The sequence below is a fragment of the Cupriavidus sp. WKF15 genome (genome assembly GCF_029278605.1).
In the GTDB taxonomy this organism is placed as follows: domain Bacteria; phylum Pseudomonadota; class Gammaproteobacteria; order Burkholderiales; family Burkholderiaceae; genus Cupriavidus.
Genome location: NZ_CP119573.1, coordinates 2,536,953 through 2,593,841 on the forward strand (window position 1 = coordinate 2,536,953; position 56,889 = coordinate 2,593,841).

Annotated in this window: 49 protein-coding genes and 2 pseudogenes (1 of these 51 cut by a window edge); 16 read left to right on the forward strand and 35 right to left on the reverse strand. The window is 64.7% G+C overall.

The window, feature by feature from the left end:
- A protein-coding gene (locus CupriaWKF_RS29010; protein WP_276101863.1) for a DNA polymerase II crosses the window boundary here: on the reverse strand, positions 1-1,918 show its 5' portion. 458 nt of this gene lie to the left of the window's left edge; the window shows 1,918 of its 2,376 coding nt (coding positions 1-1,918); its start codon is at positions 1,916-1,918; its stop codon lies off the left edge, out of view.
- A gap of 82 nt (positions 1,919-2,000) precedes the next feature.
- Positions 2,001-2,486 carry a LuxR family transcriptional regulator gene (locus CupriaWKF_RS29015; protein ID WP_276101864.1) on the reverse strand — a complete coding sequence of 162 codons (486 nt, stop codon included), beginning with the start codon at positions 2,484-2,486 and terminating at the stop codon, positions 2,001-2,003.
- A gap of 127 nt (positions 2,487-2,613) precedes the next feature.
- Between CupriaWKF_RS29015 and CupriaWKF_RS29020 the strand changes: the two are divergent.
- Positions 2,614-2,871 (forward strand): annotated as a pseudogene (locus tag CupriaWKF_RS29020) (arsenical-resistance protein); the annotation flags it as partial.
- 50 nt (positions 2,872-2,921) lie between these two features.
- Here CupriaWKF_RS29020 and yddG read toward each other — a convergent pair.
- The gene (yddG, locus tag CupriaWKF_RS29025) at positions 2,922-3,866 is read right to left on the reverse strand and encodes an aromatic amino acid DMT transporter YddG (protein WP_276101865.1); all 945 of its coding nucleotides are present in this window, start codon (positions 3,864-3,866) and stop codon (positions 2,922-2,924) included.
- A 404-nt stretch (positions 3,867-4,270) separates the two neighbouring features.
- Here yddG and CupriaWKF_RS29030 point away from each other — a divergent pair, with 404 nt between their 5' ends.
- The 3 genes and pseudogenes from CupriaWKF_RS29030 to CupriaWKF_RS34395 all read left to right on the forward strand — a co-directional run.
- Positions 4,271-6,274: an acyl CoA:acetate/3-ketoacid CoA transferase gene (locus CupriaWKF_RS29030; RefSeq protein ID WP_276101866.1), complete on the forward strand. Its 2,004-nt coding sequence runs from the start codon at positions 4,271-4,273 to the stop codon at positions 6,272-6,274.
- Positions 6,275-6,310: 36 nt separating this feature from the next.
- A complete protein-coding gene (locus CupriaWKF_RS29035) occupies positions 6,311-6,505 on the forward strand; it encodes a hypothetical protein (protein ID WP_071013074.1) in 195 nt (64 codons plus the stop codon).
- Positions 6,506-6,550: 45 nt separating this feature from the next.
- A pseudogene (locus CupriaWKF_RS34395) lies at positions 6,551-6,742 on the forward strand (enolase C-terminal domain-like protein); the annotation flags it as partial.
- Between the two features lie 145 nt (positions 6,743-6,887).
- Here the strand turns inward: CupriaWKF_RS34395 and CupriaWKF_RS29045 are convergent.
- Both CupriaWKF_RS29045 and CupriaWKF_RS29050 read right to left on the reverse strand, forming a co-directional pair.
- Positions 6,888-8,174 (reverse strand): DUF3422 domain-containing protein, encoded by a 1,287-nt coding sequence (locus tag CupriaWKF_RS29045; RefSeq protein WP_276101867.1) that lies wholly within the window; start codon positions 8,172-8,174, stop codon positions 6,888-6,890.
- A 181-nt stretch (positions 8,175-8,355) separates the two neighbouring features.
- Positions 8,356-9,207 carry a LysR substrate-binding domain-containing protein gene (locus tag CupriaWKF_RS29050; protein WP_276101868.1) on the reverse strand — a complete coding sequence of 284 codons (852 nt, stop codon included), beginning with the start codon at positions 9,205-9,207 and terminating at the stop codon, positions 8,356-8,358.
- Positions 9,208-9,323: 116 nt separating this feature from the next.
- Here CupriaWKF_RS29050 and CupriaWKF_RS29055 point away from each other — a divergent pair, with 116 nt between their 5' ends.
- Positions 9,324-9,944: a LysE family translocator gene (locus tag CupriaWKF_RS29055; protein ID WP_276101869.1), complete on the forward strand. Its 621-nt coding sequence runs from the start codon at positions 9,324-9,326 to the stop codon at positions 9,942-9,944.
- Positions 9,945-9,983: 39 nt separating this feature from the next.
- Here the strand turns inward: CupriaWKF_RS29055 and CupriaWKF_RS29060 are convergent, their stop codons facing one another.
- Entirely contained in the window at positions 9,984-10,235 is a 252-nt protein-coding gene (locus tag CupriaWKF_RS29060; protein ID WP_276101870.1) for a hypothetical protein, read from the reverse strand.
- 269 nt (positions 10,236-10,504) lie between these two features.
- Positions 10,505-11,767, reverse strand: coding sequence for a serine hydrolase domain-containing protein (locus CupriaWKF_RS29065; protein ID WP_276101871.1), 1,263 nt, complete (start codon positions 11,765-11,767; stop codon positions 10,505-10,507).
- Positions 11,768-12,004: 237 nt separating this feature from the next.
- Between CupriaWKF_RS29065 and CupriaWKF_RS29070 the strand changes: the two genes are divergently transcribed.
- Positions 12,005-12,262: a hypothetical protein gene (locus CupriaWKF_RS29070; RefSeq protein ID WP_276103272.1), complete on the forward strand. Its 258-nt coding sequence runs from the start codon at positions 12,005-12,007 to the stop codon at positions 12,260-12,262.
- A 74-nt stretch (positions 12,263-12,336) separates the two neighbouring features.
- Here the strand turns inward: CupriaWKF_RS29070 and fdhF are convergent, their stop codons facing one another.
- The 6 genes from fdhF to oxlT (CupriaWKF_RS29100) form a co-directional block, all read right to left on the reverse strand.
- Entirely contained in the window at positions 12,337-15,150 is a 2,814-nt protein-coding gene (fdhF, locus tag CupriaWKF_RS29075; protein WP_276101872.1) for a formate dehydrogenase subunit alpha, read from the reverse strand.
- Positions 15,147-16,892, reverse strand: coding sequence for an NADH-ubiquinone oxidoreductase-F iron-sulfur binding region domain-containing protein (locus tag CupriaWKF_RS29080; RefSeq protein ID WP_276101874.1), 1,746 nt, complete (start codon positions 16,890-16,892; stop codon positions 15,147-15,149). The genes fdhF and CupriaWKF_RS29080 overlap by 4 nt, the downstream gene beginning before the upstream one ends.
- A gap of 157 nt (positions 16,893-17,049) precedes the next feature.
- Positions 17,050-18,369 (reverse strand): oxalate/formate MFS antiporter, encoded by a 1,320-nt coding sequence (gene oxlT / locus CupriaWKF_RS29085; protein ID WP_276101875.1) that lies wholly within the window; start codon positions 18,367-18,369, stop codon positions 17,050-17,052.
- Positions 18,370-19,035: 666 nt separating this feature from the next.
- On the reverse strand, positions 19,036-19,254 hold the full coding sequence (locus CupriaWKF_RS29090; RefSeq protein WP_276101876.1) for a hypothetical protein: 219 nt from the start codon (positions 19,252-19,254) through the stop codon (positions 19,036-19,038).
- A gap of 145 nt (positions 19,255-19,399) precedes the next feature.
- Positions 19,400-20,332, reverse strand: a complete 933-nt coding sequence (locus CupriaWKF_RS29095; protein ID WP_276101877.1) for a LysR family transcriptional regulator — start codon at positions 20,330-20,332, stop codon at positions 19,400-19,402.
- Positions 20,333-20,581: 249 nt separating this feature from the next.
- Entirely contained in the window at positions 20,582-21,910 is a 1,329-nt protein-coding gene (oxlT, locus tag CupriaWKF_RS29100) for an oxalate/formate MFS antiporter (protein ID WP_276101878.1), read from the reverse strand.
- 207 nt (positions 21,911-22,117) lie between these two features.
- Here oxlT (CupriaWKF_RS29100) and CupriaWKF_RS29105 point away from each other — a divergent pair, with 207 nt between their 5' ends.
- Entirely contained in the window at positions 22,118-23,056 is a 939-nt protein-coding gene (locus CupriaWKF_RS29105; RefSeq protein ID WP_276101879.1) for a LysR family transcriptional regulator, read from the forward strand.
- 110 nt (positions 23,057-23,166) lie between these two features.
- Positions 23,167-23,469 carry a LysR family transcriptional regulator gene (locus CupriaWKF_RS29110; RefSeq protein ID WP_276101880.1) on the forward strand — a complete coding sequence of 101 codons (303 nt, stop codon included), beginning with the start codon at positions 23,167-23,169 and terminating at the stop codon, positions 23,467-23,469.
- Between the two features lie 220 nt (positions 23,470-23,689).
- On the opposite strand, the gene CupriaWKF_RS29115 is transcribed toward CupriaWKF_RS29110, so the two are convergent.
- Complete coding sequence (locus CupriaWKF_RS29115) at positions 23,690-24,595, reverse strand: alpha/beta fold hydrolase (protein ID WP_276101881.1); 906 nt, start codon at positions 24,593-24,595, stop codon at positions 23,690-23,692.
- A gap of 621 nt (positions 24,596-25,216) precedes the next feature.
- On the opposite strand from CupriaWKF_RS29115, the gene CupriaWKF_RS29120 reads away from it, so the two are divergent.
- The gene (locus CupriaWKF_RS29120) at positions 25,217-25,537 is read left to right on the forward strand and encodes a hypothetical protein (RefSeq protein ID WP_276101882.1); all 321 of its coding nucleotides are present in this window, start codon (positions 25,217-25,219) and stop codon (positions 25,535-25,537) included.
- Positions 25,538-25,620: 83 nt separating this feature from the next.
- Here the strand turns inward: CupriaWKF_RS29120 and CupriaWKF_RS29125 are convergent, their stop codons facing one another.
- From CupriaWKF_RS29125 to CupriaWKF_RS29170, 10 genes are all read right to left on the reverse strand, one after another.
- A complete protein-coding gene (locus CupriaWKF_RS29125) occupies positions 25,621-26,058 on the reverse strand; it encodes a PAS domain S-box protein (RefSeq protein ID WP_276101883.1) in 438 nt (145 codons plus the stop codon).
- A 165-nt stretch (positions 26,059-26,223) separates the two neighbouring features.
- A complete protein-coding gene (gene frc / locus CupriaWKF_RS29130; protein WP_276101884.1) occupies positions 26,224-27,474 on the reverse strand; it encodes a formyl-CoA transferase in 1,251 nt (416 codons plus the stop codon).
- A 41-nt stretch (positions 27,475-27,515) separates the two neighbouring features.
- Complete coding sequence (oxc, locus tag CupriaWKF_RS29135) at positions 27,516-29,249, reverse strand: oxalyl-CoA decarboxylase (RefSeq protein ID WP_276101885.1); 1,734 nt, start codon at positions 29,247-29,249, stop codon at positions 27,516-27,518.
- A 548-nt stretch (positions 29,250-29,797) separates the two neighbouring features.
- Positions 29,798-31,138, reverse strand: a complete 1,341-nt coding sequence (gene oxlT, locus CupriaWKF_RS29140) for an oxalate/formate MFS antiporter (protein WP_276101886.1) — start codon at positions 31,136-31,138, stop codon at positions 29,798-29,800.
- A gap of 284 nt (positions 31,139-31,422) precedes the next feature.
- Positions 31,423-32,820 (reverse strand): Re/Si-specific NAD(P)(+) transhydrogenase subunit beta, encoded by a 1,398-nt coding sequence (gene pntB, locus CupriaWKF_RS29145; protein ID WP_276101887.1) that lies wholly within the window; start codon positions 32,818-32,820, stop codon positions 31,423-31,425.
- A gap of 10 nt (positions 32,821-32,830) precedes the next feature.
- A complete protein-coding gene (locus CupriaWKF_RS29150) occupies positions 32,831-34,387 on the reverse strand; it encodes a Re/Si-specific NAD(P)(+) transhydrogenase subunit alpha (protein WP_276101888.1) in 1,557 nt (518 codons plus the stop codon).
- A 29-nt stretch (positions 34,388-34,416) separates the two neighbouring features.
- Positions 34,417-35,199, reverse strand: a complete 783-nt coding sequence (locus CupriaWKF_RS29155; protein ID WP_276101889.1) for a fumarylacetoacetate hydrolase family protein — start codon at positions 35,197-35,199, stop codon at positions 34,417-34,419.
- Between the two features lie 76 nt (positions 35,200-35,275).
- Positions 35,276-36,508: a formyl-CoA transferase gene (gene frc, locus CupriaWKF_RS29160; protein WP_276101890.1), complete on the reverse strand. Its 1,233-nt coding sequence runs from the start codon at positions 36,506-36,508 to the stop codon at positions 35,276-35,278.
- A 369-nt stretch (positions 36,509-36,877) separates the two neighbouring features.
- Positions 36,878-37,597, reverse strand: a complete 720-nt coding sequence (locus CupriaWKF_RS29165) for a GntR family transcriptional regulator (RefSeq protein ID WP_276101891.1) — start codon at positions 37,595-37,597, stop codon at positions 36,878-36,880.
- Between the two features lie 294 nt (positions 37,598-37,891).
- Complete coding sequence (locus tag CupriaWKF_RS29170; RefSeq protein WP_276101892.1) at positions 37,892-38,869, reverse strand: 2-dehydropantoate 2-reductase; 978 nt, start codon at positions 38,867-38,869, stop codon at positions 37,892-37,894.
- A gap of 183 nt (positions 38,870-39,052) precedes the next feature.
- Between CupriaWKF_RS29170 and CupriaWKF_RS29175 the strand changes: the two genes are divergently transcribed.
- From CupriaWKF_RS29175 to CupriaWKF_RS29185, 3 genes are all read left to right on the forward strand, one after another.
- Positions 39,053-39,805 (forward strand): TerC family protein, encoded by a 753-nt coding sequence (locus CupriaWKF_RS29175; protein ID WP_276101893.1) that lies wholly within the window; start codon positions 39,053-39,055, stop codon positions 39,803-39,805.
- Between the two features lie 107 nt (positions 39,806-39,912).
- Positions 39,913-41,535: a glucan biosynthesis protein D gene (locus CupriaWKF_RS29180; protein ID WP_276101894.1), complete on the forward strand. Its 1,623-nt coding sequence runs from the start codon at positions 39,913-39,915 to the stop codon at positions 41,533-41,535.
- Positions 41,536-41,676: 141 nt separating this feature from the next.
- Positions 41,677-42,369: a GntR family transcriptional regulator gene (locus tag CupriaWKF_RS29185; RefSeq protein ID WP_276101895.1), complete on the forward strand. Its 693-nt coding sequence runs from the start codon at positions 41,677-41,679 to the stop codon at positions 42,367-42,369.
- Between the two features lie 15 nt (positions 42,370-42,384).
- Here the strand turns inward: CupriaWKF_RS29185 and yedA are convergent, their stop codons facing one another.
- The 4 genes from yedA to madL all read right to left on the reverse strand — a co-directional run bounded on the left by yedA (position 42,385) and on the right by madL (position 45,378).
- Positions 42,385-43,263: a drug/metabolite exporter YedA gene (gene yedA / locus CupriaWKF_RS29190; RefSeq protein ID WP_276101896.1), complete on the reverse strand. Its 879-nt coding sequence runs from the start codon at positions 43,261-43,263 to the stop codon at positions 42,385-42,387.
- A gap of 227 nt (positions 43,264-43,490) precedes the next feature.
- Positions 43,491-43,676, reverse strand: a complete 186-nt coding sequence (locus tag CupriaWKF_RS29195) for a hypothetical protein (protein ID WP_276101897.1) — start codon at positions 43,674-43,676, stop codon at positions 43,491-43,493.
- Positions 43,677-44,186: 510 nt separating this feature from the next.
- Positions 44,187-44,969, reverse strand: coding sequence for a malonate transporter subunit MadM (gene madM / locus CupriaWKF_RS29200; RefSeq protein ID WP_276101898.1), 783 nt, complete (start codon positions 44,967-44,969; stop codon positions 44,187-44,189).
- Between the two features lie 13 nt (positions 44,970-44,982).
- Entirely contained in the window at positions 44,983-45,378 is a 396-nt protein-coding gene (gene madL / locus CupriaWKF_RS29205; protein WP_276101899.1) for a malonate transporter subunit MadL, read from the reverse strand.
- Positions 45,379-45,873: 495 nt separating this feature from the next.
- On the opposite strand from madL, the gene CupriaWKF_RS29210 reads away from it, so the two are divergent.
- Positions 45,874-46,536, forward strand: a complete 663-nt coding sequence (locus tag CupriaWKF_RS29210; protein ID WP_276101900.1) for a glutathione S-transferase family protein — start codon at positions 45,874-45,876, stop codon at positions 46,534-46,536.
- A gap of 296 nt (positions 46,537-46,832) precedes the next feature.
- Here CupriaWKF_RS29210 and CupriaWKF_RS29215 read toward each other — a convergent pair whose 3' ends face one another.
- Both CupriaWKF_RS29215 and CupriaWKF_RS29220 read right to left on the reverse strand, forming a co-directional pair.
- Entirely contained in the window at positions 46,833-47,291 is a 459-nt protein-coding gene (locus CupriaWKF_RS29215) for a MarR family winged helix-turn-helix transcriptional regulator (protein WP_276101901.1), read from the reverse strand.
- Between the two features lie 45 nt (positions 47,292-47,336).
- Positions 47,337-48,218, reverse strand: a complete 882-nt coding sequence (locus tag CupriaWKF_RS29220) for an NmrA family NAD(P)-binding protein (RefSeq protein ID WP_276101902.1) — start codon at positions 48,216-48,218, stop codon at positions 47,337-47,339.
- A gap of 227 nt (positions 48,219-48,445) precedes the next feature.
- On the opposite strand from CupriaWKF_RS29220, the gene CupriaWKF_RS29225 reads away from it, so the two are divergent.
- Both CupriaWKF_RS29225 and CupriaWKF_RS29230 read left to right on the forward strand, forming a co-directional pair.
- Complete coding sequence (locus CupriaWKF_RS29225) at positions 48,446-48,691, forward strand: plasmid stabilization protein (protein WP_276101903.1); 246 nt, start codon at positions 48,446-48,448, stop codon at positions 48,689-48,691.
- Positions 48,688-49,107, forward strand: a complete 420-nt coding sequence (locus tag CupriaWKF_RS29230) for a type II toxin-antitoxin system VapC family toxin (protein WP_276101904.1) — start codon at positions 48,688-48,690, stop codon at positions 49,105-49,107. The genes CupriaWKF_RS29225 and CupriaWKF_RS29230 overlap by 4 nt, the downstream gene beginning before the upstream one ends.
- Positions 49,108-49,188: 81 nt before the next feature.
- Here CupriaWKF_RS29230 and CupriaWKF_RS29235 read toward each other — a convergent pair whose 3' ends face one another.
- From CupriaWKF_RS29235 to CupriaWKF_RS29255, 5 genes are all read right to left on the reverse strand, one after another.
- A complete protein-coding gene (locus CupriaWKF_RS29235; RefSeq protein WP_276101905.1) occupies positions 49,189-50,007 on the reverse strand; it encodes a tetratricopeptide repeat protein in 819 nt (272 codons plus the stop codon).
- Positions 50,004-50,915, reverse strand: coding sequence for a Ku protein (locus tag CupriaWKF_RS29240; RefSeq protein ID WP_276101906.1), 912 nt, complete (start codon positions 50,913-50,915; stop codon positions 50,004-50,006). Before CupriaWKF_RS29240 ends, CupriaWKF_RS29235 begins: the two co-directional genes overlap by 4 nt.
- A 42-nt stretch (positions 50,916-50,957) precedes the next feature.
- A complete protein-coding gene (gene ligD / locus CupriaWKF_RS29245) occupies positions 50,958-53,438 on the reverse strand; it encodes a DNA ligase D (RefSeq protein WP_276101907.1) in 2,481 nt (826 codons plus the stop codon).
- 55 nt (positions 53,439-53,493) lie between these two features.
- Positions 53,494-53,709: a DUF2188 domain-containing protein gene (locus tag CupriaWKF_RS29250; RefSeq protein WP_276101908.1), complete on the reverse strand. Its 216-nt coding sequence runs from the start codon at positions 53,707-53,709 to the stop codon at positions 53,494-53,496.
- 240 nt (positions 53,710-53,949) lie between these two features.
- The gene (locus CupriaWKF_RS29255; protein WP_276101909.1) at positions 53,950-55,626 is read right to left on the reverse strand and encodes a thiamine pyrophosphate-binding protein; all 1,677 of its coding nucleotides are present in this window, start codon (positions 55,624-55,626) and stop codon (positions 53,950-53,952) included.
- A gap of 231 nt (positions 55,627-55,857) precedes the next feature.
- On the opposite strand from CupriaWKF_RS29255, the gene CupriaWKF_RS29260 reads away from it, so the two are divergent.
- Positions 55,858-56,757 (forward strand): 2-hydroxy-3-oxopropionate reductase, encoded by a 900-nt coding sequence (locus CupriaWKF_RS29260; protein WP_276101910.1) that lies wholly within the window; start codon positions 55,858-55,860, stop codon positions 56,755-56,757.
- Positions 56,758-56,889 lie beyond the last annotated feature (132 nt).

The following is a 56,889-nucleotide window of genomic DNA, read 5'->3' on the forward strand; positions in this document are numbered from 1 at the left end:
GCCCCTTGAACACCATCTCGACCTGGCCGTCGGGCCGCTGCACCTGGCCGGCGTAGCGCTTCTTGCTCCCCAGGTCCGTGCCGCGGATCGTCGGCATCAGGAACCGCCGGAAGTGCGTTTCGAACTGGAGTTCGAGCGCGCTATCCAGGCCGTGGGCCTGCGCCAGGTGCTCGCGCCACCAGTCGTTGACGTAGGCGACCAGGCTGCGGCCGATCTGGCCCGCATCGGCCTCGGTGCGCGCGCGGCGCAGCCAGACGAAGGTGGAGTCCGTGTCGCCGTAGATCACCTCGTAGCCGCGCGCCTCGATCAACGCCCGGGTCTGCTGCATGATCTCGTGCCCGCGCATCGTGATCGACGAGGCCAGCCTCGGATCGAAGAAGCGGCAACCGCTCGACCCCAGCACGCCGTAGAACGCGTTCATGATGATCTTGAGCGCTTGCGAGAGCGGCTTGTTCCGGTCGCGCTTGGCGGCGTCGCGGCCTTGCCAGACGCGCGAGACGATGGCCGGCAGGCAGTGCTTCGTCCGCGAGAAGCGCGCACCGCGGAACCCGGGCACCGAGTCCGCATCGCCGGGATGCGCCAGCCCTTCCACCAGGCCGATCGGGTCAATCAGGAACGTGCGGATGATGGACGGATAGAGGCTCTTGTAGTCCAGCACAAGCACCGATTCATAAAGCCCCGGCCGCGAATCCATCACGAATCCGCCGGGGCTCGCCTCCGGTGCCTTCTCGCCGAGGTTGGGCGCCACATAGCCCTGGCGGTGCATCAGCGGCATGTACAGGTGCGTGAAGGCGGCCACCGAACCGCCGCTGCGGTCCGCCGGCAGGCCCGTCACCGTGGCGCGCTCGAGCAGGAACGTCAGCAGTTGCGTCTGTTCGAAGATCCGCGTCACCAGCTCGCAATCGCGCAGGTTGTAGCGCGCCAGGGCCGGCTTGTCGTGCTCGAACATGCGGTCGATGGCGTCCATGCGGTCATACGGGTTGTCGATCGCCTTGCCTTCGCCGAGCAGCGCCTGCGCCACCGACTCGAGACTGAACGACGGAAAGCTCCATGTGGCGGAGCGTAGCGCCTCGATACCGTCGATGATCAGGCGGCCAGCGGCGGCCGCGAAATAGTGCTGCTGGCTGGCGTGCTCGCGCCACTCCATTTCCGCGCCGCCGCGGCCCAGGCGCAACGGGACCTGGCACTGGCGCGCATGCTCGTGCAGCACGCGCAGGTCGAACTGGACCAGGTTCCAGCCGATGATGGCGTCCGGGTCGTGACGGGCCATCCACGCGTTCAGCCGCCCGAGCAAGGCAGCGCGCGTCGGACAATATTCGAGCGAAAAATCGACCTCGGCGACCTCCGCGGAGACTGGCGGCGCCGTGCCGAGCATATAGACCTGCCGCTGGCCGCAGCCGTCGAGCGCAATCGAATAAAGCTCGCCGAATGCGTTGGTTTCGATATCCAGCGAGACCAGGCGCAGCGTCGGCCGATAGTCCGCCGCTGGCTTCATCTGCGCATGGCGGAGCACGCCGCTGCTGTCGGGATCGCCGGTGAAGGAGACCGGCGCGGTGATGAAGCGCTCCATCAGGTAGCGCTCGGGCGGCCGGATATCGGCCTCGTAGACATCCACGCCGGCGTCGCGCAGCGCGCGGCTGTGCTGGCCCAGTTGCCGATACTGGCGGCAGTAAAGGCCGAGAACGGGCCGGCGCTGGAAATCCTGCAGCCTGAGCGCGCGCAGCTCGGCATTGCCGTCGCCTTGCAGCACCGCCTCGGCACGTTCGCGCTGCGCCTCGGGGATAAAGGCAATGGCCGGTTGCGGAGGCAAACGCAGCAGGCGCGGTCCGTCGTCGGTAGCCAGCCAGACCTCGACTTCCGCACCTGCCGGCGTATCGCGCCAATGTCGGGTCAGGATGAAACCCTGTTGAAATGCCACGCCGCAAACCTTAAGGAACCGCCTCGGCAGGATTTTAGCGGAGATGCGGCGCATGCAGCCGCCGGCGCCGGCAACCGGTTGGTCAGGCGCGGAACAGGATGGCCAGCCGCACCAGGTCCACGACGCGGCTGCAGTGCAGCTTGACCTTCAGGCTGGCGATCTGCTTGTGGACAGTGTGTTCGGATACCGCGTTCTCCGCCGCATACGCCAGCGGCGTGCTGCCGCCGACCAGCGCGGCAAGCACGCGCGCTTCGGTGCGTGTCAGGCCGAACTCCGCGACAAGACAGGACATATCGAGGGTCCGGCTCGCGGTGTTCCTGCGAATCCGGACGAACGTCAGCGGTTCCCCGACCATCTGCAGCTTCGCCGGGGCCGGAGCGATATCCAGCGACAGCGTCTCTCCCGGCGACAGCGCGACTGCGGTTTTCATGCGCGACCGGGTTCGAATGGCCAGGTGCAAGGTATCGAGGACGTGCGAGCAGACCGCCCCGTTCGGATGGGACAGGCGCCCGCGCCGGATGGCCAGGCCTTGCCTGCCATCGAGCAGCATGGCGCACAGCGGCGACATCCGAACTACCGCCCCGCCCTGCGACACCAGGCAAATGGCCTCGCCAAAGGCACTGAACGTCTCCTCCAGAACGTGGATGTCCTCGGCGATCAGGCTGCGCTCGGAGTTTCACAACGACTACCTGCGCCAGGTGCTGCTGAACTCCGGACTCGCCTACTTGCTGAACCGCCGGCTTGGCGTCGCCCACTGCGTGGCCGGCCCGTCAGCTCTGATCGGCGCGAGCAATTTCTTCGAACTGGCGGTGGCCACCGCCATCAGCCTGTTCGGCTTCCGCTCCGGCGCGGCGCTGGCGACGGTCGTCGGCGTGCTGATCGAAGTGCCCGTGATGCTGTTCGTCGTCGGCGTCGTGAACCGCTCGCAACGATGGTATGGGGCGAAGGGCTAGGAAGTGAACCGGGCACGGACAACGGTGGCCGGGGGTAGCCGGAACCCGGGCTAGGGCTCCCCGGCACGTTCCTGCGACAGCACCTTATCCGGCACCGGCGCCGCTTTCGACGGCCGCCCGCGTGTGGCCAGCCAGCACAGGATCGATCCCGCGCAGACCATCGACGCGCCCTTCCAGAACGCCAGCGACAGCGGGGTATGCAGCAGCAGGCCCGCCAGCAAGGCGGAGAAGACCGGAATGAAGTAGGACGCCCCGGCAAGGACCGTGACATTGCCGTGCAGGATGCCCACGTTCCAGGCCGCATAGCCGAACCCCATCGCCGAGGCGGCCATGGCCAGGTAAATGACGGCGTGGACACTGAATGACATCGGCGCGTGTTCCCCAAAGACATACTTGGCCCACAGGGCTAGTGCGGTGAGCATGAAGAACAGCGTAATGCCGTTCTTGCCGCCGGCAATCCGGCTCGTGACCGTGCAATAGGCCGCCCAGATCAACGCGCCGAAGAAGGCCAGTCCGTAGCTGAGCGGATTGTCCCTGACGTTTGCCGCCATGCCGGTGAAATCGAGCCCCTGCTCGCCGCCCAGGACCAGGCAGATGGCGAGAATGGCCACCAGGAAGCCCGGAAGGATCAGGAAGCTGGCCTTCTGCTTGTTGAACGCGATGGCCGACAGCATGGTGAAGGTTGGCCACAGGTAGTTGACCATTCCCACCTCGATCGCCTGCCTGTTGCTATGCGCGTAGCCGATCGACAGCGACAGGCACAGCTCGTAGGAAACGAACAGGATGCTGCCCCAGAGCAGATAGCGGCGGGGAAATTCGCCGATCCTGCCGAAGCCGACCGTCACCCACAGCAGGACCGATGCGACGGAGTACATCATGGCGGCACCGCCGGTCGCGCCAAGGCCTTCGCTGACGCCGCGGATCAGGCCGACGATGGAACTCCACAATACGATCGCAATCAACCCGATCAGGGTGGCTTTACGCTTGCTCTGCATGACAGCTGGTTTGGTTCGCCTGCCGGCGGGGATGAGGGGGATGCGATTATCCCCTCATCGGGTGAATCCGGGGCAGGAAGCAAACGCCGCAAGTCGTCTCCTGTTTCGTTCGCTTCCATATTGCATCTCTTGAGATACAACCAAGGACACAATAGGCCCCGAACGGCCTGCGGACGTGTCGGGCGGCGGTCAAAGATGCCGCAAATATGGGGTTCCAGGTCACGGCGGCCCGGCGATCGCGCCTGGGCAGGGAAGTTTGGGTTCGTCTAAGCTGGTAGTCGCGAAAGCCCTCGCGGCGTCTGGGCGGTGGCGCCCATGGCGCTGCCTGTGTCCTGAAAATAAAGTATCGCGGAGCATGCACCATGCGAAGCGGTCCCGAATCCAACTTTCGCAAGGGGGAGAACATGAACACGCAAGCAAGCACGATTCGTCTGGCCGTCCATTCGCGCGAAAACGGCAAACTGGTCTCGGCACGCGAAGCCGTGCGCCTGATCCGCGATGGCGATACCGTGGCGACCGGCGGCTTCGTCGGCATCGGCTTCGCGGAAGAAATCGCCATCGCCATCGAGGAACTCTGCCTGGCACAGGACGACGAGGCGCCAGTCGGCCTGAAAAAGCCCGGCAACCTGACCCTGGTCTACGCCGCCGGGCAGGGAGACGGCAAGGACCGGGGCCTGAACCATCTCGCGCTGCCCGGCCTCGTGAAGCGGGTGATTGGCGGACATTGGGGCCTGGTGCCAAAGCTCCAGCAGCTCGCGGTCGGCAACCAGATCGAAGCCTACAACCTGCCGCAAGGCGTGATCACCCACCTGTTCCGCGATATCGCGGCCGGAAAGCCGGGCCACCTGTCGCGCGTCGGACTGGGCACTTTCGTCGATCCGCGCTTTGGCGGCGGCAAGCTGAACGAGCGCACCACCGAGGACCTGGTCGAACTGATGCGCATCGGCGACCAGGACTATCTCTTCTACAAGGCCTTCCCGATCCATGTCGCCATCGTGCGCGGCACCACGGCCGATCCGGACGGCAATATCACCATGGAGCGCGAAGCCCTGACGCTGGAAGCCCTGGCGATCGCCATGGCCGCGCACAACTGCGGTGGCCTGGTGATCGTCCAGGTGGAACGCATCGCCGAACGGGGCACGCTCAATCCGCGCCAGGTGAAGATCCCCGGTGTGCTGGTGGACTGCGTGGTCCTGGCGAAACCCGAAAACCACCAGCAGACCTTCGCCACGCCTTACAGTCCGGCGTTCTCCGGCGAAGTCCGCGTGCCGGTGAGCAGCGTGGCGCCGATGCCGATGAGCGAGCGCAAGATCATCGCCCGGCGCGCGGCGATGGAGCTCAAGCCAAACAGCGTGGTGAATCTCGGCATCGGCATGCCGGAAGGTGTCGCCAGTATCGCCAACGAGGAACGGATCCTCGACCTCATGACGCTCACCGCGGAACCTGGCGTGATCGGCGGCATTCCCGCCGGTGGGTTGAACTTCGGAGCGGCCACCAATCCGGACGCGATCATCGACCAGCCCTATCAGTTCGACTTCTATGACGGCGGCGGACTTGACCTCGCCTTCCTCGGGCTGGCGCAGGCCGATGCCCAGGGCAACCTGAATGTATCCAGGTTCGGACCGCGCCTGGCCGGCGCAGGAGGCTTTATCAACATCAGCCAGAACGCAAAGAAGGTCGTGTTCGTCGGTACCTTCATGGCGGGCGGCAGCGAAATCGAGGTCATCGACGGCAAGCTCCAGATCCACCGCGATGGCAGCGCCAGGAAGTTCGTCCAGGAAGTGGAGCACCGCACGTTTTCCGGACCCCACGCGGCTGCGGCGCTAAAGCCAGTCCTCTATATCACCGAGCGTTGCGTATTCGAACTGGGCGCACAAGGCCTGGAACTCATCGAGATTGCGCCCGGCGTCGATCTGGAGCGCGACATCCTTGCAAAGATGGATTTCGTACCGATCGTGCGCTCCCCTGCGCTGATGGATGCTCGCATCTTCAGCCCCGAGCCGATGGGGCTGCGCGCGGACGTGTTGCGCCTGCCATTGGCAGCGCGCGTCAACTATGACGACGAAAAGAACATCCTGTTCCTGAATTTCGAGCAGCTCGAGGTGAAGCGCGCAGAGGACATCGCGGCGATCCGCGCACAGGTATGCCGCGTCTGCGAGCCACTGGGCCACAAGGTCTATGCCGTGGTCAACTACGAAGGCTTCGTGCTTGACCGCAGCGTGGAAGATGCCTATGTCGAAATGATCGCGGAAATGGTCCGGCGTTTTTATATCGGCGTGACCCGCTTCACCACCAGCGGCTTTATGCGCGCCAAGCTCGGCGATACCCTCGCCCGGCGCGGGCTGGCTCCCTATGTCTATGAGACCGAGGCCGAGGCGAAGGCGTACTTGCGTGACCAGTCAGCCTGACGACTGCGCAGTCATCTCGTGCTACGATCCGCGCAAATGAAAAAGCCTATCTACTACACCTGCCAGAACCAGTCCTGTGGAACCCGCTGGGAGTCCACCGAAGTGGTTGTCGTCAACGAGGGCCAGGGCCCACTGTTCCGCTGCCCGATCTGCGGCGCGCGCAATGCATTGGCCGCGCGCGAAGAGGACGGCGTGACCGTTTATCGACAACGCCGGACGACCGGCTCCTGACGCAACGGCACTGAATCTGCCGCTCAGGTCGAGCCGCGTTCGGCGGCCGTGCGCGAGCGTCTCGGCGATGCGGTGCCGATCATGGTCGACGCCAACCAGCAATGGGACCGCCCCACCGCGCAGCGCATGTGCCGCACGTTCGAGTCCTTCAACCTCGTCTGGATCGAGGAACCGCTGGATGCCTACGACCACGAGGGCCATGCCGCGCTGGCAACGCAGTTCGACACGCCGATCGCGAAGCTGCTCGAAGTCGGCTTCGAGATCGTCGCCAAAACGCCGGAGCAGTTCACCGCGTTCCAGGCGTCGGAGTTCGCGCGCTGGAAGAAGGTAATCCAACTGGGCAAGATCACGGCGACTGAACGGCCCGCCGCCGGCGCCAGATTCAGCCTGCGCTCCTGGCGCCATCGTGCCCGGCACCGTTGGACCGCTTGGTGCGCCGGATCACCATGAACACGAGCAGCACGACCGGCGCGATCAGCAGCCCCTCGACCAGTTCCGGGTCCATGCCCAGGTGCAGGGCATGCAGCGAACGCAGGCCAACCGCCGTCAGCGACAGCACGTAATAGGAAATCGCCGCCACGGAAAGCCCTTCCACCGCGTGCTGCAGGTGAAGCTGCGTGCGGGCGGTGCGATCCATGCCCGCCAGCAGCCGCATCGTATTGCCTTCCTGCGCCAGGCTGACGCGCGTGCGCAACAGGTCGACCGCGCGTGCGACGCGCGTGGTGAATTGCTCCAGGCGATTTGCGCTGGCGCGGCACGTGTCCATGGCCGGCGTGAAGCGGCGCTCCATGAATTCGGCGATGGTCGGGATGCCCTCGATGCGTTCCTCGCGCAGCTCCTGGATACGGGCCATCACCAGGCGCTCGTACGCGCGGCTGGCGCTGAAGCGGTGGCTCGACTCCGCCAGCGCCTCGCCGCGCACGGCAAGGTGCGTGAGCTCCTGCAGCAGATTGGCATCCACCTTGTCGTCCGGCGCGGAGTCCATGCGGTGCATCAGCCCGGCCAGCGCGCGCTGCAGCACATCGAGCGAGCGGCCCAGCTCGCGCGCGGCGGGCAGCGCCAGCAGGGCCATCATGCGATAGGTCTCGATCTCGTACAGCCGCTGCAACAGACGTCCGCCCTGCGCCTCGCGGAAGCCCTCGTCGATGACAAGGAAGCGCGAGAAGCCATCGCGCTTGATGGTCCAGTCGCAATAGACTTCGCCGTTGCCCAGCACGCGGCTGCCGACCTTGATCGGGCCGTCGATCCACTGCCGGTAGTTATGGCGCGCCATCGGCGCATGCTCGCCGGATACCAGCTCCATACGGATCGCGACGAAGCGCATGCCCGCGATCTGCTCGAACCAGGCCTGCGGCACGTGCTCGGTGGCCAGGCCCGAGAAGTAGTCCGTGTCGTGCCGGCTGGCCACGAAGGTGTAGGTGGAGAATTCCGTGTGGCGTTCCCACTTCAGCTGGCGCTCGCCACTCCAATGCGCGGCATAGTGCGTGCTGCCCGGCTCGGGCGCCGGCATGCCGGTGAGATCGCACAACGCGCTCAGCAACTGCTCATGCACGGCGGTGTCGTCCCCCGCATAGATCGCCAGGTGAGCGAGGGCGACGGAGCCCGACAACCGCAGGAAAGGTCTTGCGTGCAGTTCGTTGGCAAGGCTCGCGCGCAGGGCGTGGTCCATATTCGAAGATCTCTCGGTAGGTTTTGGTCGGTAGCTTGCGTGAGGATATCAGCCGAACATGACCGGACGGCTGTCAGATTGCTGTCAGGACGGTGGTCAGGGCATAGCCGTCAGTCGTTCGCGTGAAGTCCCCCCTGTCGGACGCGTCGCTGCCCCGGTGCGGCGGGTTGGACACATCGGATCAGGCTCTCAGGTCCGCCAGCATCTGTTCGGCAAGGAAGTCGCAGGGCGGCCGCGCGGAGCCGGCGCTGCGCGCCAGGACTACCTCCAGAGAAGGAAGCGGCGGAAGCCCTTCCGCTTCGCCAAGCAGTGCCAGGTGCTGCGGGATGCTGCAGCGAGCCAGGGGCGCTACCGCCAGCCCCGCCTCGACCATGCTGATCAAGCCCAGCAGGCTCGGGCTCTCATAGGACATCCGGTAGCGGATGCCCGCCCCCTGCAGCGCGCTGATGGCGTGCCCGCGCGCCGCGCTGCCATGCGCAAAGACCGCGATCGGCAACGGGCGCTCCTTCCACACCTGCCGGTTGCCACGGGCCGCGGCCCAGGCCATTGGCTCATGCCGCATGAATTCCCCGGTAACGCCGCGCGTCTTCGTGATGCACGCCAGGTCAAGCGTGTTGTCCTTCAGCAAGGGGATCAGCGCATGGCTCGGCAGGCCGATCACGCGGATCTCCACGCGCGGATGCGCGACCGCGAACTTGCGCAGCACCGTGGGCAGCAGCGACGAAGCGTAGTCATCGGGCACGCCGATCGTGACCCGTCCGCGGATCTCCGGACGCACCACCGCCGCCCAGGCCTCCTCGCGCATGGCCAGCATCTGCCGGCCGTAGTTGGCCAGTACCCTGCCATCCTCGGTCAGCGCGACGTTGCGGGTCGTCCGTTCGAACAGCGGCTTGCCGAGCGCTTCTTCGATCGCCTTGACCTGCATGCTGATGGCCGACGGCGAGCGATGCAGGGATTCGGCCGCGCGCGCGAATGATCCAGCGTCGGCAACAGCGACGACCATCTCCAGGACATCGAGATCGAGTTTCCTCATGCGGCAGCAATAAGTCAGAAAACCTGAATAATTGGATCAGTATAATTCGTTTTACTTAGCGATCCCGCGCTTCGATACTGCCACCATCGTCTGCGAGAAAGTGACAGGTGGGGCAAATGAGAGCGATGTACGAGTTCATGGCGGTAGGCGGCCTGCTGGCGATCACGCCGGGGCCGAACATGGTCTACGTGATGGCGCGATCGGTCTCGCAGGGCACCCGGGCGGGCCTGATCTCGCTCGCGGGCGTGATGCTTGGCTACCTGTCTTATATGCTCGGTGCGGCATTCGGGATCAGTGCGCTGTTCCTCGCGATCCCGGGAGCCGCGCGCGTGCTGGCCGTCTGTGGCGCGCTCTACCTGCTCTATATGGCCTGGCAGATGCTGAAGCCGGGTGGCCGCTCACCGTTGCAGGTCGAAGCGGCTTCGGCCGAGCGGCCACGCCGCCTGTTTGCCATGGGGGCGATGACCAGCCTGCTCAATCCGAAACTCGCGCTGGTGTTCCTGTCCGTCCTGCCGCAGTTCATCGATGACAAGGCCGGCGATGTGCTGGGGCAATCGGTCGTGCTCGGGCTGGCGCTGACCGCCGCATTTGCCGGCGTCAATGCGCTCGTCGCGGTGTCATCGGGCCGCGCGGCGGGGATGATGGCGCAGCGTCCGCAATGGCTGCTGGCGCAGCGCTGCGTGACAGGCGGCATACTGGTCCTGCTGGGCTTGCGGATGGGAATTCAGGCCTGGTGAGTGCCGCTTGTCATGGCCGGGTCTGAAGACCAAGCCCCTTTATTCGTGCCCCGTCACCGCGCGCTTAGTCGCGTGATAGCCGTGTTTGGTCGCGTCACCAACCGCATGCCCGGCCGACTTCACGCCGCGGCCGATGGCGAACGTCGCATCGCGCACGGCATGGCCGCCCTGCTTGCCTGCCGCCTTGACGTTGTCCTTGAATGCATGGGCATCCCCGGACAGGCTCGCCTGCGCGAGCGGGGTCGCCGCAGCGAGGGTGATCGCGATGATCAGAGTCTTTGCCTGCCTCATGCCTGTGTGTCCTTTTCATTGGCCTGGTATCGGCCGTCACGGCAAGTGCCATAGGTATATTTTACGCTGGCACAGTCGGGGGGCTGTGGGGATGATTGGGGTGTCGCGCTTGGCAGGCGCTGCTGTTTCGCCGGCGTAGCCGGCGAGTCACTTTTTGTCCGAGCGGCGCCTGCCAAGAACGACGAGCCTGGCATCACCGAAGCCTTCCGCCGGCAAACCAGTGGCGCATGCCAAGCACGACAGCGCAATACATACACCACCACAACCCCTCAGCGCACCGCCGTCCCCGGTTCAGTGATAGCGCTGTAGACCAGCGTGCGCAGCTGGCGTCGCACGGGATAGGCCGAAGAAGGCAGAAGCTGGGTCAGGAAGAGACCGATGAGTTCCTCCTGAGGATCCACCCAGAAGAAAGTGCTGGCCGCCCCGCCCCAGAAGAAATCGCCGGCGCTGCCGGGGATCAGCGTCGATTCCGGCGTCACGGTCGTGGCAAAGCCGAGCCCGAATCCCACGCCGTCATAGGTAGCCTCGCTGAACATCGAGCGCGACAGGCGCGGCAGGTCCACGCCGCCTGGCAGGTGGTTCGCGGTCATCAGCTTCAGGGTCTTCGGCCCGAGCAAGCGCACGCCGTCGAGTTCGCCCCCTTGCAGCAGCATGCGCGCGAAGCGCATATAGTCCGCCGCCGTCGACACCAACCCGCCTCCGCCCGAGATGAAGCTTGGCGGCTTCAGGTAGGGGCTCGTGCGAGGGTCGTCCTGCAGCATCGGCCCCTTCTTCGATACGACTTTGGAGCCGAGGACGCCCACGGCATAACAGGCGCAGAAGCGCGATGCCTTGTCTTCCGGCACGTGGAAGGCGGTGTCGACCATGCCGAGCGGATCGAAGATGCGTGCCTTCAGGAAGTCCTCGAACGGCATGCCGCTGACCTTGCCGACCAGGTAGCCAAGCACGTCAGTGGAGACCGAGTAGTTCCAGGCCTCGCCCGGCGAGAATTCAAGCGGCAGCGTGGCCAGCTTCTCGATCATCTCGTCCAGCGTGCCTTCGGTGGCAAGCTCGCCGAGCTTCAGCTTGCGGTACGCCGCGTCGACGTTGGTGTTCTGCTGGAAACCGTAGGTAAGGCCCGAGGTGTGCCGCAGCAGGTCGACCACCAGCATCGGGCGTGCCGGCGGGCGCGTCTGGAAGCTTTCCATGAAGCCACCGACATGGACACCGAGGTTTTCCCACGCCGGAATGTATTTGCTGACCGGATCGTCCAGCGCGATCTTGCATTCCTCGACCAGCATCATGACCGCCACCGACGTCACGGGCTTGGTCATCGAGTAGATGCGGAAGATCGAATCCTGCGCCAGCGGCACCTGCCGCTCGCGGTCGGCCAGGCCGAGCACCGAGTTCAGCGCCAGTTCGCCGCGCCGCCAGACCTGGATCAGCGCACCGGGCAGCTTGCCGGTCGCGATATAGGATTCATCGATGAAACGTTCAACGCGGGCAAGCCGCTCGCGGGACATGCCCCGCGTTTCCCTGCTCTGCATAGTCATCTCTCCCCCGGGGTATTTGCCTGCGCCGGCACACCGGTCAGTCACGGTCAGTGACGGTCCGGCCGGCCAGGTGCCGCAGCAGGCGGCGCAAACCCCGCCATCATGACATCGGCGGCGCATTCGCGCCAAGCGCGCATCAGCACCATGCCGAAATTTGCGGCGGAACCGGCCCACGGACCGCTTGTATCCACTAAATTGGAGACTGGCTTGCAGACGACTGCCAAGGGAGATCACATCATGGCCGCATGGAATCCCCGATTTACCGCCCTGGCGCTTGCAATGGCGCTGACCGCCGGCGCCGGCATGTCATGGGGCACGGAGCAGGCGCAGCAACGCCGCGACGCGCGCGACGTCCGGCAGGATACGCGCCAGGACTCGCGGCAGACCAAGCAGGATTGCCGCGCGGCCAACCAGAAGAGCAACGCGAATTGCCGCCAGGACAAGCGGGATACCAAGCAGGGAGGCCGGCAGACGGCCCGCGACATCAAGTATTGAGCCGCGGGCCGGGTAGTAGCCGGGTAGTAGCCGGGTAGTAGCCGGGTAGTGGCCGGGTAGCAACGCGCCGGCCGTCAGGCCCCCAGCACCTTGCCCCCGCCGTAGCTCGACTGCGTCGGCGCCACCCCGCCCAGGACCACACGGATCGCGCAGTACTTGAACTCGGGAATCTTCCCGAACGGGTCCAGCGCCGCGTTGGTGAGCTTGTTGATGGCCGCCTCGTAATAGCAGAACGGCACGAACACGGCGCCGCGCGGCGTGCCGGCGTCGGCGCGCGCATAGAGTGACACCTCTCCGCGCCGCGAGGTCAGCGTGACGACGTCACCGGGCTGGCCGCCCAGCTCGGCCAGGTCGAGCGGATGCACCAGCGCCACCGGATCCGGCTCGATCGCGTCGAGCACGCCCGCGCGCCGCGTCATGCTGCCGGTGTGCCAGTGCTCCAGCTGGCGGCCGGTGATCAGCACCATCGGATAATCCGTGTCGGGCCGTTCGTCCGCGGGAATGATGTCCGCCGGAACGAAGCGGCCGCGCCCGGTAGCGGTCGGGAACCGGTCGGTGAAGATCACCGGCTCGCCCGGGTCGCCTTCGGCACGGCATGGGTACGTCACGGCGCCCGTCTCCTGCAACCGGTCCCACGTCACGCCGCCGATGCTCGGCATGGCGTGACGCATCTCGTCGAAGACGTCCGCCACGCTGCCGTAGCGCCAGTCCAGGCCCAGGCCCTGCGCCATCTGCTGGATGATCCACAGGTCCTGCCTGGCCTGCCCCGGCGGCAACAGCGCCTGGCGCCCGAGTTGTACGGTGCGGTCCGTGTTGGTAAAGGTGCCGGTCTTTTCCGGGAAAGCCGACGCCGGCAGCACCACATCGGCCAGGTAGGCGGTCTCGGTCAGGAAGATGTCCTGCACCACGAGATGGTCCAGCGCGGCCAGCGCCTCGCGCGCGTGCTCGGCATCCGGGTCCGACATCGCCGGGTTCTCGCCCATGATGTACATGCCGCGCACCTCGCCGCGCCCGATCGCGTCCATGATCTCGACCACGGTCAGGCCCGGCTGGCGGTCCAGCGGCATGCCCCACAGCTTCTCGAAGCTGGCAATGGCATCAGGATCGTCGACGCGGCGGTAGTCCGGGTACATCATCGGGATCAGGCCGGCATCGGACGCACCCTGCACATTGTTCTGGCCGCGCAGCGGATGCAGGCCCGTGCCGGGACGGCCGATCTGGCCCGTCATCAGCGCCAGCGCGATCAGACAGCGCGCGTTGTCGGTGCCGTGCACGTGCTGCGAGATACCCATGCCCCACAGGATCATCGACGCCTTGGACATGGCATAGGCACGCGCGACTTCACGGATGGTCTGCGCATCGATGCCGCATACCGGCGCCATCAGTTCCGGGCTGAATGCGGCCACGTTGCGCTGCAGCTCGTCGAAGCCGATGGTGCGGCTGTCGATGAAGTCCTGGTCGACCAGTCCCTCGGTGACGATCACGTGCATCATCGCGTTGAGCAATGCGACGTCCGCATCCGGCGTGAACTGCAGGAAGCGCCAGGCAAAGCGCGCCAGGTCCGAGCGCCGCGGATCGGCCACGATGAGCTTCGTGCCGTTCTTCACCGCATTCTTGATCCAGCTTGCCGCCACGGGGTGGTTCACGGTCGGGTTGGCACCGATCACGATCACGACCTCGGCGCGGTCCACGTCCATGACCGGGTTCGACACCGCGCCGGAACCGATGCCTTCGAGCAGCGCCGCGACCGATGACGCGTGGCACAGCCGCGTGCAGTGATCGACGTTGTTGCTGCCAAAGCCGGTGCGCACGAGCTTCTGGAACAGGTAAGCCTCTTCGTTGCTGCCCTTGGCCGAGCCAAAGCCGGCCAGCGCGCGCTTGCCATGCGTGTCGCGGATCTGCACCAGCTTGCCGGTGGCAAGCGCCAGCGCTTCTTCCCAGGTCGCTTCGCGGAAGACGTCCATCACGTGGTCCGGATCCATGACGAAGTCGCCGCGCTTGGGCACGCCTTCGCGCCGGATCAGCGGCACGGTCAGGCGCTGCGGGTGCTGCACGTAGTCGAAGCCATAACGGCCCTTCACGCACAGGCGCCTGTGGTTGGCCGGGCCATCACGTCCTTCGACGTAGAGGATGCGGTTGTCCTTGACGTTGTAGGTCAGCTGGCAGCCCACGCCGCAGTAGGGGCACACCGACTCCACCTGCTTGTCCGGCACCGCCAGCGCCACGTCGCGCGCGGGCATCAGCGCTCCGGTCGGGCAGGCCTGCACGCATTCGCCGCAGGCCACGCACGTGGACGCGCCCATAGGGTCGTCCATGTCGAAGACGATGCGGGCGGCGTCGCCACGCCATGCCAGGCCGATCACGTCATTGACCTGCTCGTCGCGGCACGCGCGCACGCAGCGCGTGCACTGGATGCAGGCGTCGAGATTGACGGCGATGGCGGGATGCGAGAGATCCGCCGCCACGCGCTCGCGCGGCGCGAAGCGCGGCTTGCCGACATCCAGCCGCGCCGACCACTGGTCCAGTTCGCTGTGCCGCGTGTATTCGGCTTCCGGCATGTCGGACTGCAGCAGCTCCAGCACCGTGCGCTGGGCGCGCCGTGCGCGTTCCGATTCGGTCTGCACCGTCATGCCCTGCGCCGGATAGCGGCAGCACGACGGCGCCAGGACGCGCTCGCCCTGGATCTCCACCATGCAGGCGCGGCAATTGCCGGCGGGTTCGAGTCCGTCCTTGTAGCAGAGGTGGGGAACGTCGAAGCCTTCGCGCTGCGCCACCTTCAGCAGGCTTTCGCCGGGCTGCGCGCAGACCTCCCGGCCATTGAGCGTGAACGTGACGGCAGGCTCGGTGGATTCGACCAGCGCGCGCTCGGCGCGTGTCAGCGCATTCATGCCTGTGCCTCCGTGCGGTCTGCTGCCGCCTGCAGTTCATGGGGGAAGTAGCGGACCACGCAATCCACGGGGTTCGGTGCGGCCTGCCCGAGGCCGCAGATCGACGCATCGCGCATCACGGCGGACAGGTCTTCCAGCGCAGCCAGGTCCCATTGCGGCGCGCGGATCAGGTCGGACGCCTTGGCCGTGCCGACGCGGCACGGCGTGCACTGCCCGCAGGACTCATGCCGGAAGAAATGCATCAGGTTGCGCGCGGCACCGACGGCGCTGTCATGGTCGGACAGCACCACGATGGCCGCCGAGCCGATGAAACAGCCGTGCGGCTGGAGCGTATCGAAGTCCAGCGGGATATTGCCCATCGATGCCGGCAGGATGCCGCCCGAGGCGCCGCCAGGCAGGTAGGCATAGAAGCTGTGTCCGTCGAGCATGCCGCCGCAGTATTCGTCGATCAGCTCGCGCACCGTGATGCCGGCCGGCGCCAGGTGCACGCCGGGCCGGCGCACGCGGCCGGACACCGAGAACGAGCGCAGCCCCTTGCGGCCATGCCGGCCCTGCGAGGCGAACCATTCGGCGCCGTTCTCCAGGATGTCGCGCACCCAGTAGAGCGTTTCGAAGTTGTGCTCGAGCGTCGGCCGGCCGAACAAACCCACCTGCGCCACATAGGGCGGGCGCAGGCGCGGCATGCCGCGCTTGCCTTCGATCGACTCGATCATGGCCGATTCCTCGCCGCAGATATAGGCGCCCGCGCCGCGGCGCAGTTCGATCTGCGGCAGGGCCGCGCCCGCTACGGGCGGATCGTCGCGCAGTTCCTGCAGCGCCTGCGCGAGGATGGCGCGGCAACCTGCGTACTCGTCGCGCAGGTAGATGTAGATGGCCGACACCTGCACCACGGCCGCGGCAATCAGCATGCCCTCGAGGAAGCGGTGCGGGTCGCGCTCCAGGTAGACGCGGTCCTTGAACGTGCCGGGCTCGCCTTCGTCGATATTGACGGCCATGAGGCGCGGCGCCGGCTCGTTGCCGACGATGCGCCATTTGCGGCCGGTCGGGAAACCCGCGCCGCCCAGGCCGCGCAGCCCGGAGTCCTCCATCGTGCAGAGCACGCCGGCCGGATCGAGACGTCCCTGCGCGAGCGCGTCAAGCAGCGCGTAGCCGCCGCCCGCCCGGTAGGCGGCATAGCCGGTCTGCGCCACAGATTCATCGCGGATGGTGCCAGCTGTTACGCAGGCCTCGACGGCGGCCACCGTGGCGCCATCCAGCGGCTTCTGGCCCACCAGCGCAGCCGGCGCTTTCTCGCACCGGCCGATGCATGGGGCGGCCACCACGCGCACGTCCGTACCGAGCAACGCGGGGAGCTTGTCAATCAGTGTGCGGGCACCGGCCATTTCGCAGGCAATGCCCTCGCAGACGCGCACCGTCAGCGCAGGCGGCGGCGCAATGTGCCCATCGGCGTTTTCACGCACCACGTCAAAGTGGTGATAGAAGGTGGCCACCTCGTACACCTCGGTCATGGCCAGTCCCAGTTCCTGGGCCAGTGCCACCAGGTGCGGCATGGCCAGCTGGCCGTAGCGGTCCTGGATGCAGTGCAGGTGCTCGATCAGCAGGTCGCGGCGGCGCGGCATGTCGCCAAGCGCGGCCCGCACTTCCGCCAGCGCGGCGGCGTCGACCTGCCGTCCCTTGGGCTGGCGGCGCTTGCGCAGCCGTCCGAGCCCGGTGGCGTCGAGTGGAATGACAACCTGGTTCATAAAGCTTTGTCTCCTGCGGACGCTATGAAGGCGTTCAGGAAGGCGCCCTTGCGGGCAGCCTTCCTGTCGCTCTTTCTTTTTTCCTTCCTCGTATTGTGCTACCGGGTGCGACGCCTGTGTTCGGTGAAGGCGGCGGCACGCCGTACGGCTCTCTTCATCAGGTCAGGTCCTCCGGCACGGCGCGGTATCCCATCGGGCTCGCGGTATTGGCATGCACATACTTGCGGGCGTGCGCTTCACGCATCGGCTTGAGGACGAACAGTGCGAGGAACGCGGACAGGCCCGCCATGGCCGAGGCCAGCACGAACACCGCATGCCAGTCGCCGGTCGCCGCGGTGATCACGCTCGAGAACGGCACCAGCAGCGCGGCCGTGCCCTTGGCCGTGTACAGCAGGCCGGCATTGGTGGCGGCGAACTTCGGGCCGAAGGTATCGCCGCAGGTCGCCGGGAACAGGCTGTAGATCTCGCCCCAGGCGAAGAACACGATGCCGGTCAGCACCACGAACGCCACCGGGTTGTGGCCGTACTTGGACAGCAGCAGGATGCCGACCGCCTCCACCGCGAAAGCGAAGAACATGGTGCGTTCGCGGCCGATGTGGTCCGAGATCCAGCCGAAGAACGGACGGGTCAGGCCGTTGAGCACGCGGTCGATGGTCAGCGCGAAGGTCAGCGCGGGCAGCGTCAGGCCGAGGATCGACACCGGCGAATCATGCAGGCCGAAGTCCTTGGCGATCGGGCCGAGCTGCGCGGTGGCCATCAGACCGCCAGCGGCCATCATCACGAACATCGCGTACATGATCCAGAAGATCGGCGACTTCAGCACCTGGCGTGGCGTGGCGTTGTAGGTCGCCGCGGCCTTGAGGGTGGACTTGACCTCGCTCAGGATCTTGGCCGACGGCGGATACAGGGCCATGCCCAGGATGAACACGATCAGGCCCTGGCCCAGGCCGAACCACAGAAACGTGGCTTCGTAGCCCGACGACTTGATCATGTTGGCGATGGGCACCACGGTCATCGCGGAACCCGCGCCGAAGCCCGCCGCAGTAATGCCCGCGGCCAGGCCGCGCCGGTTCGGGAACCACTTCAGCGCATTGCCCACGCAGGTGCCATAGACCGCGCCCGCACCGACACCGCCGATGGCCGCCGCGAAATACAGCATAGGCAGCGACGAGGCCATCGAGTTCAGCACCCAGGCGATCGCGCACAGCAGACCACCACCCACGACCACGGGACGCGGACCGTACTTGTCGACCAGGTAGCCTTCGATCGGCACCAGCCACGTCTCCGTCACGACGAAGATGGTGAACGCGACCTGGATCGCGGTGCGGCCCCAGTGGTATTTGTCATCGATCGGGTTGACGAACAGCGTCCACCCGTACTGCATGTTGGCAATCATCGCCATACAGATGACGCCGAAGACCAGCTGTACCCACGGCGACGCAAAGCGCGACGTGGATTCCCTCTGCTGCAGTTCCATTGATGTCTCCTTCTAGGCAGTCGAAGACTGCCTGTGGTGGAAGATATGGGCGCCTGCCTGACGCCTCTCGCTTATCGCACTTTCCCGAACAGCTGAGCCGTTCTAGTGCTATACGGTATGTGATATATCAACCAAGTCAAGCGTATTCTTCGCGGCCATGCAGCACGGCTTCTCCGGCAAAAATGACCGTGCCGCGCGACTGCCTCGCGACTGGTGCGCGGCATGCATCAACGGCGCTGCTTGCAGCTTGGAGGAGTTATTGGAAATCAAGAGGTTACCCTCGCTTGCCGCATCAATCGGGCGAGCCAGGACGGCCGTCACCATGACGGGATTCGGAGGACCGGAAATCGGGGAAGACGACCGGGCTGGGGAAAGTCCCTAGAACCATACAACTAAGACATTACTAGTTTGTATGGACAAACCGATACAGGAAATACCGGCGCTCTGCCGGATTGAGCCTGCAGCCTGCTCAATGGTTGCGCATTTACGAGGGGGATGGCGGCCGGGTATCCGCCAGGTTCCTGCCTCGCGTTCGCGGCCTTGCGTCGAATAGCCAAGGCCAGCTTGTGAGGTTGCGGGATTGGGGTATTGCTCCAAGGGTTGCCGGCCGCTACAGCCCTTGTCAGATGCGCCGTTCAGTCGGGACGACGCGGGGTGCGAACAGGCTCAGGCGTACGCCAGTTCGCCGGCGGCAGCCACCGTGCGTGACGGACGAGCGCGGCCAACGCCATCGCTTTCCTGGTTCGAACCCAGACCTGCGAAGCGACCGTGCGCCTGCGCGGTCACGAGCACATCGACGGGCAGGCGCGTAGCCAGCAGCGTCGTCATGCCGACGCCGGCTGCGATCAGGCCAAGGCCGAGAACGAAGAGAAGAGCGACTTCCATTTGAAAACTCCGATTGCGTTGTGGTTAGGAGTTTTCATTATATGCTGCGCTGCAGTATGTGTAAATATCCTGTATGTAATATATCAATAGGGTTTTGCTTCTATGCAACAGCACTCGGCGGAGGCCTGGTCCTGACCCCGTTTTCCTAAGCCTCCACCGCGATCGGCGGCTGCCAGCCGGGTTCGGCCGCGTCCTTGTACTCGAGCCCGCGCAGCGCATCCCAGATCGCGGCCGCATTCGGCTTGAGCGACCGGCTCTTGCGGCGCACCAACATGACCGTCGACGTCACCTGGGGTCTCAGCGGCCGCATGACCGCGGCGGGATGGAGGCCACCCGCCTGCGCGCGCGACGGCACCACGCCGATGCCGAGGCCAAGCGCCACCATGCCGAAGACGGCGGCGAAATGGCCCAGCAACTGCAAAGAACCCGCGCGCACGTGATGGTTGCTGAGCGCCTTTTCCACGACGGGCTGTACGCCGCATTGCTGGTCCAGCGTGAGCAAGTTGGCATTGCACAGGTCGCCCCACGCAATCGCGTCGCGCGAGGCGAGCGGATGCTCTGCCGGCAACACCGCGTGATACGGATCGATGCACAACGGTTCGCAATAGAGATCGTCGCCCGGCTGCGGATCGGTGGCGATGCCGAAGTCCACTTCTCCGCTGCGCACGCTTTGCAGCACCGACTCTTGCGAACGGTCCTTCAAGTGGATCGCGATCGCCGGCCAGGCCTTGCGGCAGCCGGCGAGCCACGCGGGCACGGACATCGAACTCAGTACGGGATCGGTCGCGATCTGCACCAGGCCTTGCGACGGCCGCGCCGCGCCCTGGCTGTCTCGCAGGGTCTGCTCGACTTCTTCGATCAGGTGACAGATGCGTTGCGACAGGTGCTGCCCTGCGTCGGTCAGTTCCACCTGCCGCGTGGTGCGGTCGAACAGGCGCTGGTCGATCTCCTCTTCGAGTTCGCGCACGCTTCGGCTGACCGCCGACTGCGTCAGGCCCAGTTCCGCGGCCGCGCGCGTGAAGCTCTTGTGCCGCGCGACCGCGGCAAACGCCTTCAGTTGGGGAAGCGAGATATTCATGGCCGCCCTCCTCCGCCCCGGTTCCCTTGAGGCAACGGCAGCGCGAGGCTGCGATGCGGTCCTGCGGCAAGCGTGGATGATTGCAGTCTGCTCACGGCTGTCTCCCTGGCGGCCCGTCCGCCTGTGCTGTGTTTGTTGTGTCCGTGGCCCACATGGCAAAAGGCCTGCGCCATGCGCAGACCGTTTGCCGGGGGCATTCAGGGGCCCGGATGCGAGATCCCGGCTCACCCGATTTCTCCCTGCTCCGTCTTATTCCGCTTCCCTTCGGGGACGCACCATGAATGCGGCATCCGACACGGCCACCGCATCCGCATGGCCCGTGATGAACCGCTTGCGCATCGGCGCCAGCACCAGCTTTGCCGACACGCCCGCTGCGATCGTCACGACGGCCGCCACGGTGAACACTGCATCCCAGCCGCCGCGCGCCGACAGGACCGATGCCAGCGGCACCAGCATCGCCGCCGTCCCCTTTGCCGTGTACAAGGTGCCCGCATTCGCCGCCGCGAACTTGCTGCCGAACGTGTCCGCGCACAGCGCCGGGAAGATCGAGAAGATCTCGCCCCAGAACAGGAACGTCAGTGCCGCGAAGAACATGAACGCATACGGGTTGTGGCCGAACTGCATCAACCCGAGCAGCGCCAGGCCTTCGCCGATGAAGATCACGAACATCGTGTTCTCGCGACCGAACCGATCGGAGAGGAAGCCACACAGCGGACGCGTAAAGCCGTTGCACAGGTTGTCGATCGACAGCGTCATCGTCAGCAGCGGCAGCGTCACGCCCAGCATCGTCACCGGCATCGAAGCGAAGCCGAAGTCCTTCGCGATCGGGCCCAGTTGCGCCGTCGCCATGATGCCGCCCGCGGCCACCGCCACGAAGCTCACATAGATCAGCCAGAACACTGGCGTCTTGACCATCTGCCCTGGCGTGAACTCCACCGGGTTGGTCAGTACCGCCTTCGCCGCCACTGCTCCCTTCGGTGCCCGCGGCTTCACCAGCAGCAATGCCAGCGCGAAGATCGCCACGCCCTGCAGGATCCCGAAGAACAGGAACGCCTTCTCATAGCCCGAGCTCTGGATCATGTTCGCGATCGGAATCACGGTGATCGCCGAGCCGGCGCCAAAACCCGCCGCCGTCAGACCCGCTGCCAGGCCCCGCTTGTCCGGGAACCACTTCAGCGCATTGCCCACGCACGTGCCGTACACGCCGCCCGCGCCGATACCTGCGATCACCGCCGCCGCGTACAACTCCGGCAGCGTCGTCGCATACGCATTCATCACCCATGCCAGGCCCGCGCAGATCGCCCCGCCGGCCACCACCGGCCGCGGGCCGAACTTGTCCACCAGCCAGCCTTCCAGCGGCACCAGCCAGGTTTCGGTCACGATGAATATGGAAAATGCCACCTGGATCGCGGACGTGCCCCAATGATGCTTGGCGTCCATCGGTGACACAAAGAGAGTCCAGCCATACTGCAGGTTCGCCACCAGGCCCATGCAAACCACGCCTACGGCCAGTTGGAACCAACGATTCTGCAGGCCGCGTCCATTGCCGGTCGCGGCTGCCACTTGATGTTGCGCCATCTACTGTCTCCTAGTGCTTGTCTGATGCGTCCCTGGCGGGACGCCCTTCCGGGCCTCTGTGAGGTGGGCCCTACACGACTAGATCGGCGCCTGACATTGCGGCATGCAAATCTGTGGGATTGATGCTACTTCAATCTAAGATTCAGACGGCTTAAAGTTTTTTATCATATGCATTGACGAACGTTTATATATTGCACGGAACGACTGATGAGAAACGCCACACTGCGCCAGCTGAAAGTCTTTGAAACGGTTGCCAGGCACATGAGTTTTTCGCGTGCCGCCGAAGAGCTGCACCTGACCCAGCCGGCCGTCTCGACGCAGGTCAGGCAGCTGGAAAGCCACGTCGGCCTGCCGCTGTTCGAGCAGCTGGGCAAGAAGATCTATCTCACCCCGGCCGGGCACGAGATGCTGCACTACAGCCGCAGCATCATCCAGCAGTTTCGCGAAGCCGAAGACGCCATGTCGCAGCTCAAGGGCATTTCGGGCGGCCGGCTGAACGTGGCCGTGATCAGCGCGGGCGATTACTTTTTCCCGCGGCTGCTGGCCGAATTCATGGAGCGCCACGATGGCGTGACGCTGAATCTTGCAGTGCACAATCGCGAGGAGCTGTTGCACCAGTTGGCTGGCAACCTCACGGACCTCGCCGTGATGGTGCGCCCGCCCGAAGGCATGGATACGATCAACGAGACCTTCGCGCCGCACCCCTACGTGATCGTGGCCGCGCCGAGCCACCCGCTTGTCGGGCAACGCAATATCCCCCTGTCCGCGCTGACCGACGAGGCCTTCGTCTCTCGCGAGAAAGGGTCCGACACCTGGAACTCCATGCAGGAGGGCTTTGCCGGCAAGCTCTCCAACCTGCGCATTGCCATGGAGATCAAGAGCACCGAGACCATCAAGCAGGCGGTCATCGCCAACATGGGCATTGCCTTCCTCTCGGCCCATACGGTTGGGCTGGAACTGCAGACCGGCAAGCTCGCCGTGCTCGACATCGAGGGCTTTCCGGTCATGCTCAACTGGTATGTGGTGCACCGCAAGAACAAGCGGCTACCCCCGGTGGCACTCGCGTTCAAGCAATTCCTGATGGAGGAAGGCGCGGGGCTGATCCAGCGCATCACTGGCGTGGAGGGCCTTATCCGTCACGGCTGATATATAAACGATGTCTTATGGTTTATAGATGAAACTTTAATTATCGTAAATCCATGGGCGCCTCTATGCTTCCCTCAACGCACCGCCAGAGAGAAGACAGGAGGCACACCATGAACCAGATCGAGATCGAACGCCAGCCGGCCGCCACGCTCGGCCGCGACAACCAACCGCTTTCGCGCGCCACCCAGCTTGCCGCCTACAATGCGGCCTTCATCGAACTGGGCCTGCGCTTCCGCTGGGACGAGGCCATGTACGAATGGCTGTGCGGCATCGAATGCGAGAAGGAGCGCGTGGCCCGCTATATCGAGGAACACCATACCCATCTGCTCAAGGCTTACGATGCGGCCTTCCTGAGCCAGCTGATCTTCGACAAGAAGAACGAGTACCTGCGAGCGGTCGGACATCTCAACTGAGACACCCGACCTCCACTTGAAGCGAGTGCGCTCACGGGGCGCCCTCGCATTTTTTGTTTGTAGTCGGCGAATGTCGTGGAACGGTAAGATTCGGGATCCCGATTTCCCGCCTCTCGCCGAGGGCATTTCATCGCTAACCATCGGCGGAACCCCTGACCCGACCAGCCATGGCGGCCGGGTCAGGGCGCATCGTCGGCCAGGGAAACCAGTCGATGGCTGACTAAGCGCCGGCGACCACGGGCTCGAACGGCTCGTTTGCCGGTTCGGGAAATGCGCCGGAAAGGCGGGCTGCCCTGCTCTGCCCGGAACATTCGTCTTCGGCGAGAAACTGTGCCACGGTGTTGGCGACCAGCCTGCGGTCATTGTCGATACTGAGCATGTGATAGCTCTCGTCAACGACCAGCAGCTTTGCGGCACGGATGTGCTTGCTGAGGAAGTAGGCTGAACGCAGGCTCGTCAGCTCGTCTTCACGGGCATGGATGATAAGTGCCGGCCGGGTAACACACCGGATGCGCTTTCGGACATAGCTGCGCAGCCGGTCGAGTTCGCGAATACAGGCGAGCGGTGTCCACGAATAGTGGAAGGTATCGCCGCGCAGGAAGCGCGCCTTGATTGCCGCGCGCAATACGCCGTTCTTGACGCCGAACGGCTCGGATTCCTTCACGCGGAAATTGTTGCGCACCTTGGGAATGTGATAGGCCAGATGCCGCAGCGCCCGATACCAGGGCAGCGACCAGCCATCGAGAAATACCGGCGTCGCCAGCGCGACAACCCTGCCACGCCTGTCGCCGATCAGCTGGCTCAGCGCCAGCGCCAGCAAGGCGCCCATGCACATGCCAACGATGTGAACGGTTTCATACTCGGCACGCATTTCAAGGTATTGCACGGATACCGCTTCAAGCCAATGCTCGAAGCGCACGCCGACCAGATCTTCGGGACGCGTGCCATGTCCGGGCAGTACAGCGCACTTCGTTTCGTACCCCTCTCCCTTCAGTGTCTTCTCCACGAGCCGCAGTTCATGTTCGGTACCGCCAAGGCCATGGATCAAAAGAGCCGCCGCTGTCTTGCGTGAACCCGTGACCGCGCCACCCAACAACTTTCCGTCCACTATCTTATTCACTTTCATTCGAGGCACTGCACTGCTGCATTGCGCAGCACATTTGCTACCTAGCACGTAATCGTTTGTAAACGAAATAAATGTTCATCTCGTTGACATCCGGAAGCACATAGTCTGTCACACCCAAGCATAGTCTTCACATGGGGATTTGCCCCGTATTCCTCAGGAAAAGTCGCAGGTTTGCAGCGCGATGAGAGCCGGAAAAACACCTGAAGGAACTTTGGGCGCACATCCAGCCGATGCGGAAACAACAATTAGTTTTTATAGAAAATTATTTCCCACCAAGCCCTGCTTGCGAGACGGGCCAGACGCGCCATCTTTGCAAATGCCGCAGGATACCGTCGTCCTGCAGTTCGTGGGCTTCCTCAGATGCGGCCACAAACGAGAATGCGCCGGCCGCCGTGGCGACCGCTGGATGGTCCAGTGCATTGATGAAAAGGAAAACGTTGTACGGGAGAAGACTCAGGCGGGGCTGAGCGGCACACCGGCCAGTGGGCTGAACAGATTTGGATACAAATTGCCCAGGATTCCGCGTCATCGGACAAAGCCGCGGCCCCGTTAGCGAATCAAGCGGGATCAGACTGGGACCGGCTGGCGGCCCCTCCTCCCGACCTCACGAGGCATTTGACTATGAAGAAGTTCCTGACCATCGGCCTGCTGGCCGGACTTTCAGCCCTTGCATCGGCCAGCGCGCAAGCCCACGTGGACGTCGGCATCGGCATCGGGCTGCCCGGACCGGTCTTCGCCGCCCCACCGGTATATGCGGCACCTGTCTACGCGCCGCCCCCGCCCGTGGTCGTCCAGCCACAGCCTGTTGTCGTTGCGCCCGGCTACTATGGCGGCTGGCGCGACCGCGAGTGGCGTGAGCACGAATGGCGCGAGCAGCGCTGGCGCGAGCACGAATGGCGTGAGCGTCACCGCGAATGGCGCCACTGGCGCGAGGACGACTGAACGTCCTCCGACTGTGGAAGGGGCATCTCAGACGCCCTTCCACATGACGGAAGCTGCCGGCAGGCACCCCGGCAACCACCCGTCTACGCCGCGGTACTCACCTGAGCTTCGAGTTCGGCAATCCGCTTGCGCAGGGCGCGTTCTTCCTGGAAGCGCACGGTCTCGTCACGAATGACCGCGACGATGCCCGATATCTTTCCGTCCGGCCCATGCAGAAGCGCCACGGTGAATGCGATCGACATGGCCTTGCCGTTCTTGTCGACCGCCGGCACCTTCAGCAGGTCGTGCCCGTAGCGCGTGATGCCGGTGGCCATGGTCTTGTCGTAGCCCTCCCAGTGACGGCCGCGCAGCCGCTCCGGGATGATCAGGTCCAGCGATTGGCCCATGGCTTCGGCCTGCGTGTAGCCGAACATGCGTTCGGCCGCCGGGTTCCAGAGCGTGATGGCGCCATTGGCGTCGGAGATGATGATGGCATCGCCGATGGCAGATGCGAGTTGCTCGTAATCGATGCTGGCTGGCATGGGGATCCCCTCTTTGCCGGACATTGCGGCAGGGTGTATGGATGGTGGCAATACGGCAGCTTGCAGCGACACAGTTTGGCACAGCTGCCCGTTCCAGCAAAAAACGCCGGAGACCGCTTGCGCGCACCCCGGCGTTCAGGCCCGTTCAGGCATTCGCGGCCTGGCTCAGATCACCTGGCTCTCGCGCAGGCGCTTGATGTCTTCCGGCGCGTAGCCCAGCCCCGCCAGCACTTCCTCGCTGTGCTCGCCGAGCAGCGGCGAACCGGTGATTTCCGGCTTCATGCCCGAGAACTTGATCGGGCTGCCCACGGTCAGGTAGGTGCCGCGCTCCTTGTGCGGGACTTCCACGATCGAGCCGCTCTTGCGCAGCGATTCATCCGCGGCGATTTCCTTCATCGACAGCACCGGCGCGCACGGAATATCAAACTTGCGCAGGATGTCCACCGCCTCGTACTTGGTCTTGTCGGCCAGCCAGGCTTCGATGGTGTTGAAGATATCGAAGATATGCGGCTGGCGAGCCTTGGGCGTGTTGTAGTTCGGATCGCTGATCCACTCTTCCTTGCCCAGCGCCTTGCAGATCGGCTCCCAGGCGTGGCCCTGGATGGTGAAGTAGATGTAGGCGTTGGGATCGGTCTCCCAGCCCTTGCACTTCAGCACCCAGCCCGGCTGCCCGCCGCCGCCGGCGTTGCCGCCGCGGGGCACCACGTCGCTGAACTCGCCATGCGGATACTGCGGATACTCTTCCAGGTAGCCCAGGCGGTCCAGGCGCTGCTGGTCGCGCAGTTTCACGCGGCACAGGTTCAGCACGGCGTCCTGCATCGACACGGCGACCTTCTGGCCCTTGCCGGTCTGCTGGCGGCCGATGATGGCAGTCAGGATGCCGATGGCCAGGTGCATGCCGGTGTTCGAATCGCCCAGCGCTGCAGCCGACACGGTCGGGGGGCCGTCCCAGAAGCCGGTGGTCGACGCCGCACCGCCGGCGCACTGCGCCACGTTCTCGTAGACCTTCAGGTCTTCATAGTGGTGGCCGTCGCTGAAGCCCTTGACCGATGCCACGATCATGCCCGGGTTCAGTTCATTGATGCGCTCCCACGAAAAGCCCATGCGGTCCAGCGCGCCGGGGCCAAAGTTCTCGACCAGCACGTCCGATTCGCGGATCAGCTGCTCCAGGATTTTCTTGCCGTCCGGCTTCTTGGTGTCCAGCGTCAGCGAGCGCTTGTTGCTGTTCAGCATGGTGAAGTACAGCGCGTCGGCATCGGGAATGTCGCGCAGCTGCGTGCGGGTCACGTCGCCGGAGCCCGGGCGTTCCACCTTGATGACGTCTGCGCCGAACCAGGCGAGAAGCTGCGTGCAGGCGGGGCCGGCCTGGACGTGCGTGAAGTCGATGATCTTGATGCCTTTGAGCGGGAGGTTCACTTTCGTCTCCTATTGGATGATCAGGGTGAAGTTCGGGTGAGTTACTTCTTGGCCGAGCTTTGCGGGTTCAGGTTGGTCAGGCGGCCGCTTTCGGTGCCGGCAGACGGGTCGATGACGGCGTTGACCAGCGTGGGCTTGCCCGAGCGCAGGGCTTCGTTCACCGCGGCTTCGAGTTCCGCCGGCGTGGTGACGTTGGCGCCGACGCCGCCGAACGCTTCCATCATCTTGTCGTAGCGCGCGCCCGGCACGAAGGTCGTGACCGCCGGGTCCTTGCCGCCGGTCGGGTTCACGTCGACGCCCTTGTAGATGCCGTTGTTGTTGAAGATGACGATGCAGACCGGCAGGTTGTAACGGCAGATCGTCTCGACTTCCATGCCCGAGAAGCCGAATGCACTGTCACCGCACAGCGCCAGCACCGGCTTGTTGGTCTCGACCGCCGCGGCAACCGCGTAGCCCATGCCCACACCCATCACGCCCCAGGTGCCGACGTCGAGGCGCTTGCGCGGCTCGTACATGTCGATCACGGCACGGGCGTAGTCCAGCGTGTTGGCGCCTTCGTTGACGAACGAGATGCTTGGATTGGCCTTGATGACGTCCTTCAGCACGCGTAGCGCCGTGTGGAAGTTCATCGGCGAGACATCCTTGTTCAGCAACTCGCCCATCTTCGCCAGGTTCTTGTCCTTGCGTTCGTACACCGCATTCAGCCACTCGGCAGGCGGCTTGGCGAAGTCGTTGCCGACCTTGCCGAGGATCGCCGACACGCACGAACCGATGTCACCCACCACCGGCGCGGCGATGGCGACGTTGCTGTCCATCTCGGTCGGCGAGATGTCGATCTGGATGAATTGCTTTGGACCGCCCCAGGTCTTGCCCTTGCCGTGCGCCAGCAGCCAGTTGAGGCGGGCGCCGACCAGCATCACCACGTCGGCTTCAGCCAGTACGTACGAACGTGCCGCCGAGGCCGATTGCGGGTGCGTGTCGGGCAGCAGGCCCTTGGCCATCGACATCGGCAGGTACGGAATGCCGGTTTTCTCGACCAGCGCGCGGATTTCTTCGTCGGCGCGTGCGTAGGCGGCACCCTTGCCCAGCAGGATCAGCGGGCGCTTGGCGTTCTTCAGCAGCGAGACGGCGCGGTCCACCGAGTCCGGTGCCGGCAACTGGCGCGGGGCCGGATCCACTACCTTGATCAGCGACTTCTTGCCCTTCTCGGCCTCCAGCGACTGGCCCAGCAGCTTGGCCGGCAGGTCGAGGTACACACCGCCCGGACGGCCCGACACGGCGGCACGAATGGCGCGAGCGATACCAACGCCGATGTCTTCTGCGTGCAGCACGCGGAAGGCAGCCTTGGCGTGCGGACGGGCGATGGCCAGCTGGTCCATCTCTTCGTAGTCACCCTGCTGCAGATCGACGATCTCGCGCTCGCTCGAGCCGCTGATCAGGATCATCGGGAAGCAGTTGGTGGTGGCGTGCGCCAGTGCCGTCAGCCCGTTCAGGAAGCCCGGCGCCGACACGGTCAGGCAAACGCCCGGCTTTTGCGAGATAAAGCCGGCAATCGCTGCGGCGTTGCCTGCGTTCTGCTCATGACGGAAGCTGATGACGCGCATGCCGTTGGCCTGCGCCAGACGCGCCAGGTCGGTGACCGGAATGCCGGGCAAGCCGTAGATGTTTTCGATGCCGTTCAGCTTGAGCGCGTCGATGACCAGATGAAAACCATCGGTTTGTGCCTGATGTTCTTCCACAGCGTGACGCTGCAGCTCGTTTCCGACTTCTGCCATGGTTGCTTCCTTCTATACAAATTGACTGGGGTTGGAATTTTTCTGTTTCAGGCGGTGGTGCTCTCGACCCGCTTCGCTACGACTTCGGACATGCTTGGTCTCCTCATCAGACTTGTGTTTGTGGTGCGCGGGGACTTCCCCTGCTTCAATCTCTGCCAGTCTGTTCGACCGGTCTTGATGACATACGGTATGTGATATATCAGCGATCGGCAAGCTATTTTCCACTTCGCAACCAACTTTCGTCACTGCAGTGCAGCAAATCCGCTTCGATCTTCGCCTAAATCAGCACAACTCCTCAATCTGCACGATTCATTCACACTACACACAGATGGAACGGAGCCGCTCCATAAGCCAACGGCCCTGTAGACTCCAGTCTTTAGATATATCACATACCACGGTTTCGGGCGCTTTGAGGCCCTCTGAAATGCTTTGACGAGGTCCTCAACGTGTCGCGCCCGCCCTACTCCAGGCGCTTGCGCCTGATGGCCTGACGCAAGCGCCAGACCTCCAAAAACCTCAATGCGTCATGCAAACAAGGTCATACCCGCTTAATCGCCGCGCCTGGCCGACGCACTCGCAAGGAAAGCAACGTCCGACACCGGCATGGACATGGACGCCTCCGCATGGCCCGTGATGAACCGCTTGCGCATCGGTGCCAGCACGAGCTTTGCCGACACGCCCGCTGCGATTGTCACGACGGCCGCCACCGTGAACACCGCGTCCCAGCCGCCGCGCGCCGACAGGACCGATGCCAGCGGCACCAGCATCGCCGCCGTCCCCTTTGCCGTGTACAACGTGCCCGCATTCGCCGCCGCGAACTTGCTGCCAAACGTGTCCGCGCACAGCGCCGGGAAGATCGAGAAGATCTCGCCCCAGAACAGGAATGTCAGCGCCGCGAAGAACATGAACGCATACGGGTCGTGGCCGAACTGCATCAGCCCGAGCAGCGCCAGGCCTTCGCCGATGAAGATCACGAACATCGTGTTCTCGCGACCGAACCGGTCGGAGAGGAAGCCGCACAGCGGACGCGTAAAGCCGTTGCACAGGTTGTCGATCGACAGCGTCATCGTCAGCAGCGGCAGCGTCATGCCCAGCATCGTCACCGGCATCGAGGCGAAGCCGAAGTCCTTCGCGATCGGGCCCAGTTGCGCCGTCGCCATGATGCCGCCCGCGGCCACCGCCACGAAGCTCACATAGATCAGCCAGAACACCGGCGTCTTCACCATCTGGCCCGGCGTGAACTCCACCGGGTTCGTCAGCACCGCCTTCGCCGCCACTGCCCCCTTCGGTGCCCGCGGCTTCACCAGCAGCAGCGCCAGCACGAAGATCGCCACGCCTTGCAGGATCCCGAAGAACAGGAACGCCTTCTCGTAACCTGCGCTGTGGATCATGTTTGCAATAGGAATTACCGTCAGCGCCGCGCCCGTGCCAAAGCCCGCTGCCGTCAGGCCCGCTGCCAGGCCGCGCTTGTCCGGGAACCACTTCAGCGCATTGCCCACGCACGTGCCGTACACGCCGCCCGCGCCGATGCCCGCGATCACCGCCGCCGCGTACAGCTCCGGCAGTGTCGTCGCATACGCGTTCATCACCCACGCCAGGCCCGCGCAGATCGCCCCGCCGGCCACCACCGGCCGCGGGCCGAACTTGTCCACCAGCCAGCCTTCCAGCGGCACCAGCCAGGTTTCGGTCACGATGAATATGGAAAATGCCACCTGGATCGCGGACGTGCCCCAATGATGCTTGGCGTCCATCGGTGACACAAAGAGAGTCCAGCCATACTGCAGGTTCGCCACCAGGCCCATGCAAACCACGCCTACGGCCAGTTGGAACCAACGATTCTGCAGGCCACGTCCATTGCCGGACATGGCTCCCGCTTCTTGATGCGCCATCTATGTGTCTCCTAGTGCTTTTTTTGCGTCCTCGACGGGACTGCTTAGGGCTGCTCTATTCGGAACCCTTCTTCACAACTAGATCGGCGCCTGACATTGCGGCACGTAACTCCGGGATTGATGCTACCCGATGCTTAATTTCGTCAGGCTTAAACTTTTTTATCGTATGTATTCACGATCGTTTATATATTGCGGATTCCGCATCAATTTCGCGTAGCGCCGCCAGATGACTGCGACTTGATACATAAGGCATCGTCATCAACGGCGGCGCGTAGCAGCGGCAATCAGGCAGGAACCTCCTCGAGTTGGCGCAGCAGCGCGTCCACGCTGCCCTTGGCATCGCCGAACCACATCCGCGTGTTCTCCTTGTAAAACAAGGGGTTGTCGACGCCTGCATAGCCGGCCGCCATGCTGCGCTTGGACACCACCACGGTGCGCGCCTTCCAGACTTCGAGCACCGGCATGCCGGCGATGGGGCTGGCGGGATCCTCGAGTGCCCCCGGGTTAACGATATCGTTGGCGCCGACCACCAGGACGACGTCGGCATGCTCGAAGTCGTCGTTGATCTCCTCCATCTCGAGCACGATGTCATACGGCACGCGCGCTTCGGCCAGCAGCACGTTCATGTGCCCGGGCAAGCGGCCAGCCACCGGATGAATGCCGAAGCGCACATTGACGCCCTGCGCGCGCAGCCGCCGCGCGATCTCGCTGATGGTGCCCTGCGCCTGCGCCACCGCCATGCCATAGCCGGGAACGATGATGACCTCGTTCGCGTCCTTCAGCAGCGCGCTGACCTCGTCGCTGGAGACCGGCAGCACTTCGCCCTGCTCCGTTGCCGCGCCCTTGGCCTGAGTCGCGCCGAACCCGCCCAGGATCACCGACAGGAACTTGCGGTTCATGGCCTTGCACATGATGTAGCTGAGGATGGCGCCGCTCGACCCCACCAGCGCACCGGTGATGATGAGCAGGTCGTTGCCGAGCATGAAGCCGGTCGCCGCGGCGGCCCAGCCGGAGTAGCTGTTCAGCATCGACACCACCACCGGCATGTCGGCGCCGCCGATCGCCGCGACCAGGTGCGCGCCCACCAGTAGCGCGATCACCGTCATCACGCCCAGCGGCACCAGCCCGTCCTGCACTGAAGGTGCGTTCAGGAACTGGTAAGCCAGCACCACGCACACCACCAGCGCCAGCGCATTGAGCACGTGGCGGCCTGGCAGCAGCGTCGGTTTGCCGCCAAGCGTGCCGCGCAGCTTGAGAAAGGCGATCACCGAGCCCGTGAACGTCACCGCGCCGATCAGGATGCCGAGATAGGTCTCGACCTCATGGATCGCTTTCTCGGCGCCCGTGAGCGCATGGGCATCGAGGTAGTTGGCGTAGCCCACCAGTACGGCGGCCAGGCCGACGAAGCTGTGCAGCACCGCGACCAGCTCCGGCATCTGCGTCATCTCGACGCGCCGGGCCAGCACGGCGCCGGCCGCCGCGCCGAGCACCATCGCGCCGATGATGATGGGCACCCCGTCAGGGCTCCCGGCCAGCACCGTGGTCAGCACCGCGATCGCCATGCCGGCGATGCCCAGCAGGTTGCCGCGCTTCGCCGTGGCCGGATGGCTCAGCCCGCTCAGGCTGAGGATGAAGAGCGCGCTGGCGCCCAGGTAAGCAATACTGCTGATTCCCGAAGGCATATCTGTCTCCTCAGTCGCGCTGGAACATCTTCAGCATGCGCTGCGTCACCAGGAAGCCGCCCGCGATGTTGATGGTGGCAATCAGCACCGCCGCGCCGGCGACGATGGCGGTGACGAGCGACGGCTTGCCGAGCTGCACGAGCGCGCCGACCACGATGATCCCGCTGATCGCGTTGGTCACGCTCATCAGCGGCGTATGCAGTGCGGCGGTCACGTTCCACACGACCTGGTAGCCGACGAAGATCGCCAGCACGAATACCGTGAAGTGGGCCATGAAGGCTGGTGGTGCCACGGCACCGAGCGCCAGCAACGCCATCACGGCGATGGCCAGTGCGACCAGCGTCGAGCCCGTGCGGCTGGGCGGCGCGGCGGGTTCCACTTGCGCCGGCGCCCCGGCCGCGGGCGCTGGCGGCGGCAAGGTCTTCAGCGGCGGCGGCGGCCAGGTGACGTCGCCCTGGTGCAGCACCGTGGCGCCACGGATCATTTCGTCATCCATGTCGACCACGAGCTGGCCGTCCTTGCCGGGCGTCAGCTCCGTCAGCAGGTGCCGGATATTGGTGGCGTAGAGCTGGCTCGACTGCGCCGCCATGCGGCTGGGCAGGTCGGTGTAGCCAACTACCGTTACCCCCTGGTGCGTGACCGCTTCACCGGGCACGGTCAGCACGCAGTTGCCGCCCTGCTCCGCGGCCAGATCCACCACCACGCTGCCGGGTCGCATCAGCGCCACCGTGTCGGCTTCCAGCAGGCGTGGCGCAGGCTTGCCGGGAATCAGCGCGGTGGTGATGATGATGTCCACCTCGCGCGCCTGCTCGGCGAAGAGCTTCATCTCCGCCTCGATGAACGCCGGGCTCATCTCCTTGGCATAGCCGCCGCTGCCGCTGCCGTCTTCCTCGATTTCGACGGTCAGGAATTCGGCGCCGAGGCTTTCGATCTGCTGGCGCACCACGGGCCGCGTGTCGAAGGCGCGCACCACAGCGCCCAGGCTGCGCGCCGCGCCGATGGCCGCAAGGCCCGCCACGCCTGCGCCGATCACCAGTACGCGCGCGGGCGGGATCTTGCCCGCCGCCGTGATCTGGCCGGCGAATGGGCGGCCGAATGCATGCGCGGCTTCGATCACCGCACGATAGCCAGCCATATTGGCCATCGAACTGAGCGCATCGAGCTTCTGCGCACGCGAGATGCGCGGCACGCAGTCCATCGCCAGCACCGTGGCGCCGCGCTGCGACAGCCGCTCCAGCAGCGCCATATGCTGCGCGGGCCAGACGAAGCTGATCAGCGCGGCATGCTTCTTGAGCAGCGCCGCTTCTTCCACGCCCAGGCCCGGATGCACTTGCGGCGGGCGCACCTTGATCACCACGTCGACCGACGCCCACAGGCTGGCGGCATCCACGATGGCTGCGCCGGCGGCCCGGTACGCTTCGTCCGAGAACGAGGCCTGCTCGCCGGCGCCGGACTCCACCGCCACCTCATAACCGAGCTTGGTCAGTTCCCTGACCGAATCGGGGGTCGCGGCAACGCGCCGCTCCCCGGGATGGACCTCCCGGGGTACACCAATTGTCATTGGCATGGCTTTCCCTTTGATTGTTGGGCGGATCTTTACCCGCGCACGTGGTTCACCAGCGAGCCGATGCCTTCGATGCTCACCTCCACCACCGCGCCATCCTTCATCGAGCCCACGCCCAGCGAAGTGCCGACGGCGATCACATCGCCCGGCATCAGCGTCAGGTCCTGCGAGATGCGGCTGACCTGTTCTTCGGGCGTGAAGATCATGTCCGAGAGCGGGTAGTTCTGCCGCTCCACGCCGTCGAGCCGCGTCTTCACGCTGGCTGCGCGCCAGTTGAAGCCGGGGACGATGGCCGGGCCCACGCAGCCGAAAGTGTCGAAGCCCTTCGCGCGAGTCCACTGCGGGAAATTGGGGTCGGCGGCGATCAGCTCGGCGGCGGTCACGTCATTGACGACGGTGTAGCCGAAGATGTGCGACGCCGCTTCGGCCACCGACACATTGCGCGCCTTCTTGCCGATCACGATGCCAAGCTCGCCCTCGTAGACGATCTTGCCGTCATAGCTGCGCGGCCGCTCCACGGCATCGCCGGGGCCCGCCAGCGAAGTGGCCGGCTTGATCAGGAACAGCGGGTGGGTCGGCACGGGCTTTTCCAGCTTGCGCGCCAGCGCGTGGAAGTTGTTCCACAGCGCCACGACCTTGCCAGGCTCGCACGGGGCAAGCAGGTGCAGTTCGTCCAGCTTGTAAGCGGCGCCAGTGGGTCGAGGGTCGACATAGCCGGGGCCATCGTATTCAATGACGCGGTCGCTACCGTCGCCTTCGGTGCGGCCATGACCGATACTGCCGTCGGCACGGCGAAAACGAATCCAGGATTGCACAGCAAATACTCCTCCGGCGGGCACGCGCCAGGCGCGCCCGCTCAGTGTGAGAGACAGAGGGAGGGGCTGCCGGCGCTCAGACGGCGCCGGCCAGCTTCATCGCAGCAATCTGCGCCGGCGTGCGGCCCAGCCACTCCAGGATTTCCTCGGTGTGCTCGCCCAGCAGCGGGGCGCGCTCCACCTTCACCGGCGAATCGGACAGCGCGATCGGCGAACCCAGCTGCACGTACTTGCCGCGCGTCGGGTGGTCCAGCTCCACGAGGTAGCCGCGCTCGTACATCGACTTGTCCTCGATCAGGTCCTTCATCGACAGGATCGGACCGCACGGCACATCGACTTCGTTGAGCGCGTTCATCACCTCGAACTTGGTGCGACCCATAGTCCATTGCTCGATGATGCCGAAGCATTGCGCCAGCTTCTTCAGGCGCACCTCGGGCGTGGCGAACTCCGGATCGGTGATCAGGTCCTCGCGGCCGCACAGGCGCATCAGCGGCTCCCAGCCCTGCGGCTGGATGATGACGTAGACGTAGTCGTTGGGGCCGCCGGGCGAGCAGCGCAGCGCGGCACCCGGCTGGCCGCCGCCCGATGCATTGCCCGCGCGCGGCACGTGGTCGTCGAACTGCTCGTTGGGGTACTCGCGCAGCGGGCCGGCATCGAGCCGCTGCTGGTCGCGCAGCTTCACGCGGCACAGGTTCAGCACGGCGTCCTGCATGGCGACTTCGACGCGCTGGCCGCGCCCCGAATGCTCGCGCTGCAGCAGCGCGGCCAGGATGCCGACCACGCAGTGCACGCCGGTGCCCGAGTCGCCGATCTGCGCGCCGGTCACGGTCGGTACGCCAGCGGCATCGCCGGTGGTGGAGGCGGAGCCGCCCATGCACTGGGCCACGTTTTCATACGCCTTGCAGTCCTGGTACGGACCCGGGCCGAAGCCCTTGATCGACGCATAGATCAGGCGCGGGTTCAGGTCCTGCAGGCGGTCCCAGTCGAAGCCCGCACGCGCGAGCACGCCAGGGCCGAAGTTCTCGATCAGCACGTCGCTGCGCTGGACCAGGTCTTCGAGCAGCGCCTTGCCTTCGGGCGTCTTCATGTTCAGCGTCAGGCTGCGCTTGTTGCTGTTGAGCATGGTGAAGTACAGGCTGTCGGCGTTGGGCACGTCGCGCAGCTGGCTGCGGGTGATGTCACCGCGCCCCGGCATTTCCACCTTGATCACGTCGGCGCCCATCCATGCCATCAGCTGCGTGGCGGAAGGGCCTGCCTGAACGTGCGTCATGTCCAGGACACGGATGCCATCCAGCGCTTTTCTTTCCATCGCAATGTCTCCTCTGCTTTTGTTTAACCTGTGCGGGTCATCTCGACCGCTCTGATGACATACGGTATGTGATATATCAGAAGACGGCAAGCTATTTTCCTGCTCGGCTGCGAACTTTCGTCGTTGCAATGCAGCAAAGCCGACGTCGGCAGTGATGACGTCGTCCCAGCGCTAAGCCTTGTCTGGCTTAAGCCAACGGGGAGCAAGGCGGTAGCAAAGTGGCGAAAGAGCAAATCATGTGGATGATTTTGCACTCCCCTCGCTGATATATCACATACCAAAATGCGAGACGCTCGAGCGGAGCCCAAAACAAGAACGGCGGACAAGGTCCGCCGTTCTCACTGGTAGCTACTGCCCTCTTGCGGCAGTTCAGTCGAGGAAATCGCAGTGCTTCTCGACGTAGTCGGCCAGGTCCAGCGAGTGCTGCCGCACCAGCCGCTCGGCCAACTCGGTGTCGCGCTTTTCCAACGCCTCGATGATGCGCAGGTGGTCGACGATCGAGCGCGCCGCCCGGTCGCTCTGGGAGATGGTCATCTTCCGGATCGCCCGCACGTGGATAAAGATATTGCGGATCGTGTCCATGATGATCTGCGACTTCGACAGCTGCACGATCGCCTGGTGGAACACGATATTGGCGTCCGAGTATTCCTCGATGTGCTCGGCCGGTGTCGAATCGCGGAAGCTGTCGAACATGCGCCGCAACTGGGCGATCTCGGCATCGGTGGCATGCAGCGTGGCGAGGCGCGCCGCCATGCTTTCCAGTGCCGCCCACATCTGGATCATCTCCACGATCTCGCGCTTGGTCTTGCGCATGATGTAGATGCCGCGCCGCGGCACGGTACGCAGGAAGCCCTCCTGCTCCAGCAGCGTCATGGCTTCTCGGATCGGCGTGCGGCTCACGCCCATGGCTTCGCTCAGCACGCGCTCATCGAGCCGGATCTCGTCGCGCGACTGGTAGATATCCGCGTCGGCAATGGCCTGGCGCAGCATGGCGTAGGCCTGGTCGCGCAGGCTCGCACCGGCGTTGATCGGTTGCACGGACAGGGTCAGTCCAGGAGACTGGACGATAGGTTGGCTTTGCGCAGACATGAATAAGCTCGTGTGAGACCGGTGGCGCAGCGGCCACGATGGCTGCCCGCCGCATTCCTGCACAGCTTAGCAAAATCGCCTGGAGTCATTCCCGAATCGCATCAAACCCCGATGGGAGCGTGATGGCGGCGTCCGCCCGGTGCCCGGTCTGTCGTATATGGTATATCACAATGGCTATCCATTCCGGATGGCGAAGCCACGAAAACGCGACTTTCCCCGCCAGCTTTGCAGCGGAAAGCGCCGGCCGCTCCCATGCGGGGCCAGGGACCGGGCGGCTGGTAAAGGCCTTCCGGATCAGGCTGCCAGGCGGGCCATTTCGTCGCGCTGCTTGATCAGGCCCAGCACCGCGTCGCACATTGGCGTGGGTTGGCCGACAAGCCGGCCCATTTCCTGCACCACGGTGAGCAGCGGGTCGATTTCCATCGCGCGGCCCGCTTCCAGGTCCTGCAGCATCGATGTCTTGTGGGCCCCCACCGCGCCCGCGCCATTGATGCGCCGTTCGACGTCGACGCGGAACTTCACGCCGAAGGACTCGGCGATGCTCTGGGCCTCCAGCATCATCTGGCGCGACAGCGCACGCGTGGCCGGGTTGGCGGTGATCACGTCCAGCGTCGCATGCGTCAGCGCGCTGATCGGGTTGAAGCACAGGTTGCCCCACAGCTTGAGCCAGATCTCGTCGCGGATGTTGTCGCGCACCGGCGCATCGAGGTCGGCGGCCATCATCATCTCGCTGAGCCGCGTCACGCGCTCGGAATGGCTGCCGTCAGGTTCGCCCAGCGGAAACTTCTTGCCGTACACGTGCTTGATCACGCCGGGCTCGATGATTTCTGCAGCGGGATAGACCACGCAGCCGATCGCGCGCTCCGGCCCGAAACCGCGCCATTGCCGGCCGCCCGGGTCCACGCTTTCCAGCGTCGAGCCAGCCAGCTTGCCGCCATGCTTATAGAAGTACCAGTACGGTATGCCGTTGACGCCCGTGACCACCGCAGTCTGCGGACCCAGCAGCGGCTGCATCAGGTCCACCACGCCGGGCACCGAATGCGCCTTGAGGGTGACAAACACATAGTCCTGCGGCCCGAGTTCACGCGGGTCGCTGGTGCAATTGACCTTGGCGACGCGCTCCTCGCCGTCGATCAGCAGCCGGACGCCGTTGGCCTGCATGGCGGCCAGGTGCGGGCCGCGCGCCACGAAGCTGACCTCTGCTCCCGCTCGCGCCAGTTGGGCACCGACATAGCCGCCGATGGCGCCTGCCCCATAGATGCACACTTTCATTGCCTGTCTCCTTGATGGCTCGATAGCATTTTCTGATATATCACATACTATATTCCATCAAGGCGGACGACAACCCTAATCTTTGCGTTCGTGATTTCCACCGGTCAAAAGCGCTTGCTACCATGTCGGCAACACTGCGCTTGCGGGCCTGCGGCACCGGCCCTCCCCCTGACCGGAGCTGACATGGAATCGTCCCTCGCTTTGCTGCAGGATCCCGTCGCCTGGGCCGCGCTGGCCACGCTGGTCGCCATGGAGATCGTGCTTGGCATCGACAACCTGATCTTCATTTCCATCCTCACCAACAAGCTGCCGGAAGCCATGCGCGAGAAGGCGCGGCGCGTAGGCATCGGCCTGGCCCTGATCCTGCGGCTAGCGCTCCTGGCCACCATTGCCGTCATCGTCACGCTGACCGAACCGCTCTTTACCGTGCTCGGGCGCGGCATCTCCTGGCGCGGCTTGATTCTGATCGCCGGCGGCGCGTTCCTGGTCTGGAAGGCCACACGCGAGATCCACCACCATGTCTCGGGCGAGCCCGAGGGAGAGGACAGCGGCATGGCCAGCGCGACCCAGAGCTTCGCGAGTGCCATCGGCCAGATCCTGGTGCTGGACCTGGTGTTCTCGATCGACAGCATCATCACCGCCGTGGGCATGACCGAACACGTCGAGATCATGTTCATCGCGGTGATCGCCGCCGTCACGGCGATGCTGTTCGCCGCCACACCGCTTGCCAACTTCATCAATCGCAACCCCACCATCGTGATGCTGGCGCTGGCCTTCCTGATGATGATCGGCATGACGCTGGTCGCCGAAGGCCTCGGCTCCCATGTGCCCAAGGGCTATATCTATACGGCGATGGCGTTCTCGGCCGCGGTGGAGGGGCTGAACATGATCTCGCGGAAGCGGCGGGCGCAGCGCCGTGCCCGCGCCGCCGAGTGACCGGATCGCCGCCTGCTGTAACAGTCGGTGTCCGAACTTTCGCCCGGCCGTGGCGTCTCTTACAGTTCTGCACTGACCTAAGACGAGAAAAAGGACGCTGACGCCACATGATGAACCGCCGCACCCTGCTGGTTTCCGCCACCGCCTCTGCTGCCCTGGCCGCACTGGGCATCACTCCTTCTGCGTTGGCCGCCAGCGGGATCAAGCTGGGCGACGCACACCCGTTCAGCTTCGACGCCCTCATCGACCAGGCCCGCGCCCTGGCCGGCAAACCCTTTGCAGCGCCGCCGGCGCCCCCGCCCGAGATACTCGACCGCATCGACTACGACGCCCACGGCAAGATCCGCTTCCGCCCCGACAACGCGTTGTTCGCCGAGGGTCCGGGACAGTTCCCGGTGACGTTCTTCCACCTGGGCACCTACTTCCGCACGCCGGTGCGCATGCATGTGATCGACCGCGGCCGGGATGGCAAGAGCAATGCGCGCGAGATCGTCTACGAAGAAAGCTACTTCGACATGCCCGCCGACAGCCCCGCGCACAAGCTGCCGCGCGGCAGCGGCTTCGCGGGCTTCCGCTTCCAGGAGAGCCGCCTTGGCGACCAGAAGGTGCGTGACTGGAAAAAGAACGATTGGGTCGCCTTCCTGGGCGCCTCATACTTCCGCGCAATCGGCGAGCTATACCAGTACGGCCTGTCCGCGCGCGGCATCGCCATCGACGTGGCCGAGGCCGGCAAGGCCGAAGAATTCCCGAATTTCACCCACTTCTACTTCGAGACGCCCGAGGGCAAGGGCGACACAGTCACCGTCTATGCGCTGCTGGACGGCCCCAGCATCACGGGCGCCTACAAGTTCGTCATGCAGCGTGGCAAAGCCGTGGTGATGGACGTGGAATGCGCGCTGTTCCTGCGCAAGGACGTGGCACGGCTGGGCCTGGCGCCGCTCACCTCGATGTACTGGTTCTCCGAGACCATGAAGGGCACCGCGGTGGACTGGCGCCCCGAAGTCCACGATTCCGACGGCCTGGCCATCTGGAACGGCGCCGGCGAGCACATCTGGCGCCCGCTCAACAACCCGCCGCGGACCCTGGCATCGGCCTTCGCCGACGACAACCCGCGCGGCTTCGGCCTGCTGCAGCGCGACCGCCAGTTCGACCACTATCAGGACGGCGTCAATTACGAGCGCCGGCCCAGCCTGTGGGTCGAGCCGCGCGACGGCTGGGGCGCGGGTGCCGTACAGCTGGTCGAGCTGCGCACCGACGACGAGATCCACGACAACATCGTGGCCATGTGGGTGCCCAAGGCACCGGCGCGCGCCGGCAACACGTACCGCCTGCGCTATCGCCTGCACTGGCTTGCCGACGAACCCTTCCCGAGCCCGCTGGCGCGCTGCGTGGCCACGCGCATGGGCAACGGCGGCCAGCCGGGACAGCCGCGCCCGCAGGGCGTGCGCAAGTTCATGGTGGAGTTCAGGGGCGCCCCACTGGAAAAGCTGCCATTCGGCGTCAAACCCGAAGCGGTGCTGAGCGCATCGCGCGGCAAGTTCTCCTATGTCTTCACCGAAGCGGTGCCCAATGGCGTGCCGGGCCACTGGCGCGCGCAGTTCGACCTGACCACCGACGGCAAGGAACCCGTCGACCTGCGGCTGTTCCTTCGGCTCGGCGGCAAGCCGCTGTCGGAAACCTGGCTCTACCAGTACCACCCGTTCCAGTCGCCAACGGGCTACGGCGCGTGACCGGCCTGTCGCCACAAGGCCGGCCCACTAGCAGCGACAGGCAAGTCCTCGGTCGCGGTGCACACTATTGCGTCGCAGTGATGTCAGCGGCCTGCGAGCGGGTATGATGACCGCTTACATGGGTCAACGAGCCAGCTTCACATGATCTCCACCGAATTTTCCGGCGGCGCCGATGCCGGGCAGGCTTCGTCACTGCCACGTTCCGAGCGCGCCTACCAGCAGTTGCGTGCGGCCATCCAGGCGGGCCAGCTTTCCCCGGGTACGCGCCTGCGGGAAGTGGAACTGGCCGAATCGCTGGGGCTGTCGCGCACGCCGGTCCGTGAAGCGCTGTCGCGGCTGGAATCCGAAGGACTGGTCGTCAACGAGCCCAACCGCGGCATGATGGTCACGCAGCTCGATGCCAGCATGGTCAGCGAGCTCTATGTCATGCGTGAAGTGCTGGAAGGCACCGCGGCCGCGCTGGCCGCCCGCCACGCCACGGACGTCGAGATCTCGCTGCTGCGCGATATCGTCGAGCGCGACCTGGCCATGGCCGACGACCCCGACCGCCTGGCCGCCAACAACCGGCTGTTCCACGAAACCCTCCATCGCTGCGCGCACAACCGCTACCTGCTCAAGACGCTGCGTTCGCTGCATGAGTCGATGGCGCTGCTCGGCCGTACCACGCTTGCGGTACCGGGCCGGGCCCGCATCTCTTACGAAGAACACCTGGCACTGGTCGAAGCCCTGGAAAAACGCGATCCGACTCTCGCCGAGCAGATCACGCGCCGCCATATCCAGCAGGCCTACAAGGTACGCCTGTCGCTCTGGATCGAAGAACAGTCGTCGACCTGACCGGGACCGCGCGGCTCAGGCCGCCGCTTCGGCGCGAGCGGTGCGCAGGCTGCCAATGCCCAGCACAGTCAGCGCCGTAAGGATCAGCACGATTGCCCCCAGAGTCTGCGGGGCGATGCGTTCCCCGCCCAGCCAGGCGCCGACGGCCAGCGCCACCGGCGGGTTGACGTAGACATAGCTGGTCGCCAGCGTCTGGCTCACGTTCGCAACCAGGTACATGTAGGCGGAAAACGCCACCAGGGAACCCATCACCACCAGGTAGCCCCAGGCCCACCAGGCCTGCGCGCTGGCCGCTGCCGGCCAGGGCTCCTGCCGCAACGCCGACAGACCCATCAGGATTACCCCGCCGATCAGCATCTCCGCCGCGAATGCGGCGGCGCCGTCCGGCAGCTCCAGCCGGCGGGTCAGCTGAGAGCCGAACGACCAGCTGGCCACCGCGAGCAGCAGTGCGACCACGCCCGTGGTACTCACGCGAAACTCGGCCCCTCCGGTCAGGACCAGGATGCCGACGCTGCCAATGGCGATCGCCAGCCCCTCATACCAGCGCGGCCGCGTGCCGAAGCAGGCGCTCCAGAACAGGCCGAAGATCGGCATCGATCCAATCATGACCGTGGTCGCGCCGGAAGAGATGGTTTGCTCGGCGATGGCGGTCAACCCCATGCCGCCCACCAGCAGGAACACCGCCGGCACGGCACAGTTGCGCAGTTGGCGCCGCGTGGGCATGGGCGTGCGCCGCCAGGCCAGCCAGGCGGTCAGCAACAGGCCCGCGCACAGGAAGCGCGAAGCCGTCATCAGCAACGGCGGGAAGCTCTCCAGCGTGAAGCGGATAGCCAGGTAGGTCGTGCCCCAGACCACATAGGTGATCAGCAGGCAGAATGGGACGAGCGGCGGCATGGCAAGCAGAGGACTGCGAAAGGCTTCAAAGATAGCCCTGCGCCATGCCGGCTCAAAACGAAAAGGTCTGGCAAGACTTGTGAATTGCGCTCACAAGTGACGGCAGCGCTACGCGCGCTCGGCAGACCCAGCAATGGAAAAGCCGGCTTTGTGCACCCGCAAGGGCAGCGTTCGCCGGCTTCTTTTGGTCCCCTCAGGAGACCTGCACGTTCAGGGAGCGTGTCAGCTCAACCGTTGGCGTAGCTAACCTTGGCCTTGCGGGCTTGCGACTGCAGACGGGTCAGCACGGATTGCACGAAGGCAATAGCGCGCTTCACGTCGTTCGAAATGCCCAGGCCACGGTAGCCCAGTTCGCGCTCGATCAGGTCGCGTTCCAGTTGGTCGGTCAGCTTGATATCGGATTGGGTGTTCATGACGTCCTTCCTTACAGGGATTACCCTTATGGGGTTTTCCCTGATTGTAGCAAAGGATTTGTCGCGTTGCAGCATTACGTAAATGTACGTATGTGGGAAAAGCAACGGGTGATTGCGAGGGCATAAACCATGTGTTGCCTTACGCGTCACCTCATCGTTTATGCCCTCAGAGTTGCCCGGTGATCCTGGGGCACATCGCGCCGAGCGGTATGCCCCTCAGGGCGCCACAACTGCTGTCGCTGTCATCGCATCGCCCGTATCCAATACAACCTTTCTCGCGCGAAGCAGCTCCTGGATGTACCGCCACGGTACCTGCCCTGCCACCTCCTGTGATGCTGGCTGAACCACCTCAACGGACACTGGCTGCGCGTCGACAGGCGACCGTCTTATCGTCAATTGATAACCGCTGCCCAGCAGGGACGCCAGGCGGATCTGGGTATGTGAAAGGCTCATGATTCGTCGCGCAATGGATGCATGCGGACGCTGACCGGCCGCCGCGCACCCGGCTGATCAGCCGCCCACCATCGCCTTGGTGGCCAGGTACAGCACCGACGGCCCGAGCAGGCAACCCAGCCCCGTGTGGAACGTGGCCACCAGCGCGCCATAAGGCACCAGCCGGCGGTCGGTGGCGGCCAGACCTGCCGACACACCGCTGACCGTACCGGCAAGCCCGCCGAACACCATCGCGGCGCGCGGGTTGTTCAGGCCCAGGAAGCCGGCGGCGAACGGCGTGCCGACCATCACGATGATGGCCTTGATCAGGCCCGTGGCTATCGACAGCGCAATCACGTCGGAGCTGGCGCCCAGCGCCGCGCCGGTTACGGGGCCAACGATATAGGTCACCGCGCCGGCACCGATGGTCGTCATGCTGATGGCGTCGCTGTAGCCGAACGCCCGCGCCACCAGCGCGCCGACGATAAACGGCACCAGGGTGCCCAGGAGCAGCGACACGGCACCCACCATGCCTGCCTTGCGTGCCTCGCGCACCTGCACCTCGAAGGCCGTGGCCACAATGGCAAAGTCGCGCAGCATGGCACCGCCCATCAGGCCGATGCCCGAGAACAGCGCGAAATCGGCGAGCCCTTTTTCCTTGCCGGTCACCACGCCGCCGTAATACGCCAGCGCCAGGCCGATCATGATGGCGATGGCCGAGGCGTGCAGGCGCCCCTTCGTGAGCCGTTTCGAGATCTGGGAGGACACCCACATCACAATGCCGACGGCGGCGAACGCCGTCACCAGGCCGTTGTGGAGCAGGACATTGTCGAACATCGTGGCCGGAGCAGCGATAGTCATGGCGGTCTCCGTCTTATTCCGACACGGCATTGGCCTGCAGCGGCGGCAGGGGCTCGTGGTCGCCGGTACGGCTGAGCAGCGCAATCAGGCAGGCGCTGGCCGCCACCGCCAGGACGGCCGCCAGCAATGCCACCGGACCGCCGCGCAGCGCTGCCACCACATTCTGCTGGGCCGCCATCGCCACCACCACGGGGATATACATCGCGCCCCAGAAGCCCACACCGGCCTCGGTCTCCTTCGGCATCAGGCCCCGGTCATGCAGGTAGAGCCGCAGGAAGATCAGCAGCAGCATGGCGATGCCCACCCCGCCGACGTTGGATTTGACGCCGATGGCGGCGCCCAGCAGGTCGCCAAGGTTCAGGCCCACCAGATGGCAGATCGCCAGTAACGCGGTTCCGTAGATGATCATGTTGTCTCCATGTGATGCTTCATGTGATGCTTTAGGCGCCGTACCTCAAGGGGGGCCGGCCATTTGCAGACAACTCTAGGAGTCGCGCTCACATGCATCAATCAACCGGCGTCGCACGATTGTTACGGTGCGGTTAACTATTCTCGGTAGTTCCGCCGATAGTGACGGGTTTGCTCATATGTCCTCGCCAGTTTCTGGGCCAGGCAAACACTTGTCTGGCAGGTTTGGTGCGATCAGGCAGCGGCCAGCCAAAGCTTTTCCGTCCCGATCTTCTCCGCATATTGGATGGCCGCTTTGGGAGTAAGCCATGTCGGTCTTCCTTGATGTTGAGCCGGCCCAGCTGGGCCGCTTCGCAATCCAAGGTACGGCAGGTCGGAGTTGGCATCAATGCTATTGACACCTTGTTTTCTGCCATCATGAACGGAGACGCGTTGGCCTGTGGCCATGGTCGCGGATGGCGCGCGCGGAAGGCAAAAGCCCGCTCAGGACGGTCGTATGGATAACAATGAGGCAGAGCGCATGCAAGGTTCAATCGAACTGTATGGAGCGTTGACAGGCAACTGCATCCGTGCCGCGATTGCTCTTGACGAGGCGGGCATTCCGTATGCAGTCAAGCGGGTCAATCTGGCTGCAGGCGAACAGCGCAGCGAGCAACATCGTGTCCTGAATGCCTTCGGCAAGGTTCCGGTACTTGTCGAGTACCGGGACGGCGGAACCTTCGTGCTGACGCAGTCAAACGCCATCATGCTGTTTGCGGCGGAGCGTTCCAAGAACACGCTCATGCCCGCCGATCCGGTGGCACGCGCAAGAGTCTATGAGCGTTTTTTCTATTTTGTGACTGACGTTATCGCGGTCAGCCACGGCGCGTTCCGGCTCGAACAACTCGGCGCGAATGCACAGGCCTCGCTCATCAATGATCTGGCAAGAGCCTCCCTCATCGAGGCGGAGCGATTCCTGGAGTCGACAGCGTTCATGGCTGGCGATATGTTTTCGCTTGCCGACATCGCTGCATTCACGATCACCAAGGCTTTCAGCAGCAATATTCAGTGGGCAGATCACCCGGCACTTATGCAGTGGTATGAGGCAGTCGCACGGCGCCCTGGCGTATCACACGGGCTGAAGGCATTCGAATCGGAGACCGCGTCAAAGCGGAACTGACTGAGCGACAATGGCGGCGCCTGTGCCCGCATCAATGCCGGCCGCGCGGACCGGACTCAACTTCGGAGACCCCGGGTCGGGCGACCGGCACATCGCGCCAATCCCGTCGAATTCAGTTTATGAGTTCTTCGTCTCGAGCCCTCGGGAGCAATGTACGCTGGAACATCGGACAAGAGCGTTTGCTTCAACGCACGTGTACCCTTATCCGCCAGGACTTGGCTTAATCACAAAATGGTTCGACTTTTTCTTACCTCGAAAAATGTTCAGCGACTCAGGGTGCCCCACCAGAACAGTGACTATTCCACGGGAGATGAGGGCCCAACGCTGACCTTCATCTCCGAAAGACTGCGACGCAACACCTCCACATTTGTCGCTCCGTTCATGACGCTGAATTGACGCTGCGCTTCTTGCCAGAGCGGCGCTGCCCGTTCGAATAGCTTCCTTCCGTCCGGGGTAAGCTCGACGATGCGAATACGACCGTCCTCAGGAGAGGGGCGTACCTTTACGTAGCCATCGCGCTCCAAAAATCCAATCATCTTTCCCATGGCGGTGCGCTCGATGTCGAGTCGCTCAGCCAGGGCATTGACCGAGGCGGATTCGCCCTCGTTCAACGTTGCCAGGATCAGGAATTGCGTGATGCGAAGGCCGGAAGGTTGGAGATACGCGTCGTAAAGACGCGAGATCTGGCGGGCAGCCTTCCTCACCGTGAAGCAGTTGCATTGATCCACACCGATGGGTTGGCTTTCCGCCCGCATCTCCACTTCTCCTTAACGTTGTCAACTGGCTCAGTTCGTCGCATTTCAGGCAAATGCGCTTCGGTACTTCTCGATGAAGGCAGGCACTGACAGCGCCGGTGTGCCCGTGATCTTCTCGATAACATCGTTAGTCCCCTGGAAGACGCCCTCCCGATAGTGCTGGGCGACTTCGACGAGGTGCTGCACCAGGAAGGGAGGGAACTTGTATAGCTGCTCCATCTTCTGCTTGAACGCCTCGATCGAAGTCGGAGCATATTCGATCTTGGCGCCGAGCACCTCGCTCATCGCTGCAGCGATCTCCGTGTGGTTCATTTCCACTGGGCCGTGCAGCGTGTATATCTTGCCCCCATGGCCTTCGGGTTTTGCCAGCAGGTGAGCAATGACCCTGCCCTGGTCGTCCGTGCTGATCGGGGCGTGGCGTCCGTCCTCGAAAGGAAACTCGATCTTCTTTTTGGCCCAGATCTCCTTCGCGAAATGCGGGTAGACGAGCCAATCCGCGAAGAAGGTCGGGCGCAGATGCGTCGTCGGCACACCGGACCAGTCGAACACCCGCTCGGACACCCAGTGGTCCTGTGCCGCATGGCTGGTCGATTCTCGCCGCGCAGATATCTGCGACATGTTGACGATTGCACCGACGCCGGCCTCCTTCGCGGCCTGCGCGAAATAGGCCGCGGCCCCGAGAATTCCCGGCGCGATAGGGTGCAGGAAGTATGCGGCGCTGACGCCTTCCATAGCGGCACGAATCTGGTCGATATCGGTGAAATCGCCGATGGCGATGTCGACACCGCGTGCCCGCAGCGCCGCTGCGCGTTCGTCATCCGAGCGCACATATGCGCGGACGCGCTGGCCCATCTGCAACAGTTCATCGATGGCGGCACCGCCGGTACGGCCGGTTGCGCCGCTGATGAGAATGGATGTGTCTTTCATGGCTGTAATCCTCGGTGAGATAAGAGCATATGCTCTTACATGCAAGATAGGTGCATATGCTCTTATCCGCAAGGTTTTTTTTCTGGTGACTTACCAGGGCCGGGATGCCGCTCCAAACCCAGAACCGTCTCGTATAAAAGCATCCTCTCGGCCACAGGCGCGCTGGCGCTTCTGCTCCCGGAGGTCGAAATCTGCTAGCATTGCTTTCAATGCAAGCAGGAGCCATCATGGGAACGCTGACCATTCGAAATGTGGACGAAGAGTTGAAAGCACGACTCCGGATCGAAGCCGCGCAACACGGCCATTCCATGGAAGAGGAGGTTCGAGAGATCTTGCGACGCGCGCTCAGCCAGCGCCCAAGCCGTGGCGGACTGGGCAGTCGCGTGCACCAGCGCTTCGCCACGCTGGCCGATCCAGGGTTGGAACTGCCGCCGCGCGGCGAGCCACCGCGGTCAGCGGATTTACCGGAATGATCATCCTCGACACCAATGTCCTATCGGAACTGATGCGAGCCCAGGCGGACCCCTCCGTGGTCGGTTGGCTGGACCGGCAGGAACAAGCCACGTTTGCCATCACCGCCGTGACCGTCGCGGAGCTGTTCTGTGGGATCGCGCGCTTGCCGGACGGGCACCGTAAAGCCGGGCTGCAGGAAGCCGCCTTGCAGATGCTCGATGAGGAATTCGCCGACCGGGTCTTGCCGTTCGACGAGGACTCTGCCGTGCACTATGCCGCGCTCGCCTCCCAGCGCGACCGCGCGGGCCGCCCGATCAGCATGGCCGCCGCACAAATTGCAGCCATCTGCCGACACCACGCCGCCACGCTGGCCACACGCAACAGCAAAGACTTCGAAGGTGTGGGCATCCTTCTGGCGAATCCTTGGCTGGATTGATCTCCCAGCGGGGCGCCGCAGGACGCATTCCCAGAAAGGGCTTCGAGGAACGGCCTTGCCGTCGCGGATGAATTCAACGTTCTAGCCGCCCTCAAGCCTTCGATACTGTTGATAGTGCCGGATGGCCCGCCGGTCGTCCCCCATCGTCTCGTGCAGCCGGGCAGCGTTGTAATGCGCATCCGCAAAGTCGGGAGCCAGCTGGATACACGCATGGTATTCGGCCAGCGCCGCTTCGATGGCGCCACTGTCTTCCAGTGCCACGGCGAGATTGAAGTGGACCAGCGGAGAGTCGACGCCGTTCGCCAACGCATCCCGATACAGTCCGATCGCGTCCGCAAAGCATGACCGGTCACACAGCATGCATCCCAGGTTGACATAGGCATCGACCAGCGCCGGATCGGCGGCGATCGCCTTCCTGTAGGCCCGCTCGGCTTCGTCGGGATCATCGTGCTCAAGCTCCCGGGCGATCTCGAGCAGCGCATGGCCATCAAGCGTGGTGGCCGATGCGAAAGCAGGGTTCAGTGTTACCACGGGTGCCGGACTCCCCGGCGCGTCGAAATCCATGATCCGTTGGCCTGTCTCGACGTGCCAGTGACCGTGCTCGTCCTTGACGGCCACTGCGCCGCCCAGCGCAGTCACCCGAATGCCGGTCAGCGGCCTCCCGTTGCCGAGCGCTTCGAGCCGCTTCAGGGATCGAATCACGTGGGCGGTCGGAACGTTCGCGGCGCGCAAGGAATGCGCGGTACGAAACAGCAGGAGGTCCTGGAAGGAAAAGAGGTACCGGTTGCCCGCCCCGCGGGCGGGAATCACGATGCGGGCCGCCAGCATGGCGTTCACCACGGAACGCGAGATTCCCACCAGCGCCAGCACGGCTTGCAGCGTGTACGACTGCGCGCTCATGCCTTCTTCGCCGCGCGCTTTGGCATCGCCGCCACAGTGGCCGCAGTGCGCTTTGCACTCTTGCGTGGTGCGGGCGACTCCGCGGCTGCGGATTTCGCGGCGGCGGCTTTGGTCGTGGCCGCACCTGTGCGCTTGCCTGCCGACAGGCTCTTCTTCAAAGCCTCCACCAGATCGATGACCTGGCCGGACGGCGAGACCTCGACCGGCTCCGGCGAGACGATCTGCTTGCCGGCGATCTTCGCATCGATCGCCGCCAGCACCCGCTGCTTCTCTTCGTCGCGATACTGGCTGGCATCGTAATGATCCTCGGATGCCTGTTCGATCAGCTGGATGGCAAGCTTCAGCTCGGCGTCGGACACGGCCGCGTCCTCGACATGCAGGTCGGCGATGGATCGAACCTCGTCCGCGAACAGCAGTTGCTGAAAGACGAGCCCGCCCTCGATCGGACGGATCTGGACCATGTGGGACTTGCCCTTGGAGGCCCATTTCGCGATCGCGCACCGCCCGGTCTTTTCCATCGCGGCACGCAGCAGGCTGTAGGGCTTGCCGCCGCGCTTGTCCGGGGCGATGTAATAGGTCTTGTCGTAGTAGATCGGGTCAACCCCCTTCTCGGGCACGAATGCGACGATCTCCACGATGTGGCTCGCACCTTCCTCGAGCGCCTTGAGTTCGTCCGGGCTGAAGATCACGAACTGGTCCTTCTCGAATTCGTAGCCCTTCACCATTTCTTCCCGCGGCACCACCTCGCGCGTCTGCTCGGACACGTACTGCTGCTTGAGCCGGGAGCCATCCTTGCTGAGCAGATTGAACCGCACCGCGGACTCCGAATCGGTCGCCGTGTACAGCTTGACCGGTATCGACACGAGGCCGAATGAAAGGGAAAGCGAAGCAAGTGATCGCGCAGCCATAATGCTATCTCCACGTCACGATGGTAAGAAGAACCGGCTCCATCAGCCCAGATGCTCGATGGCGCCCTTGAGGCTTTGTGCCGTAGACCAGAAGTCACTCCACGGGTCATGCGTCCGGAAACTCAGGTATTCCCGGGCGTTTCGTACACTCCATTGGTCCGCGCTCCTGAGTTGAGGCAGCTGGTCCCATGATAGCGGCATCGATACCCCCATGCCCGGTCGTGCCCGCGCGGAGAAAGCGGCCGCTGTGGTTTGGCCCACGCCGTTGCGCAGGTAGTCGACAAACACCTTCCCCTTGCGGTTGCCCGCTCCCGCCCTGGACACGAAGCGTTGGGGGATGGTCCTGGCCAGGTGCAGGACTGCCGCGCGCGAGAAGTCCTTCACCGTGTCGTAATCGAGCTCCGGCACGAGCGGTACGACAACGTGCAGCCCTTTCCCGCCGCTCGTCTTGAGCCAGGCCGCCAGGCCGAGTTCGCCCAGCAGCGTCTGCATCAGCAATGCCGCCTCCTGCACGTGCCGCCACGACACGCCCTCGCCGGGGTCGAGGTCAAAGATCACGCGATCCGGGTGGCCGATATCGGCCACCGTTGAATTCCATGTGTGGAACTCGACCACGTTCAACTGAGCGGCCGCGAGCAGCGCCTCGGCCGAATCCACCGTCAGCAATCGGCCATGCCCTGGCCACAGCGCTGCCGGATGCTCGCGCAACCCGGGCAGCTTCGTGGTCTCGGCGTGCTTCTGGAAAAAGACCTCGCCCGCGATGCCATCCGGTGCGCGCAGCAGCGCCACCGGCCGTGCGGCAAGATGCGGCAGCATCCAGTCCGCCACACTTTCGTAGTAGCGCACGAGGTCGAGCTTGGTGATGCCGGTGGTCGCGTCGATCACCCGCTCCGGGTTGGTGACCTTCACGGTAACGCCAACTGCGCCCGGATCGACCCGCACCGCCTCGCGGCGAACGTCGCTCGCGGGCGTTTCACTGCGCAAGGACTTGAACGATGCCTGGCGTATCTGGCCAGCGGGCGTCCAGTCGGCGAACTCGACTTCGGCCACGAGAGACGGCTTGACCCAGTGCGGCGCGCTGGTGCGCGTCGGCCCCCACCTGCTGCGGCCCGTGGGCGAAACCGGGAACGGCGCGGCATCGACCGTCAGCTTCGCCAGCCTGGTCCGCAGCGCGGCGGCGGTCTTGCTGTCCCAGCCCGTGCCGACGCTGCCCACGTCACGCAGCTTCCCGTCTTCGTTCACCGCGAGCAGCAGGCTGCCGATCTCGCCGGGCGCGCCTTCCCGGTCGGCAAAGCCGCAGATGACGAACTCCTGGCGCAACCTGCATTTGGCCTTGAGCCAGTCGGTATTCCGTGAGGAGGTATAAGGGGAGTCGTCCCGCTTGAGCATCAGGCCTTCCAGGCCCAGTTCGGCAGCAGCCTGGAAGACCTGCGCCGCGGGCGCGTCAAAACTCTCGCTGAAACGCACGCGCTCGGATCGAGCGTCGACCAGCCGCGCAAGATGGGCACGCCGTTCCAGCAACGGCACGCGCCGGAGATCCTTCCCCTCCCAGTACGGGATATCGAAGACAAAGTAGAGGATCCGCTCGTTGTGGCCACCGTCGATCGCATTCTGCAGGGCGTTGAAGTCAGGCAAGCCATCGCGCAGGACGACAATCTCGCCGTCGAGCCAGCCCTCCGAGATATCGAGCTTCTCGACTTCCCTGGCGAGGCTGGCGAGCTTGCGCGTCCAGTCATGGCCGTTGCGGGTGATCAGGCGAACCCTGGCATCCGATATCCGGGCCAGCAGCCGGTAGCCGTCGAACTTCGTCTCGATGATCCAGCCGTTGCCGGCCGGCAGCTTCGCCGTCGGCGTGGCAAGTTGCGGAACCAGGCGCGCCGGCGCCGTGCCTGGCACCGCGGCCGACAGGTCTGCGCCCTGACGGGACCCCGTACCGCTGCTGTCCTCGCGGCCTTCGAGCGGGCCAAGCGGATGGGCGACGACGCTGTCCGGCAAGGCCGTGATGACATCGTATTCAGCATGTGGCCTCGCCCACCGGTCGCGCTTCTTGAAAAGCATCCACTGGTCGTCGGGCTCTCCGGGCTTCGCGATTCGCACCAGTTCCCAGCGGCCCGCCAGCTTCTGCCCGTGCAAAGCGAATTCGAGCTTGCCCTGCGCCATGCCGGCATGCGCATCGCCCACGGGCTCCCACGTGCCGTTGTCCCAGACAATGACGGAACCGGCTCCGTACTGTTTCGGCGGGATGACGCCCTCGAAGCCGGCGTAATCGACGGGATGATCTTCGACGTGGATGGCGATGCGCTTCTCGGACGGGTCGAAGCTCGGTCCCTTGGGAACAGCCCAGCTCAGCAGAACGCCGTCGAGTTCCAGGCGGAAATCGTAGTGCAGGCGCCTGGCCCAGTGCTTTTGTACGACAAAGCGCAGCGGCGCCTTGCCGCGACGGGCGCGCGCGCGCGCCGGTGGTTCGGCCGTGATGCCAAAATCACGTTTCTCGCGGTATCGTTCAAGGGAGTTGCGCGCCATGTGGACAGCATAGACGCGAGCCGTGGCGGCGCAGGTAAGGGCGCCTGGCGCGGCATCACCCCTTGACGTCGCGCGGGTCGTGACCGAAGGAGTTCCGCTCGCGGATCTGCCCGTCGCGGCCGTGGATCAACAGTTCGACCTTCTCCTGCCTGGCCTTTTGGGTGCCGGCAGCGATCGCTTCTTCCTGGGTTGGATAGAACTTGCGGTCCCTGCCGCCGGCGTGCTCGACGGTCCACCCATCCGATGCGGGGACAACATGAATGTTCGGCATGGCAGTCTCCTTGATGTTTATGCTGCCAGTCTCTGCGCTCCGCTTTCTGCCCGGTATCGGATGCCGTCCGACAAATTTCGCCGGCATTCTTTGCAAAATCAGTGCAGTGCGACAGACGTGGCGCTGTCGCCTGCAGAGGACTCAGGTGCGGTCGGCCTGTGCGGCCGCGGGTGTACCACGCAACTCCATCCATGCGTATATCGAGGCCTATACAAGGCCCGCCCGACTCCGTCTGCCTGATTACTTCGGCAAATCGCTGACCCGCATCGCCGGCGTGATCTGCAGCGGGTCCGTCAGCAATTCCAGCACGGCCGGCTTGCCCGCCTGCCGCGCACGCTCGAACGCCGCGGCAAAGTCCCCGGTCCGCTCCACCCGCTCGGCCCAGGCACCGCAAGACTTTGCCATCGCTACGAAATCCGGGTTGAGCAGGGTCGTGCCGCTCTGGCGGCCCGGATAGCGACGCTCCTGGTGCATCCGGATCGTGCCGTACATGCCGTTGTTCACCACGATCACGATCAGGTTCACGCCATGCGCGGCGGCCGTGGCGATTTCCTGCGGGTACATCAGGAAGCAGCCATCCCCGGCAAGACAGACCACGGTCTGTCCGGGATGGCGCAGCTTGGCCGCGATGGCCGCTGGCAGGCCATAGCCCATCGCGCCACAAGTCGGCGCCAGTTGCGTGCGGGGCCGCTTGTAGGCAAAGAAGCGGTGCAGCCAGACCGCATAATTGCCGGCGCCGTTGGTCACGACGGCATCCTCGGGCAAGACCTGGCTCAGGTGCGACATGGCTGCCGCCATGTCCACGCCCGCCAGTTCGGCATGGGGCTTCGGTGGCATGACAAAGGCCTCATGGTCGGCACGCGCGCCGGCGGTCCACTCCGTCCACGGCGCGGCGGGCGGCGCGGGCAGCGACGCGAGCATCGCGGCACCGGCCGCCACGCCCGCGTGGATCGGCAGCGCGGCCTGATACACGCGCCCCAGTTCCGCACTGTCCGCATGGATATGCACCAGCTTCTGCGCGGGCAGCGGGGCCTGCAGCAGCGTGTAGCCGTCGGTCGCGATATCGCCGAGCCGCGTGCCGAACGCCACGATCAGGTCCGCCGTCTTCACGCGCTCCGCCAGCTTCGGATTGACGCCCAGGCTCAGGTGGCCCACGTAGTGCAGATCGCGGTTGTCGATCACGTCCTGGCGACGGAACGCGCAGGCCACGGGCAAATCCCACGCCTTGACGAACGCGGCGAAATCGCGCGCGGCCTGCCCGGTCCAGTTGGCCCCGCCCGCGATGACCAGCGGACGCTGCGCGGCGCGCAAGGCCGCGGCAAGTGCCTGCACATCCTCGGCGCGCGGTGCGGCGGCAACCGGCCGGTAAGGCGCGGCATCGGCGCACTCCACCAGGCCATCGAGCACGTCTTCGGGCAGTGCCAGCACCACGGGGCCGGGCCGGCCCGACGTGGCGACCTGGAACGCACGCGCCACCATCTCCGGAATCCGCGCGGGATCGTCGATCTCTGCCGCCCACTTGGCCATCGAGCCGAACACGGCGGCATAGTCCACTTCCTGAAACGCCTCCCTGCCCTTGTGCTCGCGTGCGATCTGGCCCACGAACAGGATCATCGGCGTGGAGTCCTGCTGGGCGATATGCACGCCGATGCTGCCATGCGTCGCGCCCGGCCCGCGTGTCACGAAGCAGATGCCGGGGCGGCCCGTGAGCTTGCCATCGGCCTCGGCCATGTTCGCGGCAGCGCCCTCGTGCTTGCAAACGACGAGGTCAATGGCGGGCTGGTCGTGCAGCGCATCCAGGACGTCGAGAAAGCTCTCGCCCGGCACGCAGAAGATGCGCTCCGTGCCGTGGATGCGGAGCTGGTCGACAAGAACGCGGCCGCCGGTGCGGGCGGCCTGGGCAGGTGTGGAAGTCATGGCAAGGTCCGGTCGGGCGAATGTCTGGGGGAGTCCGGCAGACAATGTCTGCAATGGTCCGGTTTGACGCGTAGGGCTGCGCAGCTTATCGTGCATTTCTGATTCAGCACCCGCAATTCTGCCTGAAAGGCGCAGCCGCTCCGCTTTCCGCGCTCGCGGCCGGTTGCGCGATGCGGCACGCGCGCTGCGCGCGCGCTTTGCGTCCTGAAGCCAACTCAACCGGATGAAAACATGAGCAAGCTCGGATTTATCGGACTGGGCGTCATGGGCAAGCCCATGGCGGAACATCTGCAGGCGGGCGGCCATACCGTCTACGCGCACACGCGCAGCGGCGTGCCGCAGGCGCTGCTCGACCAGGGCATGCAGCCATGTGCCAGTGCCGCCGAGGTGGCCCGGCAGGCCGAAGTCATTTTCCTGATGCTGCCCGACACGCCCGACGTGGCGCGCGTGCTGTTCGACAAGGACGGCGTCGCGGAGGGTCTGAGCCAGGGCAAGATCGTGGTGGACATGAGCTCGATCTCGCCGATCGAGACCCGCGAGTTCGCCGCGAAGATCGGGAAGCTGGGGTGCGACTATGTCGATGCGCCGGTGTCAGGCGGAGAAGTCGGCGCCAAGGCAGCCACGCTCTCGATCATGGCCGGCGGCAACAAGGACGCCTTCGACAAGGTGCTGCCTTTGCTGCAGCTGATGGGCAAGAACATCACGCTGGTGGGCAAGGCGGGCGATGGCCAGGTGGCCAAGGTGGCCAACCAGGTCATCGTGGCCCTGACGATCGAGGCCGTCAGCGAGGCACTGGTGCTGGCCGCCAAGGCCGGCGCCGATCCGGCGCGCGTGCGCCAGGCACTGATGGGCGGCTTTGCCAGCTCGAAGATCCTGGAAGTCCATGGCGAACGGATGATCCAGCGCACGTTCGATCCGGGCTTCCGCATCGAACTGCACCAGAAGGACCTGAACCTGGCGCTGTCCACGGCGAAGCAGCTTGGGCTGGGCCTGCCCAATACGGCATCGACCCAGCAACTGTTCAACGTGTGCGTGGCACAGGGCGGCGCGGGCTGGGATCATTCAGGGCTGGTCAAGGCGATCGAGCATCTGTCGAGCTTTGCCATTGGCGATACGCCGAAGCGGCCCTGACGTCGACGATGACACCAGCGCTGCATTCCGGCGATCAGGCGCGCCTTGCCTGCGTCGCCAATGCGCAGAGCATCGCTGGTGGAATGGCGAAAGCGGCAACCCCAATGTCTACGAATGCACCGTGGATGAGAA

Bases quoted from the DNA above. Each gene is read 5' to 3' on its own strand.
- CupriaWKF_RS29055 (WP_276101869.1), top strand. From the start codon at position 9,324: ATGAGAGCGATGTACGAGTTCATGGCGGTAGGCGGCCTGCTGGCGATC.
- CupriaWKF_RS29240 (WP_276101906.1), bottom strand. From the start codon at position 50,915: ATGGCTGCGCGATCACTTGCTTCGCTTTCCCTTTCATTCGGCCTCGTG.
- fdhF (WP_276101872.1), bottom strand. From the start codon at position 15,150: ATGAATGCGCTGACACGCGCCGAGCGCGCGCTGGTCGAATCCACCGAG.
- oxlT (WP_276101878.1), bottom strand. From the start codon at position 21,910: ATGGCGCAACATCAAGTGGCAGCCGCGACCGGCAATGGACGCGGCCTG.
- CupriaWKF_RS29030 (WP_276101866.1), top strand. From the start codon at position 4,271: ATGAACACGCAAGCAAGCACGATTCGTCTGGCCGTCCATTCGCGCGAA.
- pntB (WP_276101887.1), bottom strand. From the start codon at position 32,820: ATGCCTTCGGGAATCAGCAGTATTGCTTACCTGGGCGCCAGCGCGCTC.
- CupriaWKF_RS29120 (WP_276101882.1), top strand. From the start codon at position 25,217: ATGAAGAAGTTCCTGACCATCGGCCTGCTGGCCGGACTTTCAGCCCTT.
- CupriaWKF_RS29185 (WP_276101895.1), top strand. From the start codon at position 41,677: ATGATCTCCACCGAATTTTCCGGCGGCGCCGATGCCGGGCAGGCTTCG.
- CupriaWKF_RS29230 (WP_276101904.1), top strand. From the start codon at position 48,688: ATGATCATCCTCGACACCAATGTCCTATCGGAACTGATGCGAGCCCAG.
- CupriaWKF_RS29195 (WP_276101897.1), bottom strand. From the start codon at position 43,676: ATGAACACCCAATCCGATATCAAGCTGACCGACCAACTGGAACGCGAC.
- CupriaWKF_RS29180 (WP_276101894.1), top strand. From the start codon at position 39,913: ATGATGAACCGCCGCACCCTGCTGGTTTCCGCCACCGCCTCTGCTGCC.
- CupriaWKF_RS29115 (WP_276101881.1), bottom strand. From the start codon at position 24,595: ATGAAAGTGAATAAGATAGTGGACGGAAAGTTGTTGGGTGGCGCGGTC.
- madL (WP_276101899.1), bottom strand. From the start codon at position 45,378: ATGATCATCTACGGAACCGCGTTACTGGCGATCTGCCATCTGGTGGGC.
- CupriaWKF_RS29225 (WP_276101903.1), top strand. From the start codon at position 48,446: ATGGGAACGCTGACCATTCGAAATGTGGACGAAGAGTTGAAAGCACGA.
- CupriaWKF_RS29035 (WP_071013074.1), top strand. From the start codon at position 6,311: ATGAAAAAGCCTATCTACTACACCTGCCAGAACCAGTCCTGTGGAACC.
- yddG (WP_276101865.1), bottom strand. From the start codon at position 3,866: ATGCAGAGCAAGCGTAAAGCCACCCTGATCGGGTTGATTGCGATCGTA.
- CupriaWKF_RS29050 (WP_276101868.1), bottom strand. From the start codon at position 9,207: ATGAGGAAACTCGATCTCGATGTCCTGGAGATGGTCGTCGCTGTTGCC.
- CupriaWKF_RS29065 (WP_276101871.1), bottom strand. From the start codon at position 11,767: ATGACTATGCAGAGCAGGGAAACGCGGGGCATGTCCCGCGAGCGGCTT.
- madM (WP_276101898.1), bottom strand. From the start codon at position 44,969: ATGACTATCGCTGCTCCGGCCACGATGTTCGACAATGTCCTGCTCCAC.
- frc (WP_276101890.1), bottom strand. From the start codon at position 36,508: ATGGAAAGAAAAGCGCTGGATGGCATCCGTGTCCTGGACATGACGCAC.
- CupriaWKF_RS29250 (WP_276101908.1), bottom strand. From the start codon at position 53,709: ATGCCGAACATTCATGTTGTCCCCGCATCGGATGGGTGGACCGTCGAG.
- CupriaWKF_RS29215 (WP_276101901.1), bottom strand. From the start codon at position 47,291: ATGCGGGCGGAAAGCCAACCCATCGGTGTGGATCAATGCAACTGCTTC.
- CupriaWKF_RS29150 (WP_276101888.1), bottom strand. From the start codon at position 34,387: ATGCCAATGACAATTGGTGTACCCCGGGAGGTCCATCCCGGGGAGCGG.
- CupriaWKF_RS29105 (WP_276101879.1), top strand. From the start codon at position 22,118: ATGAGAAACGCCACACTGCGCCAGCTGAAAGTCTTTGAAACGGTTGCC.
- oxlT (WP_276101875.1), bottom strand. From the start codon at position 18,369: ATGGAACTGCAGCAGAGGGAATCCACGTCGCGCTTTGCGTCGCCGTGG.
- yedA (WP_276101896.1), bottom strand. From the start codon at position 43,263: ATGCCGCCGCTCGTCCCATTCTGCCTGCTGATCACCTATGTGGTCTGG.
- oxc (WP_276101885.1), bottom strand. From the start codon at position 29,249: ATGGCAGAAGTCGGAAACGAGCTGCAGCGTCACGCTGTGGAAGAACAT.
- CupriaWKF_RS29110 (WP_276101880.1), top strand. From the start codon at position 23,167: ATGAACCAGATCGAGATCGAACGCCAGCCGGCCGCCACGCTCGGCCGC.
- CupriaWKF_RS29125 (WP_276101883.1), bottom strand. From the start codon at position 26,058: ATGCCAGCCAGCATCGATTACGAGCAACTCGCATCTGCCATCGGCGAT.
- CupriaWKF_RS29255 (WP_276101909.1), bottom strand. From the start codon at position 55,626: ATGACTTCCACACCTGCCCAGGCCGCCCGCACCGGCGGCCGCGTTCTT.
- CupriaWKF_RS29220 (WP_276101902.1), bottom strand. From the start codon at position 48,218: ATGAAAGACACATCCATTCTCATCAGCGGCGCAACCGGCCGTACCGGC.
- CupriaWKF_RS29095 (WP_276101877.1), bottom strand. From the start codon at position 20,332: ATGAATATCTCGCTTCCCCAACTGAAGGCGTTTGCCGCGGTCGCGCGG.
- CupriaWKF_RS29045 (WP_276101867.1), bottom strand. From the start codon at position 8,174: ATGGACCACGCCCTGCGCGCGAGCCTTGCCAACGAACTGCACGCAAGA.
- CupriaWKF_RS29080 (WP_276101874.1), bottom strand. From the start codon at position 16,892: ATGAACCAGGTTGTCATTCCACTCGACGCCACCGGGCTCGGACGGCTG.
- CupriaWKF_RS29260 (WP_276101910.1), top strand. From the start codon at position 55,858: ATGAGCAAGCTCGGATTTATCGGACTGGGCGTCATGGGCAAGCCCATG.
- ligD (WP_276101907.1), bottom strand. From the start codon at position 53,438: ATGGCGCGCAACTCCCTTGAACGATACCGCGAGAAACGTGATTTTGGC.
- CupriaWKF_RS29070 (WP_276103272.1), top strand. From the start codon at position 12,005: ATGGCCGCATGGAATCCCCGATTTACCGCCCTGGCGCTTGCAATGGCG.
- CupriaWKF_RS29210 (WP_276101900.1), top strand. From the start codon at position 45,874: ATGGATAACAATGAGGCAGAGCGCATGCAAGGTTCAATCGAACTGTAT.
- CupriaWKF_RS29015 (WP_276101864.1), bottom strand. From the start codon at position 2,486: ATGTCGCCGCTGTGCGCCATGCTGCTCGATGGCAGGCAAGGCCTGGCC.
- CupriaWKF_RS29170 (WP_276101892.1), bottom strand. From the start codon at position 38,869: ATGAAAGTGTGCATCTATGGGGCAGGCGCCATCGGCGGCTATGTCGGT.
- CupriaWKF_RS29165 (WP_276101891.1), bottom strand. From the start codon at position 37,597: ATGTCTGCGCAAAGCCAACCTATCGTCCAGTCTCCTGGACTGACCCTG.
- CupriaWKF_RS29235 (WP_276101905.1), bottom strand. From the start codon at position 50,007: ATGAGCGCGCAGTCGTACACGCTGCAAGCCGTGCTGGCGCTGGTGGGA.
- CupriaWKF_RS29060 (WP_276101870.1), bottom strand. From the start codon at position 10,235: ATGAGGCAGGCAAAGACTCTGATCATCGCGATCACCCTCGCTGCGGCG.
- CupriaWKF_RS29175 (WP_276101893.1), top strand. From the start codon at position 39,053: ATGGAATCGTCCCTCGCTTTGCTGCAGGATCCCGTCGCCTGGGCCGCG.
- CupriaWKF_RS29090 (WP_276101876.1), bottom strand. From the start codon at position 19,254: ATGGAAGTCGCTCTTCTCTTCGTTCTCGGCCTTGGCCTGATCGCAGCC.
- oxlT (WP_276101886.1), bottom strand. From the start codon at position 31,138: ATGGCGCATCAAGAAGCGGGAGCCATGTCCGGCAATGGACGTGGCCTG.